Annotated in this window: 50 protein-coding genes; 21 read left to right on the forward strand and 29 right to left on the reverse strand. The window is 57.7% G+C overall.

Translation table 11 applies throughout. The annotated features are described in order from the left end of the window. The 15 genes from BF99_RS21015 to ccmA all read right to left on the reverse strand — a co-directional run. Nucleotides 1-2681: Eco57I restriction-modification methylase domain-containing protein (locus tag BF99_RS21015; RefSeq protein WP_156013325.1), on the reverse strand; the 2681-nt coding region annotated here is incomplete at its 3' end. A 132-nt stretch (nt 2682-2813) separates the two neighbouring features. Continuing rightward, on the reverse strand, nt 2814-4085 hold the full coding sequence (locus BF99_RS0113955; protein ID WP_025771402.1) for an amylo-alpha-1,6-glucosidase: 1272 nt from the start codon (nt 4083-4085) through the stop codon (nt 2814-2816). 52 nt (nt 4086-4137) lie between these two features. Then, the gene (locus BF99_RS0113960; RefSeq protein ID WP_025771404.1) at nt 4138-5181 is read right to left on the reverse strand and encodes an ABC transporter ATP-binding protein; all 1044 of its coding nucleotides are present in this window, start codon (nt 5179-5181) and stop codon (nt 4138-4140) included. A gap of 58 nt (nt 5182-5239) precedes the next feature. Further along, nucleotides 5240-6055 carry a carbohydrate ABC transporter permease gene (locus BF99_RS0113965; RefSeq protein WP_025771405.1) on the reverse strand — a complete coding sequence of 272 codons (816 nt, stop codon included), beginning with the start codon at nt 6053-6055 and terminating at the stop codon, nt 5240-5242. Next, complete coding sequence (locus BF99_RS0113970; RefSeq protein WP_197019158.1) at nt 6052-6951, reverse strand: carbohydrate ABC transporter permease; 900 nt, start codon at nt 6949-6951, stop codon at nt 6052-6054. Before BF99_RS0113970 ends, BF99_RS0113965 begins: the two co-directional genes overlap by 4 nt. A gap of 186 nt (nt 6952-7137) precedes the next feature. After that, nucleotides 7138-8406 carry an ABC transporter substrate-binding protein gene (locus BF99_RS0113980; RefSeq protein WP_025771408.1) on the reverse strand — a complete coding sequence of 423 codons (1269 nt, stop codon included), beginning with the start codon at nt 8404-8406 and terminating at the stop codon, nt 7138-7140. Between the two features lie 726 nt (nt 8407-9132). Beyond that, nucleotides 9133-10065 (reverse strand): glucose-1-phosphate thymidylyltransferase RfbA, encoded by a 933-nt coding sequence (gene rfbA / locus BF99_RS0114005; protein ID WP_025771411.1) that lies wholly within the window; start codon nt 10063-10065, stop codon nt 9133-9135. A 27-nt stretch (nt 10066-10092) separates the two neighbouring features. After that, nucleotides 10093-10986, reverse strand: coding sequence for a dTDP-4-dehydrorhamnose reductase (rfbD, locus tag BF99_RS0114010; RefSeq protein WP_025771412.1), 894 nt, complete (start codon nt 10984-10986; stop codon nt 10093-10095). Then, a complete protein-coding gene (locus BF99_RS0114015) occupies nt 10983-12131 on the reverse strand; it encodes an NAD-dependent epimerase/dehydratase family protein (protein WP_197019159.1) in 1149 nt (382 codons plus the stop codon). Before BF99_RS0114015 ends, rfbD begins: the two co-directional genes overlap by 4 nt. After that, nucleotides 12128-12682, reverse strand: coding sequence for a dTDP-4-dehydrorhamnose 3,5-epimerase (gene rfbC, locus BF99_RS0114020; RefSeq protein WP_025771415.1), 555 nt, complete (start codon nt 12680-12682; stop codon nt 12128-12130). Before rfbC ends, BF99_RS0114015 begins: the two co-directional genes overlap by 4 nt. Beyond that, nucleotides 12683-15382 carry a glycoside hydrolase family 99-like domain-containing protein gene (locus BF99_RS22105; protein ID WP_025771417.1) on the reverse strand — a complete coding sequence of 900 codons (2700 nt, stop codon included), beginning with the start codon at nt 15380-15382 and terminating at the stop codon, nt 12683-12685. Further along, complete coding sequence (locus BF99_RS0114030; RefSeq protein ID WP_025771418.1) at nt 15379-16140, reverse strand: ABC transporter ATP-binding protein; 762 nt, start codon at nt 16138-16140, stop codon at nt 15379-15381. Before BF99_RS0114030 ends, BF99_RS22105 begins: the two co-directional genes overlap by 4 nt. A 6-nt stretch (nt 16141-16146) precedes the next feature. Continuing rightward, nucleotides 16147-17022 (reverse strand): ABC transporter permease, encoded by an 876-nt coding sequence (locus tag BF99_RS0114035; protein ID WP_025771419.1) that lies wholly within the window; start codon nt 17020-17022, stop codon nt 16147-16149. Nucleotides 17023-17302: 280 nt separating this feature from the next. Next, nucleotides 17303-17965, reverse strand: coding sequence for a heme exporter protein CcmB (gene ccmB / locus BF99_RS0114045; protein ID WP_025771421.1), 663 nt, complete (start codon nt 17963-17965; stop codon nt 17303-17305). Next, on the reverse strand, nt 17965-18666 hold the full coding sequence (ccmA, locus tag BF99_RS0114050; RefSeq protein ID WP_197019160.1) for a cytochrome c biogenesis heme-transporting ATPase CcmA: 702 nt from the start codon (nt 18664-18666) through the stop codon (nt 17965-17967). Before ccmA ends, ccmB begins: the two co-directional genes overlap by 1 nt. 442 nt (nt 18667-19108) lie before the next feature. On the opposite strand from ccmA, the gene gorA reads away from it, so the two are divergent. After that, complete coding sequence (gene gorA, locus BF99_RS0114060) at nt 19109-20497, forward strand: glutathione-disulfide reductase (RefSeq protein ID WP_025771424.1); 1389 nt, start codon at nt 19109-19111, stop codon at nt 20495-20497. Nucleotides 20498-20650: 153 nt separating this feature from the next. Here the strand turns inward: gorA and BF99_RS0114065 are convergent, their stop codons facing one another. Next, nucleotides 20651-21031, reverse strand: coding sequence for a hypothetical protein (locus tag BF99_RS0114065; protein WP_156013327.1), 381 nt, complete (start codon nt 21029-21031; stop codon nt 20651-20653). A 275-nt stretch (nt 21032-21306) separates the two neighbouring features. Between BF99_RS0114065 and BF99_RS0114075 the strand changes: the two genes are divergently transcribed. The 5 genes from BF99_RS0114075 to BF99_RS0114100 all read left to right on the forward strand — a co-directional run bounded on the left by BF99_RS0114075 (nt 21307) and on the right by BF99_RS0114100 (nt 25505). Continuing rightward, nucleotides 21307-22539 (forward strand): MFS transporter, encoded by a 1233-nt coding sequence (locus BF99_RS0114075; RefSeq protein WP_197019161.1) that lies wholly within the window; start codon nt 21307-21309, stop codon nt 22537-22539. 151 nt (nt 22540-22690) lie between these two features. After that, complete coding sequence (locus BF99_RS0114080; protein ID WP_025771429.1) at nt 22691-22933, forward strand: CDGSH iron-sulfur domain-containing protein; 243 nt, start codon at nt 22691-22693, stop codon at nt 22931-22933. Between the two features lie 113 nt (nt 22934-23046). After that, complete coding sequence (locus tag BF99_RS0114085; protein WP_025771430.1) at nt 23047-24168, forward strand: DNA cytosine methyltransferase; 1122 nt, start codon at nt 23047-23049, stop codon at nt 24166-24168. Then, nucleotides 24165-25076 carry an NgoMIV family type II restriction endonuclease gene (locus BF99_RS0114090; protein WP_025771432.1) on the forward strand — a complete coding sequence of 304 codons (912 nt, stop codon included), beginning with the start codon at nt 24165-24167 and terminating at the stop codon, nt 25074-25076. Before BF99_RS0114085 ends, BF99_RS0114090 begins: the two co-directional genes overlap by 4 nt. 189 nt (nt 25077-25265) lie before the next feature. Next, on the forward strand, nt 25266-25505 hold the full coding sequence (locus tag BF99_RS0114100; RefSeq protein ID WP_025771433.1) for a hypothetical protein: 240 nt from the start codon (nt 25266-25268) through the stop codon (nt 25503-25505). Between the two features lie 153 nt (nt 25506-25658). Here the strand turns inward: BF99_RS0114100 and BF99_RS0114105 are convergent, their stop codons facing one another. Continuing rightward, nucleotides 25659-25994 carry a c-type cytochrome gene (locus BF99_RS0114105; RefSeq protein ID WP_025771434.1) on the reverse strand — a complete coding sequence of 112 codons (336 nt, stop codon included), beginning with the start codon at nt 25992-25994 and terminating at the stop codon, nt 25659-25661. A gap of 108 nt (nt 25995-26102) precedes the next feature. Further along, on the reverse strand, nt 26103-26432 hold the full coding sequence (locus BF99_RS0114110; protein WP_025771435.1) for a c-type cytochrome: 330 nt from the start codon (nt 26430-26432) through the stop codon (nt 26103-26105). Nucleotides 26433-26779: 347 nt separating this feature from the next. Between BF99_RS0114110 and BF99_RS22115 the strand changes: the two genes are divergently transcribed. The 3 genes from BF99_RS22115 to BF99_RS21035 all read left to right on the forward strand — a co-directional run bounded on the left by BF99_RS22115 (nt 26780) and on the right by BF99_RS21035 (nt 29337). Continuing rightward, on the forward strand, nt 26780-27295 hold the full coding sequence (locus tag BF99_RS22115; RefSeq protein WP_197019163.1) for a copper chaperone PCu(A)C: 516 nt from the start codon (nt 26780-26782) through the stop codon (nt 27293-27295). 135 nt (nt 27296-27430) lie between these two features. Then, nucleotides 27431-28408, forward strand: a complete 978-nt coding sequence (locus tag BF99_RS0114125; protein ID WP_051482931.1) for a D-2-hydroxyacid dehydrogenase — start codon at nt 27431-27433, stop codon at nt 28406-28408. 131 nt (nt 28409-28539) lie between these two features. After that, complete coding sequence (locus BF99_RS21035) at nt 28540-29337, forward strand: VOC family protein (RefSeq protein WP_197019164.1); 798 nt, start codon at nt 28540-28542, stop codon at nt 29335-29337. Between the two features lie 139 nt (nt 29338-29476). Here BF99_RS21035 and BF99_RS22120 read toward each other — a convergent pair whose 3' ends face one another. The 7 genes from BF99_RS22120 to BF99_RS0114170 all read right to left on the reverse strand — a co-directional run bounded on the left by BF99_RS22120 (nt 29477) and on the right by BF99_RS0114170 (nt 37718). Continuing rightward, on the reverse strand, nt 29477-30361 hold the full coding sequence (locus tag BF99_RS22120; protein WP_156013329.1) for a hypothetical protein: 885 nt from the start codon (nt 30359-30361) through the stop codon (nt 29477-29479). Between the two features lie 103 nt (nt 30362-30464). After that, a complete protein-coding gene (locus tag BF99_RS0114140; RefSeq protein ID WP_025771442.1) occupies nt 30465-32489 on the reverse strand; it encodes an alpha/beta hydrolase domain-containing protein in 2025 nt (674 codons plus the stop codon). 204 nt (nt 32490-32693) lie between these two features. Beyond that, nucleotides 32694-33890 carry an ABC transporter substrate-binding protein gene (locus BF99_RS0114150; RefSeq protein WP_025771444.1) on the reverse strand — a complete coding sequence of 399 codons (1197 nt, stop codon included), beginning with the start codon at nt 33888-33890 and terminating at the stop codon, nt 32694-32696. A 147-nt stretch (nt 33891-34037) separates the two neighbouring features. Continuing rightward, nucleotides 34038-34976, reverse strand: a complete 939-nt coding sequence (locus BF99_RS21045) for a branched-chain amino acid ABC transporter permease (RefSeq protein ID WP_038098458.1) — start codon at nt 34974-34976, stop codon at nt 34038-34040. 139 nt (nt 34977-35115) lie between these two features. After that, complete coding sequence (locus BF99_RS0114160) at nt 35116-36015, reverse strand: branched-chain amino acid ABC transporter permease (protein WP_025771445.1); 900 nt, start codon at nt 36013-36015, stop codon at nt 35116-35118. A 15-nt stretch (nt 36016-36030) separates the two neighbouring features. Then, nucleotides 36031-36840 carry an ABC transporter ATP-binding protein gene (locus tag BF99_RS21050; RefSeq protein ID WP_025771446.1) on the reverse strand — a complete coding sequence of 270 codons (810 nt, stop codon included), beginning with the start codon at nt 36838-36840 and terminating at the stop codon, nt 36031-36033. After that, nucleotides 36837-37718, reverse strand: a complete 882-nt coding sequence (locus tag BF99_RS0114170; protein ID WP_231471395.1) for an ABC transporter ATP-binding protein — start codon at nt 37716-37718, stop codon at nt 36837-36839. The genes BF99_RS21050 and BF99_RS0114170 overlap by 4 nt, the downstream gene beginning before the upstream one ends. 377 nt (nt 37719-38095) lie before the next feature. Here BF99_RS0114170 and BF99_RS0114180 point away from each other — a divergent pair, with 377 nt between their 5' ends. The 3 genes from BF99_RS0114180 to BF99_RS0114190 are packed head-to-tail and all read left to right on the forward strand — an operon-like array spanning nt 38096 to nt 40247. Next, a complete protein-coding gene (locus BF99_RS0114180) occupies nt 38096-39256 on the forward strand; it encodes a thiolase C-terminal domain-containing protein (RefSeq protein WP_025771449.1) in 1161 nt (386 codons plus the stop codon). Nucleotides 39257-39260: 4 nt separating this feature from the next. Then, nucleotides 39261-39611 (forward strand): Zn-ribbon domain-containing OB-fold protein, encoded by a 351-nt coding sequence (locus tag BF99_RS0114185; protein WP_197019165.1) that lies wholly within the window; start codon nt 39261-39263, stop codon nt 39609-39611. A gap of 60 nt (nt 39612-39671) precedes the next feature. Further along, nucleotides 39672-40247, forward strand: coding sequence for a hypothetical protein (locus tag BF99_RS0114190; RefSeq protein ID WP_025771451.1), 576 nt, complete (start codon nt 39672-39674; stop codon nt 40245-40247). A 198-nt stretch (nt 40248-40445) separates the two neighbouring features. Here BF99_RS0114190 and BF99_RS23460 read toward each other — a convergent pair whose 3' ends face one another. The 3 genes from BF99_RS23460 to BF99_RS0114215 form a co-directional block, all read right to left on the reverse strand. Then, nucleotides 40446-40850, reverse strand: coding sequence for an HNH endonuclease (locus tag BF99_RS23460; protein ID WP_197019166.1), 405 nt, complete (start codon nt 40848-40850; stop codon nt 40446-40448). Nucleotides 40851-41622: 772 nt separating this feature from the next. Beyond that, a complete protein-coding gene (locus BF99_RS21055; RefSeq protein WP_025771454.1) occupies nt 41623-42660 on the reverse strand; it encodes a 2Fe-2S iron-sulfur cluster-binding protein in 1038 nt (345 codons plus the stop codon). A 141-nt stretch (nt 42661-42801) separates the two neighbouring features. Beyond that, on the reverse strand, nt 42802-43809 hold the full coding sequence (locus tag BF99_RS0114215) for a BMP family lipoprotein (RefSeq protein ID WP_025771455.1): 1008 nt from the start codon (nt 43807-43809) through the stop codon (nt 42802-42804). Between the two features lie 437 nt (nt 43810-44246). Here BF99_RS0114215 and BF99_RS22585 point away from each other — a divergent pair, with 437 nt between their 5' ends. The 9 genes from BF99_RS22585 (at nt 44247) to BF99_RS0114295 (ending at nt 51190) form a co-directional block, all read left to right on the forward strand. Then, entirely contained in the window at nt 44247-44528 is a 282-nt protein-coding gene (locus BF99_RS22585) for an Alvin_2107 family globule sulfur oxidation protein (protein WP_025771457.1), read from the forward strand. Then, complete coding sequence (locus BF99_RS0114230) at nt 44525-44965, forward strand: hypothetical protein (protein WP_025771458.1); 441 nt, start codon at nt 44525-44527, stop codon at nt 44963-44965. Before BF99_RS22585 ends, BF99_RS0114230 begins: the two co-directional genes overlap by 4 nt. A 47-nt stretch (nt 44966-45012) precedes the next feature. Continuing rightward, a complete protein-coding gene (locus tag BF99_RS0114235) occupies nt 45013-45432 on the forward strand; it encodes a thioredoxin family protein (RefSeq protein ID WP_025771459.1) in 420 nt (139 codons plus the stop codon). Between the two features lie 346 nt (nt 45433-45778). Continuing rightward, nucleotides 45779-46147 (forward strand): sulfur oxidation c-type cytochrome SoxX, encoded by a 369-nt coding sequence (gene soxX, locus BF99_RS0114250; protein WP_025771460.1) that lies wholly within the window; start codon nt 45779-45781, stop codon nt 46145-46147. Nucleotides 46148-46265: 118 nt separating this feature from the next. Then, a complete protein-coding gene (soxY, locus tag BF99_RS0114260) occupies nt 46266-46709 on the forward strand; it encodes a thiosulfate oxidation carrier protein SoxY (protein WP_025771461.1) in 444 nt (147 codons plus the stop codon). A gap of 45 nt (nt 46710-46754) precedes the next feature. Beyond that, nucleotides 46755-47066: a thiosulfate oxidation carrier complex protein SoxZ gene (soxZ, locus tag BF99_RS0114265; RefSeq protein ID WP_025771462.1), complete on the forward strand. Its 312-nt coding sequence runs from the start codon at nt 46755-46757 to the stop codon at nt 47064-47066. Between the two features lie 337 nt (nt 47067-47403). Then, nucleotides 47404-48252: a sulfur oxidation c-type cytochrome SoxA gene (gene soxA, locus BF99_RS0114275; RefSeq protein ID WP_025771464.1), complete on the forward strand. Its 849-nt coding sequence runs from the start codon at nt 47404-47406 to the stop codon at nt 48250-48252. A gap of 65 nt (nt 48253-48317) precedes the next feature. Continuing rightward, complete coding sequence (locus BF99_RS22130) at nt 48318-48647, forward strand: SoxXA-binding protein (protein WP_156013331.1); 330 nt, start codon at nt 48318-48320, stop codon at nt 48645-48647. A 401-nt stretch (nt 48648-49048) separates the two neighbouring features. Next, nucleotides 49049-51190, forward strand: coding sequence for a hypothetical protein (locus BF99_RS0114295; RefSeq protein ID WP_156013332.1), 2142 nt, complete (start codon nt 49049-49051; stop codon nt 51188-51190). Between the two features lie 1198 nt (nt 51191-52388). Here the strand turns inward: BF99_RS0114295 and BF99_RS23465 are convergent. Next, a partial coding sequence (locus tag BF99_RS23465) for a hypothetical protein (RefSeq protein ID WP_197019167.1) occupies nt 52389-52931 on the reverse strand: 543 nt, incomplete at its 5' end.

Here is a 52931-nt window from a genome sequence, read left to right on the forward strand (position 1 = left end):
TTCATCGAAAATTCGCTTCGCTTTTTCTCCCCCCCCCCCCCCGTTTCTGACAGTTTGCGTACATCCAATACAGCCAAGGAGGGAAGACGAGAAACGGTGATGCAAGCTCTACCCTGCTGCTGACGGCTTCCCTTCCACCAAAATGAAATCAAACCGAGAATGGTATTCATCCATAAAACAAGCGGTATTTCCCACCTCGTATCTTTACAAATAAAACTTGGCCACGCCCGGCCCCCGATAGTCTTTACCGGCGTCAGGCAACTTGCCAAGGATTGAGAATTGAGCCGGAAGTCACGGTTTAAATGTAAGCAAGAAGCAGTAGCCCATATATTTGCCGCTTTCTCTTGATATCCCGGTCGAATTCTTCCTTGACTATCCGGCAGCACGACGAATTGTCTTTCTCGAGTTGCATCATGCGACCATAAAGTCGGATATGTCGGGGTTCTCCCCTTATCGATCGGAACGATATCGAAAGGCCCGAGGACTTTTTCCGTATATTTGTTTTTACCTGATATTTCTCGATCAACAGGCCCTCGTTCACCCAAAGATCCGAGGTCCACGATCGGGATTTCGATTTCCTCCAATAATCGAGGCAACGATAATAATCCGCGATAGATCCCGCCGGCTGTTTTGGCAACCCCGTCATCGGCGATCCCGGAAAGTCCTCCTTGTTCAATATCTCCCTTTATATACGAACCATTCATCACCGCTCCATCGCTTCTGTCGGAGGAAATCTTCCCGATAGAGCGAGCCATCACCACCGCTTCGAGCACGGATTGCGGACGAGTTTTGAGATTGACAAAGGTCGTATCAGTTGTCGGTATTTTTTCCTTTTTACGGGTTGCGATGATCAAAACCTCAGCCATTCCCGTATCGAAAGAAAAGGCTCGGCTCGTGCTCCCATGAGAGGCAATGCTGACAACGATGATATCTCGATAGTGCTTGGAGAGAAAATCGCGGACTTTTTTCCAGCCTGCTCCCGATACAAAAGTCGCCGAGAGAACGAAAGCGATAGTACCCCCGGGCTTGATTTTCGCATGAGCGATATCGATGAAATTGGATGCAAGCCCCGCCCTTCCATCCCCGACCATTCCTTTTCCTTTGAATTTGCGGAGTTTTTCCGACATCTTGCGTTGCTCTTCCTCGGCCGTACCGAGCCCGGCAAAGGAAGGGATTGGAATATTATGATGTCCCCCTTCATGATTCGTCGGACGGGTAAAGGGCGGGTTCATGATGACAATATCGAAACTTCCATGCGGGATGTTCAGGGTTTCGGCACCCGCACCCTTTTCGCTTCCCCGGACGCGATCTTGTCCCGTTCCGAACAAGTCTCTTGCCGATTGATCTTCTATCAGATCGAGCGCCCCGATCGCCACGTCGCGCCCGGAGCCATCGGGTGCCTCTCCATATTCGAAAGTAACGATGGAAGTATTGTCAAAAGGCACTTCCGGTTGTACGCTGGAAAGAACGGATGCGGTAAGATGCGTCGCCGCTGGCAGAATATCTCCGCCGACGAGAACATCCTCCATCATTTTTATATGTAATGCCTTGCCATCGCCTCCCCGGTGCCGATGACGAGAGGCGATAGAGGCATAAGCGGCGTTCAACAAAGCCCCGGTTCCGCAAGCGAAATCCCCTATCCGCAATCGTCCGATGGCATCGGCATCGGACCAATTCACATCGAGCCGCCCGATGGCAATTTCCGCAAGCAGGCGAGCCGACTCCGGTAGCGTATAGAAGGATGCCAAGAATTTTCGATCGGTGATCAGGCGCTGAAACAGCCGTCCGTGCAGATCATGCTGCGTGGTCGCACCCAGATCGTCCAACTCTCCGGCAACGCGGGCAAGGCGATCCAAAATCCTTTGCGCGGTTCCGTTCGGGATCGGCTTTAGCAGCGACGCTGCGGTTTTGAATATGGGGATGTAATTGATATTTCGGTAAATATGGTGCCATGTTTTCAATATTTCGCTTTTTGATAGTTTATGATTTTCGTTCCGATGCTCGTCCAGTGTCTTGACTTCATGCGTCCCCGCTATCTTTGTGTGGAAGAAAAGAGCGTTGGCGATGATCGACATCGCCATCCCTCGCGTTTGCCGGCTATCTTTTTGGTGCAATTCGCCGGAAATGGCAAAGAGGATCTCCGGGGCGGTTTGTCCTTTATCTTCCAAAATTTGTGCCGCTTGCTCGATACCGAGATTCAGGATTCTTTCGCCTTCTCGAAGTTGGTTTTCGGATAGCGATACGAGTTCGATGGTACTCGTCAAATCGTCGATGTCGACCGAGAACCAGCCTTCATCCGGCCATCTTTCGGCATTCGCAGACCAGACGCATAAGCGAAAAGACGCATTCTCGATTGCCTGACGTATGTCCGTCGCCTTTCTTATATCACCGGGGACGCATAAAGCGACGGATTGTTCGATAGCCCTTCCATCTTGTTCGAGGGTATTTCCGATCCGGTTGAAGGCATCGTCTTCGACCGTACGGGCGGGATCGAATTCCGTTTCCACAACCACGGGGATACCGCTAGGAGTGTTGACTACAAGGTCAGGACGTGCACCTGCGCTTTGCTCGAAAATCCCTGTTTCTTCGGCAAAAATCTGCCCGTTCCAGTTGGGATTTCTGGCTACGAGTGCGTCTTTCAATCGCTCGTTGAAGATAATTTCTATTTTCCGTCCGGACATTGTCATCTCCTATGATTCACCGGATACGACCGTTTATGTCTTGGGGTTATGTGTTGAAAGAAAGAGATTTCCGAACTATAGAGGAAATCGTCTTCGATCGGCGTGATTTTTCCCGATGCTCGTCGTTGTGTGTCAGTTGTCGTTTTTCATCAGCAGTTCGATGGTCATGGCCGCGGTCCAAGTGAAATCGGATCCGCCGCAAGGGTTGCCGTCGATCGGGTCGTAGTACTCGCCGAAGCCGCTTTTTTCAACGAGGCGCAGGCTGTCTCTTTCGATTCGCCGGGCGAGGTCGTGTTCTTCGATGCGGATGAGGCCATTGCGGATCATGTAGTTGACGATGAGCCAGACCGGGCCTCGCCAGTAGCGGCTGCTCTCGAAGGCGCCGGATGTTGGATCGTGGCTCGGGATGAGATAGTCGCATCGATCTCCCAATTCCCGGATTCGATCGGCGATCGACGAGGCCCGAGCCCTTGGCAAGGGGGCGAAGATGGCCAGCAGTCCGGCGATCGAGTCGCTTTCTATCGGTTGCTCGATGATGCGATCGAAGCAGAGATAGCGTCCCTTCTCTTCGCTCCACAGTCCTTCCATCGCTTTGATCCCGGCGGCGAGTTGCGCCCTCGATTCCTCGCAGATCCGGTGTTCGCCGAGTCTTTCGGCGAGATCGGCGAGATCTGAGATCGAGCGCAGCAAGATGGCATTGAATCCGGGGTCGACGATGGCCAAGGGCGAGGCATCGTGGAGCTTTCGATGGTCCCATCGATGCTCTTTGAACAACTGGATCAGCCATAGATAGGCCTCGTATTGCTCCCTCGTCGGCCGATGGGATGGATCGGCAAGGCTGGTATCCCGGCGGGTGAAGGGGGTGATCGCTCCCTTTTCGATCCGGGCGAGGGCTTCATCCCAATCGACCGAGTTATCCCTTCCGGTCTCCCAAGGGTGGATGATGGCGGCCAATCCCGTGCCTTGGGGGTCTCGGCATTCGAAAAACCAACGATGCCAAGCGAACAGTCGGGGGAGAAGGCGCAAGGTGCGATCGATGACCTGCGCATCGTCGGGGGCGCGCTCGAAAAGACGCCGAACGACGAAGGCGGCGACCGGGGGTTGGGTCAGCCCCGAGGTCGGCGGGGTGCGCTTGGTATCCCATATTGCCGGGCCGGGGAAGTAGTCATCGCTTTCTCGGTGGAAGACGATATGCGGCACCATGCCGTCTTCCCACTGGTGGGCGAAGAGGGTTTCGATTTCGGTGAAGGCGCGATCGAGATCGATACGGGCTTGTCCGAGGGCGACCAAGCAGCTATCCCAGTTCCACTGGAAGGGATAAAGTCCATGGGTGGGAACCGTATATCCCCCCATATCGTTTCGCTCAAGGATATCGAAGGCGCGGCTCAATAATCGTTCTGACATGTCATCTCCTTGGCATCGCCCTCGTTATATGAAATCTCGTCGCCCGAAGGGTTCAGGCAAGCGCAAGGTCGGTGAGCGGGTCGAACCAGCGAATGCGATCCGGCTGCGGTGCGAAATACCGGATATCCCCCGGATTGACCGCATGATCGTTATCGACGGTCGCGCGGAAAGGGCATCCGGCGACATCGCAGGTCAATAGCAGATGCGGCCCCAAGGGCTCGACGACCTGCACCCGGCCCTCGATTCCCTCATCGGCAAGATGCATGTCCTCGGGGCGGATGGCGAATTCGATGTTCTTGGCATCGACCCGAGGACCTTCGAATTCCCGGTTCGCGACCTGCCACCGCCCGTCGCCGATCGGAGTTGCGGGCAGGATATTCATCGGGGGGTTGCCGATGAAACCGGCGACGAAGCGATCCGCCGGATAGCGGTAGAGGTGGACGGGGCTATCCGATTGCACGATCTTCCCTCGGTGCATCACCGATATCCGATCCGCCAGGCTCATGGCCTCGATCTGATCGTGGGTGACATAGATCGCGGTGGTATCGCTTTGGGCGAGCACCCCTTTGAGTTCGGCTCGCATCTCGAGTCGAAGGAGCGCATCCAAGTTCGAAAGGGGCTCGTCCATCAAGATCACGTCGGGTTCCATCGCCAGCGCCCTGGCCACCGCCACCCGCTGGCGCTGCCCCCCGGAGATCTGGCCCGAATAACGATCCAGCAGTTGCTCGATATGCATCATCTTGGCCGTGCGATGGACGCGCTCGCGGATGGTTTTTTGCGGCAGTCGGTGCATCTTGAGGCCGAAGCCGATATTGTCGAAGACCGTCAGGTGGGGAAAGATGGCGTAGTTCTGAAAGACCATGGAGATGCCCCGCTCGCGCGGCGGCAGGTCGTCCACCCTTTTATCCCCGATCCATACCTCGCCCTCGGAAGGGCTTTCGAGCCCGGCGATGATCCGCAGCAAGGTGGTCTTGCCGCAGCCCGAGGCGCCGAGCAAAACCATGAACTCGCGATCGGCGATCGTCAGATCGATGGAGTGCAGGGCTTGGTAATCGCCGAAGCGCTTTGCGATATTGCGAAGCCTGATTTCGGCCATGGTTTGATCCTTGAACGGGTGGCGGGTATCGAGGGGGGAAGGCTACGAGAGACCCTGATCAGCGGTTGGCGATGCCCCACATCGCAAAGAGATATTTGCGCACCGCGAAGATGAAAACGAGTGCCGGTACCACCAGGATGAATCCGCCGGCGAATTTCAGGTGAAGGGGCGAGGTGTCGAGGTTTTGCAGCAAGAAGGCGGTCAGCGTCCGGTTTTCGATGGTCAGCACGGCGGCGGCGAAGACCTCGTTCCAAGAGATCACGAAGGCGAAGATGGCCGAGGCGGTGATGCCGGGCAGGATCAGCGGCAGCACCACCCGGCAGAAGGCGCCGAAGCGGGTGCAGCCCAGGGTCCAAGCGGCCTCCTCGAGCTCGATGGGGATGCCGGAAAAAAGCGAGAAGGTGATGAGAACCGCAAAAGGCAGGGCCAGCATGGTATGGACCAAGCCGAGCCCGAATATCGTATCGTCGATGCCGAGCCTGATAAAGGCGATCGCCATCGGCAAAGCCAGCAGCGGTAGGGGGAAGGCGCGGGTCAACAGCACCAACAGCCGGAAGGTTTCCTTGCCCGGGAAGTCGAAGCGGGACAAGGCGTAGCCCGCAGGAGCGCCGATGAGGATGGATAGCACCATCGTCAGCCCTGCAACCCATATCGAGTTGAACAGGGCGTCGATCATGCCGTCGAAGCCTGCGAAGAAGCGCAGGCTACCGAGATCGAATTCCGGCCAGAAGCGCTTGGGGAAGGCGTTGACCGCTTCCGGCGAGGAAAGGGTGTTGATCAGCAGCAGCCCGAGCGGGACCAAAACCCATATCGTCAGCAGCGCGATCGTCGCTCCGTAAAGGTAGCGCGATGCCAAGCGCATATCGCCGCTCATGCTTGCGCTCCTTTGGGGACGCGCAAGATCCGCAAGATGACCAGAGTGAATGCGACCGAGATGCCCAATATCACCAATGCGATCGCCGCCGCTCCCCCGCTGTCGAGCAGCTCGAATTGATAGGCGTAGGTCTCGCTCATCAGGACCGGAAAGAGAGAGCCGCCCAAGGCCACGACCACCGCGAATACCTCGAAGGCGAGGATCACCCGCAACACCAAGGCGGTTTGCAGCGAGGGGCGCAGCAAGGGCAAGGTCACGCGCAGGAATCGCTGCCAGGGCGAGGCCCCGAAAACGGATGCCGCCTCATGGTATTCCTTCGGGATAAGACCGATCCCGGCCACCAAAATGACCAGCATGATCGCGGTGGCGCGCCAGATCTCGGCCAGAGCGATCGCAAGGAATACCATCCCCGGGCTTTGATAGGAGAGCAGCACCGAGGGCGTTTCTCCGAGCCCCAAGGCCACCAGCATCGAGTTGAGAAATCCGGATTGTTCGAAAATTGCAAGCCAGATGATTCCCGCCGCCAGATCCGAAATCCCCAAGGGGATGGTCCAGATATAGAGCACGAGATCGCGCCCCTTGCGCATCTTGGTCACCAAGGTGGCCATGAGCAGCGCAAGAGCCAGCTGTACCGGCACCACCGCCAAGGCGAGAAGGAGGGTGTTCTTGAGGGCGATCGGAAACTTCCAATGGCTCGCCACTTGCGCGAAGTGGCCCAAGGAAAAAACGCCGTCGACCACGAAGGCTTGCTTGGCCACCATGACGAAGGGGGCGAGGAAGAACACCCCCAAGAAGACGGTGACCGGCAGGATCAACAACCAAGGCAGGAGGTGGGGGCGCATCGGATCGAGAAGTGGCGATCGACGGTTCATGCGCAACGAGCGTTCGTGCGGCAAGCGTCGGCACCCTTATTCACGCCCTTATGTGTCGAAGCGCATCGTCGAAGCCGAATGAGCAGGGGTTCGGGCATCGCATCGCTTTTCGAACGAGGATCCGATATCGATATCGAATAGGCGAAGGGAACCCGGGGCATGCACCATCGCACGCCCCGGGGTGGCTTCGCGATGCTTGATCGATCTCGTTTATTCGACCGGGCAAGCACCCTCGGAGGGGGCGTCGGGCGCCCAACAAGGAGCGCCGGTTTCTTCCATGATCGCGCTCAAGACCTTCTTTTGATCGTCGAGGACGGCGCGGATATCCTGCCCGTTGAGGACGATGCGCTCGAAGGCGTCGACGAAGACGCGATTGAAATCGCCGCCCTTGTTGCCCAATCCCGCAGGCAGCAAGCCGGGGTTGGCGTCTTCGGAGGCGCTCATGATGGCCACGGCATCGCCCGCGGCCTGCACCGCCGGGGGTAGATCCGAGGGCAGATTCACATCGACCACCGGAAAGAAGTTGGTTGCCCGCAGGGTTTTGACTTGGGTCTCGGGGTCGAGCATATAGGCCACGACCTTTTTCGCCGCCGCCATGTCGGACGCGGTGCGAGGGATGGCGACGCCCGCCAGCACCGGCATGAAGCCCCGACCCTCGGGGCCGGCGGGAGCGGGGAAGGCCACGAAATCGTTCGGCCGCTCGTTGAAGGCGTTGGCCAGCCTCGAGGTGTGGTCGAAGGCGATCCAGACCTCTTCGCTCAAAAGCTGCTCTTGCAAGAAGGAGTAGCCGGTGGAGGCGGGGTTGGTGACGGCCCACAGTTCCCGGAATTTCTCCCAAGCCATGACCGCCTTGTCCGAGGCGAAGGTGCGGACCACGCCGTCGGTATAGGAGGGATAGAGATAGCCTTGGAAGAAGCGATGCTTGAGTCCTTTGGGTCCGGCGGGGAAGCCGAATTTGGCGCCGCCGGTCGCCTGCATGACATTGGCGGCCCACTCGATCAACTGATCGTAGCTAAGGGCGTTGATATCCGCTCCCGAGGGCAAGTGCTCCAAGGCCTTGCGATTGGCGGCCATGATATAGCTGGCTTGCATCCAAGGAATGTATTGCATCTTTTGCGTGCCCAGTCGGGCGAGTTGGTTGAAGGTGGCGCTCTTGGCTTCGAGCCCCAGATCGTCGAGATCGACCAAGTCTCGGGTGTCCATCGCCGCGAAATCGCCATGCAAGGCGCCCAAAACCCCGATGCTGCCCGATCCGGCGGCGAGTTCGGCTTGCAGGCGGGTCAACCACGGACCGCCATCGTTGGGTTGGTAGTCGACAGCGACATCGGCGCCGGAAAGAACCTGATCGCGCATCGCCTGCGCCTCTTCCACCGGCTTGGCTTGGGTGGACCAGAACAGTACCTGGGAGTGGGATGCGCTTGCAGCGATCAGAAAAGCCAAGCCCGAAAGGGCGGCCGAGAGTTGCTTGTTGATGGTCATGATATTGACTCCGTGGAGAAAGCCGCATCGGAAGCGGATAGGAATTTTCAGGTATCGAAGCGCATTCGAGTCGGCAAATCAACGAGGCTCGAAGCGTGTCTTGTCGGCACCGTCTTGCGGGCATCGATGAGAAGAAAAAAGACTCGTCGAGCGTCGCCGAAGGCTTGAAGGTTTGAGGTATCGACCAAGATTAGGGTGTCGTGAAAGCGAGATCGCTTCACGATAGGGCTTTGATTATACGGGCCGAGCCTTGGATATTGCAACATCCCCCCTCCCCTTCCCCTGACCCGGTGAAAGGGATATCTTGAAACTCGTCATTTTCCATTCCGATCGATCGCAAAGCCTTTCGCCCAAGAGGAAAAACGATGGTGAGCCATCGAGGGATATGGAAAAGGAGGTGTCCCTTGTTTTTCTCGCAGAGCGTCTTTCAAAGATCGAATGCCGGATCGCGTTTGATTGACATTGATCATAGTTCGGATAGGATTAGTCTCACTGAATAAGTGTCGATGCCCCGAAGATCGACGATGCGGGATCGGCGATGCGTCGAATGCCTTGAACCCTCGAATCATTATCGCATCGACGCTTTATCAATATCATCCTTCGAACTTTATTTCCGATGATATGCCGATCGATAAAACGCCGGGGCCTTATATAGGCATCGATGAACAAGATCGATATAAAGATATTGTTAGATATAAAAGGAAAGAATGCGCTCCATTTCGAATATTATCGACTGATCGTTATCGACCGATCGTCATCGACGAACCGAGACTTGGATTTCTTGTCATCATACGTTTCACCCGACAAGCGTAAAAGATATTTTCCATAGTCGCTGTGGCGAAGCCCCCGGCCGAGCAGGGCGAGTTGCCGGGCGTCGATCCAGCCGTTGAAAAAGGCGATCTCTTCGGGGGCTGCGATATATTGGTTTTGGCGTTTTTCGATGGTTTGGACGAAGGTGGCGGCTTCGACCAAACTATCATGGGTTCCGGTATCGAACCAAGTGTAGCCCCTTCCCAACTGCTCGACATGCAAGTCTTTTCTTTCCAGATAGCGCAGATTGATATCCGTGATTTCGAGTTCGCCTCGAGCGCTCGGTGAGAGTTCCTTGGCGATGTGCACCACATCGTTATCGTAAAAATACAAGCCGGTCACGGCCCAGCTGGATCGGGGCTCGGCGGGTTTTTCCTCGATCGAGGTCGCTTGGCCCCGTTCGTCGAAGGCCACCACCCCGTAGCGCTGCGGATCGTGCACCTGATAACCGAATACGGTGGCCCCTTGTTTGCGGCGAGCGGCGCTTTTGAGCTTTTCGGTCAATCCGTGGCCGTAGAAGATGTTATCCCCCAAGGCCAAAGCGCAAGGATCGGGGCCGACGAAATCCCGGCCGAGGATGAAGGCATCGGCCAATCCTCGAGGCGTTTGTTGGGGGATGGTACGGATGTCGATTCCCCAGTGCTTGCCGTCGCCGAGGAGGTTTTGGAAATCGCGCTCGTTTTCCGAGGTGGTGATCACCAAGATATCGCGAATCCCCGCCAGCATCAGGGTGCTCAACGGGTAGTAGACCATCGGCTTGTCGTAGACCGGGAGCAACTGCTTGCTGACGACTCGAGTGATCGGGTAGAGCCTCGTTCCGTGCCCTCCCGCCAAGATGATGCCTTTCACCGTATCGACCGTCCTTCGAAAGTAACTTCAAGCGCTTGTCGAATGACCCTTTGCGCGTAGATAGCGATCCAAAGCGTCGCTCCAATCGGGCATCGGCCCGAAGGCGGCTTCGATGCGGGCGTTGTCCAATACGCTGTAGCGCGGACGGGCGGCGCGGGTCTTGTATTGTTCGCTGGTGCAAGATTCGATCGTGGCATCGATGCCTGCGCGGCGGATGATTTCGCGGGCGAATTCGAACCACGAGGCCGCCCCGCGATTGACGACATGATAGATGCCGGGGTCTGCGCCTTCGAAGAGCATCTTGATGAGAACCGATGCGATATCGGCAGTCGAGGTGGGAGACATGATCTGATCCCCGACCACGGTGAGCGCGCCTTTTTCCCTTGCGAGCCGGATCATGGTCTCCACGAAATTGCCGCCCTTGCCGCTGGCGCCGGCCACCCCGAAAAGCGAGGCGACGCGCAGGATCACGCTTTTTTCGCAGGCGATTTGCGTCAATCGCTCGCCCTCGGCTTTGGATGCGCCATAGACATTCACCGGGGCCACCGGATCGTCCTCGCGCAAGGGGCGGCGACGCTCGCAATCGCCGCCGAAAACATAGTCCGTGCTGATATGGAAAAAGGCGGCGTTCTTTCGGGTGCAGACCTCGGCCATCGCCTTGACGGAGCGGGCGTTGATGGCGAAAGCCAAGTCCTTGGCATCCTCCACTTCGTCCGTCTTGTGATAGCTGGTGCAGTTGATCAGGGTATCGAAGTTCGCAGATTCCAAGACCCGATCCACTCCTTGCGGATCGGATACGTCGATATCTTTTCGGGTCAGCGGAATCAACTCGCAAGCCCGATCGGATCGATCTCGCCCCTGATAGGCCTTGAGGATGTCATGGCCGAGCTGACCGTTGGCACCGAGAAGCAGGACCCTCATAGGTTGATGATGCCTCCGTACATCTCCATCTCGCGGATGCGCTCATGCCAGGCAGAGAGTTCCTTGTACCACTCCAAGGTAATGGTCTTCACGGTGCGATCGATGCTTCCGGCTTCCAATGCCTCGACGATTTCCTCCACGCCGTCGATCGCGCTTCTTTGCGCTTTCCACCCCAAGGATTCGATCTTGTCGAAGGCCACCCGATAGCTACGGTGATCCGGATCCCCGTACCACTCGATATCCACATCCTTGGGGATGGTGTCGGCGACGATCTTCCCCAAGTCCCCGATTCGGTAGACATTATCCGCCGAGCCGACATTGAAGATCTGCCCGTTCACCCTCGATCGATCCGCATCGAGCATGAAAACCTGGGCGCTTGCCGTGTCGCGCACATGGACCATCGGACGCCATTGCGAGCCGTCGCGCATCAGCGGCAGGCGGCCGGTTTTCCAAGCGCCGTAGGTCATGCCGTTGATCGCGAGATCGAAACGCATCCGCGGGGAAAGGCCGTAGACGGTGGACTGGCGCAACACGACGACGCAAAACCCCTCGTCGGCCAGCGGCAAGATATCCTTTTCCGCCAATTCATTGGCGCGGGCGTAGGTGGTCAGGGGATTGGTGGGGCTTGTCTCGTCGGCGATCACCCCATCGGCTTGAAAGCCGTAGATGCTGCAAGACGAGGGCAGGATATACCTTTTCACCCCCGACTCCTTGGCCAAAGAGGCCGTGCGCCCCCTCGCCCGATGGTTGATCTCCCAGGTCGCTTCCTGGAAGAGTTCGCCCGATGGATCGTTGGACATGGCGGCGAGATCGATGACCGCCTCGATATTCGATAGATGCGAACGATCGATCTTGCGATTGTCCTCGACCACGATTTCGAGTCCGTCTCGGCTCGGCAGCAGGTCTTTTCCGAAGAAAAAGCGATCCAAAGCCCGCACCGCATACCCGGCATCGAGCAACATCGGTACCAAAACGGAGCCGATATATCCCCCGGCTCCGGTTACCAGAATCTGTCGTTGACTCATATTGTCCTCTTGGAGTTCCGTTGCGAATTCAGTCTTGAATTCAGCCTTGAATTCCGTCGGCTTGAATTCCGTCGGCGATGGGCGCGGTTTTTCATGATGCCCCGCAAGGCTTGTATTCAATCGAAAGGGGTCTCGATCTCGCTCAACCGAGGCTGCACTCGATCTTTATCCGAAAGGATCGCATCGCCCGGTTCCAAAGGCCAATCGATGCCGAGTGCGGGGTCGTTCCAAAGGATGCCCCGATCATGCAAAGGGGCGTAGAAGTTGCTGACCTTGTAGATCACCTCGGTATCGTTTTCGATGGTCATGAATCCGTGGGCGAAACCGACGGGGACCAAGATCTGATTCCACTCGTTAGCGTCGATCACCGCGCTCGCATGCTGCCCGAAGGTGGGCGATCCGGGTCTTAGATCGACGGCGACGTCGAAGATCGCCCCTCGCACCACGCGAACCAATTTATCTTGGGCGAAGGGCGGGATTTGGAAGTGCAGCCCTCGTACCGTTCCCTTTTCGGCGGAGAGGGAGTGATTGTCCTGCACGAAATCGATATCGATACCGGCATCGAGCAGGGCTTTTTTATTATAGGTCTCGGAAAAAAATCCCCGATGGTCGCCGAATTTTTTCGGGCGCAGGATACGAATATCCGCAATGGCCAAGGATTCGATCTGCATTCATTCGCTCCTTGCGATGGGTGAGTTGTGGCCTGCGATCATTTCGCGATGAACCTCCTCGAGCGCGCTGCGGGTGGCGTCGAGATAGGCATATCCGAATTTTCGATCCGGTTCCAAATAGGCTCCTTCCGCCCATTCATTCCAAGCGTTGATGAAGACGAGTCTTTCATCCCCCTCATATCGATTCACGGTCTGTTCGAGGATGAATCGCAACCATTTTTTATACCAATCGGGGGTGGAGTGATGGTAGATATTCGGGTGATTTTGCCGTCTGGCGGTATTGTCCCAATCCGGCATGATGCCGCGGAACAAGCGCCGTCCGCTTATATCCCGTCTGATATATTTTCGGCAGATTTCCGGATAATCGTTGACGAATCCGGCGAACTCGGGATTCACTACCTTTCCCGGTATTTCGATCGACGAGCCGATGTAATGCGGTGGATATTCGACCACCGCATCCATACCGTAATCGGCGGCGTTCACGGTATTTGCACCTTGTTCGAAAGAACCGATCAGACAAAGATAGATCTCGCCGATTCCCTCCCTCAAACAGGTCTCCCGCCAGCGCTCGACGGTGGCGACGATATTCGGGAAAAGGGAGATGCGATAAATCATCAGCAAGGGTTTGCCGTTGACGCGAATATAGTTGGGATGCTGCATATAGCGGATCAGGTCTCGAATCACCCCGATATCGTCTTGCGGGCTATGGTTTTGCGCCATCAGAATTTCATGCTCGGCTCCGTCCCAGCGTCTCGTCCAATTTTCATTCGCCCACGACAGACAAAAAGGAAAATCCGGGCGGTTGGTTTTTAGCATCCGCTCGAGCGGCATTTCCAGCAGGCGATGCCCGTCGAACCAATAATAGTGATAGCAAAATCCATGGATACCGTAATGTTTGGCGAGCTCCGCCTGTTGATCCATGATTTCGGGGATCCGAAGATCGTAAAAACCCATATCCGAGGGCAGGCGGGGTTGATAGTGTCCTTCGAAGTTGGGGCGAGCCTTGCTGACATTGGTCCATTCGGTGAATCCCTTTCCCCACCAAGCATCGTTTTCCTTGAAAGGATGGAATTGCGGTAGATAGAAAGCGATGAGCTTGACCGGGATCTCGGCGGGATCGATGGGCGTCGGGGCAAGGGGTACGTTGATCGCAGGCCCAGCTTCGGTCTGCAAAGGCGTGGAGAGCGACGCGCCGTTGATATTTTTCCACAGCCAAGGCAACCGGCGAACGATGAAGCCTCGGATCGCCGATCGCATCTTGTCGCTCAAAGGGAGGCGGTGATAGACGATCCTCATCCTTCGGATCAAGGCTCTGATATATCTTTTGACTTGCGAAAGGGGTTGTGTCAGCCACCATTTGATCTCGCGCGAGATAAAACGCAATTTGCGGCTCAAAGCCCGCAACGGGGCGGTGACCTTCCAGCTCCAAGAGTTATAGAAAGCCTCCTTTTCGCGGCAGATTTCATCGACCAAAGTTTCGAGTTCATCGATCCGCAGCGTTTTTTCGGCGCTGTCCAGACTGCGGGTATCGTAGATCCTCATGATTCTTTCGATCCGCTTCGAAGACTGAAGCCGCATATCATCGATATGGATTTGATGCTCTTCGTGCAATCCGTTCACATCGATCCGATGGCGCTCGCGCAGGTCATCAATGGTCCATAAAAGTTCGCGTATTTCATGACGCAAGGTGGCATTTCGATGATTGAGGGATAAAATTTCCTTTCTTTGCTCTTCCGTCTTGTAAAGGATGCGATGCCCGGCGAGGATGGCCGGGGTGAAGTATCGGGAGGATTCCTCGAACTCGCCGAGAATGCGATCCAACGCCTCGAAATCATGCGGGCGAATATCGCCTTGCGCTTGGCGAGACAGTATTTCGAAGGTGGATTCGATCCACGGCAAGATCGCAGGATCGGTGGCCACCCGTTTCACCCCCGCTCGATGGTGATGCAGATTCGATGAAATGGTTTGGTCGATCTGAAAATCGACGGAATTCGACGCTGCGGGCCAAACGATATCGAGATCGGTGGAGATCCTTTGCGCAACCTCTTTCCAGTTACCGAAAATATCCTCGTATTGAACGAAAATGCGCGGCAATCCCCGGGACGAGCGCTCGGCATCCAAAAGATGACGAAGCCAGAGCAGGCGGCTGATCGAGGGGTGGATGCCGTCTCGGGTTTCGACGGAAGCCCCGACATCCAAGGGGTTGCGGACGACGATGACGATTTTGGCTTCGGCCCCGAATTCCTCGAGCATCTCCACCCAGAATTCGAGCATTCGGCTGATGCGAGGATCTTTGAGGATGAAGAAGTCGCTGTTGCCGAACTCCCTTCGGATCAAAGTGCGGGTGCGCTCGATAAGGGCGGGGGCGACGGGCGATCGCCTCCATCGGGGGTTCAAGCGATCCCATTCATCCCAAGCGGTACCCGCACAATGCAAGATGGCATCGTTCAGATCCATGATCGCTTGGGATTCGAAGTACCCGCCCTCGTTGAAGGCATCGCCCGGCATCAGTGTTGAGGGCAGATCCCCGCCGAGAAGGGAGAGCATGCGGGTGAAAACGGAAGTGCCGCTGCGGTGCATCCCGAGCACCACCAGTGCCGTCTTTTTTACGGACTCGGACGATGCGCTCTTAGCCCTCTTCTCAAGGTTCGAAGCGGCATCCGGCTGCCCGGCGCCGGGGATCGGATCATCGATGCTCATGACGCTGTTTCGAGCCTCTCTTTATAAAGCTGCAAGACCTCGTCGACCGGGCCATGGATCACCAAACGACCGGCGTGCATCAAAATCGCCTGGGTACAGATGCTCTTGAGCTGCGGGGTTGCATGGGAGGCGAAGACCAATATCCCGGCGCGGGAGATCAAATCCTCCAAATGCCTCTCGGCTTTTTTCATGAAGGCGGCATCGGCGGCGCCGATCCACTCGTCCATCAGCAGGATCTCGTGGTTGACGCAGATGGAAACCGCAAAGGCCAGCCGCATCGTCATGCCCGCCGAGTAGGTGCTGACCGGCAATTCCAGATAGCCCCCGAGCCCGGTGAATTCCGCGATCTCCTCGGTCCGCTCCTCGATCTCGTCGGCTCTTAGACCCAATAGGCGGCCTCTGGTCTTGATATTGTCGTAGCCCGAGGTATCGGGGTCGATCCCCAAAGAGAGGTCGAAAAGCGAGGATACGTGTCCTTCTCGCATGACCCGCCCCGAGGTGGGCTCGTAGACCCCGGCCAAGACCCGCAACAAGGTGGTTTTGCCGGAGCCGTTGACCCCGATCAAACCCACTCGCTCGCCGTGGCGCAGGTGCAGGTTGACATCGTCCAAGGCCCGCACCCAAAGGGTCGAGTTGCGGACATCGCTGCCGATCCGACCGCCGGTTCCGGTATGCAGGATCCGCTTCTTGATGGAGCGGGCGCTGGTATTGTAGATGGGAAAGTCGACGCCCACCCCGTGCAGTCTGATACTGGCCATCGACATTCAGATCCAATAGGCGATTCGGCTTCGATAGCGACGATAGAGCAACAAGGCGAAAATCAGTCCGCCGACGGTGATCCCCGCCACCACCTTCCACGAGGTCGGATCCGGGGCATGGCCCAAAAGGGGTTGTCGCAGCAATTCGAGAAAATGAAAGAAGGGGTTGTATTCCAATAGCCACAGGAGCTTGCGGTCGGGTAGCAGTTCGGGCTTCCAAAAAATCGGGGTCAGGAAGAAGGCGACCTGCATGACGCTGCCGACGATCTGCGGCACATCCCGATAGCGAGCGCAAATCAGGCCCAATACGAGGCCGATCCACAGACCGTTGATGCAGATCAGAGCCAGCCCCGGGAGCACCAGCAAGGTGGTCCATGTCGGGGGGATCGAAAAGAACACGGCCACGATGACGAAGATGGTGATGTTATGAAAGAAAATGATGATATTGCGCCAGATCACCCGATAGACGTGGAGGGAAAGCGGCAGGGCCATCTGTTTGATGATATCGGCGGAGCCGTGGAAGGCATCGCAGCCATCGATGACCAGACCCGAGATCAGCCCCCACATGATGAATCCGAGGGCGACGAAGGGGAGATAGACCGTGATGCTCATTTTAAACAAGGAGGCGTATAGAACCCCCAACATCACCACCAAAATCCCCATGCTGATGGTCAGCCAGAAGGGACCCAAGACCGAACGACGATAGCGCTGACGAATATCCTGCCACCCGAGCATGGTCCACAAAGACCAAGCGGCGGTGCCTTTGGCGATATCCACCACCGCGGTGCCCAAGGCGCTCACCGGGCGATCGATCATATCGAAATCGTCGGTCGTTCCGGTATCGGAATGCCCGGTTTGTGCCTGCCGGCTTTGCGAAAGCATAATGAAATATCGAAAAATGGACGAGGAAAGGAGCGACCGGCCAAGCGAGCGCGCGGGCTTCGAGAAAGTCGGATATTGCGGATAGGTTGCAGGTGCGTAGGATACTCGCAATCGCCCCTTCGATTCAATCCCTCAAGCAGCGATGGGCGCGGAAATTTCATCCGAGGGCATCGTTTCGGGATCGTTCCAGGATGGATATCGCGGCGCTCGACTTGGCGAGTTCGACCATCGCCCTCCATCCGAGGGCATCGATCGGTGCCGATCGATGCGAATTCGCGCTTTATGATGTGGCGATTTTGAGGGCCGCGGCGGCAACGAAGGCCCCCAAAGTGCAAGAAAGAGCGGCCAAAGCGCCGAGGATATAAATTTGCCCGGTGAAGGGTAGATCGTTGGCGGCGGCGGAAATCGCTCCGGTGGCGAAAACCAGCACCGGAACATAAAGAGGCAATACCAGCAGCGAAAGCAGCACCCCGCCTCGTTGCAGTCCGGTGGTCAAGGCGACCCCGATGGCTCCGATGGCGCTGAGCGTCGGGGTGCCCAGCACGAGGGTTGCAAGCAGCGCGGGCAGCGCGGTGGTGGGCAGTCCGAGCAAGAGGGAGAACAGCGGCGCCGCCAGCAGCAGCGGGATCGCGGTGACCAGCCAGTGGGCGATGATCTTCGCCAGCACGATCAAGGGCAAGGGTGCGGGGCTCGCCAGCATCAGATCGAGGGATCCGTCCTCGAAATCCGGTCGGAACATCCGTTCCAAGGATAAAAGCGTGGACAGGAGGGCGGCGATCCAAAAGACCCCCGGGGCCACGAGCTCCAAGAGCTCTCGGCGCGGGCTTGCGCCCAAGGGAAAAAGGGCGATGACCAAGAGAAAGAAGATCAGGGGGTCGATCGCCTGTGCCGGATGCCGGATGGCCAGCAGAAGATCGCGGCGGATCACCGCGGTGAAGGCCATCACCTTCTCACCGTTTCCACGTTCGAAGCCCAAGGCTCGATGGCATCCAGGCTCGAAAGAGTCGTCGATCCGCCCTTTTCGATAAAAACCGTGCGCAAGGGGATGCCTTCGAGCGATATCGGTTGGTGGCTGCTCATCAGCACCGCCCCGCCTTCTTTGCCGTGATCGGTGATCATCGATCCGATCGCCTCGATTCCTTGTACGTCCAAGGCGGTGAAGGGTTCGTCCAGCACCCATAGGCGGGCTTTGCAAACCAACAGGCGAGCCAGCGCCACCCGCTGACGCTGACCGGCGGAGAGTCGGCGCACCGGGGTATCGCCGAAGGCCCCCATTCCCAATCGGTCGAGGGCCTCGTCGATCGGGGTCCCGGTCGGTCTTTCGCTCAAGGCGATGGCGAAGGCGAGGTTTTCTTTGGGGGTGAGATCGACCTTGACCCCTTTGGCGTGCCCCAAGTGCCCGATATCGGATCGAAGATCCGCATCACCGAAGGCGATCGGACTGCCTTGCCATCGAATGGTCCCGGCGGTCGGTGCGAGCAGGCCGCAGACGATGCGAAGTAAGGTGGTTTTGCCGCTTCCGTTGGGACCGCTGATTTGTATCGCTTCCCCAAGGTGGATGCGCAGGCACAATCCCTCGAAGAGGATTCGATCGCCGCGATGGGAGGCGAGATCGATGATTTCGAGCAGCGGGTGAGGGATCATCGAGGAATCAAGGCTCCGAAGCGTCGTATCCGCGGGCATCGTATCTGCGAGCGTCATACCCACGAAAAAATCCGAGAATGGGGATCTCGGTTATCGAAGGATCGTCGGGGCAAGCGGGGTTGATGGGCTTTGACTTTATAAAGGCGAACGATCGCGCAGGTGTCGTTCGATCGAAAAAGGGCTTTTCGACGAAGGGAAGCCAAGGATCGGCGGCGTACGATATCGCTTCGATTATACGCCCTCGACTTCCCGGCCTCGATCGCCTTCGAAGGTGATCGGGCGGGATCGAGCGAAGTTTTTTGTGTGGCGCGAACGTCTTGCCCTGCGGAAGAGCTTTGCAGTGCGGAGAGTCTTGCGGTGCGGAGAATCCGGCGGCGGCGTATGCCGATCGCGGTTTTTGTGCGCCGGCATCCATTCATGATCTCGAAGAAGGACAAGGACCATGATCACGCAATTCGATTTGATCGTCCTGGGCGGCGGTAGCGGCGGCATCGCCGCGGCGGTGCGAGCGGCGAGCTACGGAGCCAAGGTGGCGGTGATCGAGCGGGGTCGGCTCGGCGGCACATGCGTCAATGTGGGCTGCGTCCCCAAGAAATTGATGTGGAATGCGGCCTCGATCGGGGCCGCGATCGAGGAAGGTGCGGGCTATGGCTTCGATGTCGAGCTTCGAGGCTTTGACTGGCCCACCCTCAAACGCGCTCGAGATACATACATCGAGCGGCTCAATGCTGTCTATGCTCGGCGCCTCGAGAGCGAGGGGATCGCCCGCTTCGAGGGGACGGCGCGTTTCATCGGACCCAAGACATTGGCGGTTCGCTCGCCCTCGACCGGTGGCGAGGTTTCGCTCGGCGCTGCCGAGGTGGTGATCGCCACCGGCGGCCGACCCGAGATCCCCTCCCTGCCGGGGGCGGAACTCGGCATCGACTCCGACGGTTTTTTCGAACTCGAGGACCTTCCCAAGCAGGTGGTGGTGGTCGGCAGCGGATATATCGCGGTCGAGCTGGCCGGGGTTCTGCACGCCCTCGGCAGCCGAGTGTGCATGGTGCTGCGTCGAGATCGGGTGCTGCGGGCCTTCGATGAGATGTTGAGCGATGAGTTGATGCAAGCCATGCAGGCCGACGGTATCGAGATCATCACCGAGGCGAATGTCCAGCGCCTTTCGCGCGGCGAGGAGGGTCTCGAGGTGGAGATATCCGCCCGCGGGGTCGATGGCGATCGCTCGTCCATCGTGCGCAAGACGGATCGGTTGTTATGGGCGATCGGTCGCCGCCCCGAGATCGACGATCTGGCTCTCGAAGTCGCCGGAGTCGAAAGCGATTCGTCGGGGGCGATCACGGTGGATGCCTTTCAAAGGACATCCGCCGCCGGGATCCATGCGATCGGCGACGTCATCGCAAAGGCGCCTTTGACCCCGGTGGCCATCGCCGCCGGGCGGCGGCTTTCGGATCGACTCTTCGGCGGACAAGCCGATCGAAGGCTGGATTACGAGAATATCCCGACCGTCGTTTTCACGCATCCGCCGATCGCCACCGTGGGGGCGAGCGAGGCCGAAGCCCGTCGAAGGTGGGGGAACGATGCGATCAAGGTCTACCGTACCCGCTTCAATGGCATGCATTACGCCTTTTCCGAGCGCCCCCGGGCGACGGCGATGAAGTTGGTCACCTGTTGCGACGAGGAGCGGATCGTCGGTTGCCATATCATCGGACATGCCGCAGATGAAATGATGCAGGGCTTTGCCGTTGCGGTGCGCATGGGGGCGCGCAAGCGCGATTTCGACGATACCGTGGCAATCCATCCGACCAGCGCAGAAGAGATGGTAACGATGCGCTGAAAGACGATGCACTGAAACGGATAACACTTGATAAGGCGCTCGCCCGAAGCCTCTTTCAATAGGGAATGATATCCAAGGAACTATATCGAACAGTGCCGAAAGATAACTGAAAAAAAAGGGGCTCGCACGGAGCCCCTTTTTTATTCGCCTACCTTAGAGTTGGTTGATTATCCAGATAAGAATCGGGATAGCAATCTGCATATTCTCCTGCACCACGGTAGCGTCATGATCCGCTAGATGGAAGCAGGAGTACGGGTCGGTGTTGCAAAGCGGGTCATCGACGAGTTTCAGCGAGTCCGCATCGGCGATGATCGGCTCATCGGTCGGCTTGGTCTCGATCAAGCCCGACTCTTCGTTTTCGGGCCTCAGATAGCCGCAATGGGGCGGAACGCAGTTCCCGTTATAAGCGGTCTGCGTCTCTTGCTCGACCGAAGACTGATACTGGATTTCGCTTTGACCTGTCGCTTTTTGCGGATCGGCATGAACCGCACCGACGAAGCCGAAGAACATCGCAATCATCGCTATCTTTTTCATGGTTACTTCCTCCGTGGTTATCACTTGTGTACCCGTTCCTATACCCTTACTTTATTTTGATCGAAATGTCAAGATATATTTCTCGGCACCATTCGATATAACCCCCTTTCAATATCCCCGAGGCTTCCTATCGCTCTTGCGCAATCGAAGCCTCGAGCGATTGGACGAAGCTTCCGCAAAGCCCGTCTTGGCTTCGGGTCGTCGGGCCATCGGATAGAATGCATCGATCGACCTTTTCGCCCCTCGTATCCCCTTGCCGAGCCTTTTTCCTTTCGATGGCCAGATTCAAAATCGACGTCGCGCTGCTGGCGACCTGCCAAGCGCTGTTCATGACCTCAACTTCGCTGCTGATATCGATATCGGCGATCGCAGGGTTGATGATCGCCCCGCGCGAGGGATTGGCGACCATCCCCTTGGGGATCCAATTTCTCTCCACGATGCTGTTCACTTTCCCCGCCTCGCTCTATATGCAGCGCGCCGGGCGACGCGCCGGATTCATCGTCGGAGCCATCGCGGCCTTGGCCGGCGGGCTGCTCGGGACATGGTCGATGTTCGAGCAGAGCTTCGTCGGGCTTTGCGCGGCCACTTTTTTCATCGGAATGTTCACCGCCTGCGCCAACTATTACCGCTTCGCCGCCGCCGATGTCGCCGATGAAACCTATCGCTCGAGAGCCATCTCGTTGGTGATGGCCGGAGGAATCGTCGCCGCCTTCGCCGGACCGAATCTTGCAATCCACAGCAAGGATGCCCTCGGTGCGGTCTTCGCCGGGGGCTATTTGACAGTGGCGGTGTTGGCGCTGCTGACCATATTGATCCTCCTCTTCGTGCACTTCCCTCCGCCGCCGGCAAAAGCCATCGGGAAAGAGAATCGACCCTTGGCGGAAATCGCCCTTCAACCCCGCTATATGACCGCCGTTCTTTGCGCGGTGATCGGCTATGCGGTGATGAACCTGCTGATGACCTCAACCCCGCTGGCGATGGAAAGGCTCGAATATCCCTTTTCGAATACCGCGCATGTCATTCAATGGCATGTGGTGGGGATGTTCCTGCCCTCGTTTTTTACCGGACATCTGATTCGACGCTTCGGGGTGTTGTCCATCATGCTGGTCGGGGCGGTTTTTCAGGCCCTTTGTGTCGTGGTGAACCTGAACGGGGAGAGTTACCTTCATTTTCTGGCGGCCTTGGTGCTGCTCGGCGTCGGTTGGAATTTCCTCTTCATCGGCGCGACCACCCTCTTGGCCGAAAATTACCGGGCATCGGAAAAGGCCAAGGCCCAGGGTCTCAACGATCTGCTGGTGTTCTCGGTCGTCGCCATGACCGCAACCTCCGCCGGCTATCTGCTGATCGAATATGGATGGCAAAGCGTCAATTCCGGGGTGCTGCCCTTCATCGCCTTGGCCGCGGCGGTGATTGTATGGACGCATCGCTCGACAAAGAACGCCCCTGCGAGCGGACCTTCGAAATCCGAAAAAGAAAGATCCGAAAAAGAGGCGTCATCATCGGGCTGAAAAAAGGCTTGCGATCGATTGACCGATGATCGTTTTTCTGCATATTATTATGGGAGCGATGCACTGCTGTCCGATCGGCGGACAATCTCGTGCAAGAGGGGGATGGACCCCCACCCACCAAGCGATGACGGAATTTTAAAAGGAGAGACTCATGGACAAGCCCTTGATTGCGCAACGCGCCCCTTTCGCGCTTGAACTCGAGCCCGGAGATTACTTCTGGTGCAGCTGCGGACGATCCTCCCGCCAGCCATTTTGCGATGGCTCGCATAAAGATACATCCTTCACCCCGATGAAGTTTTCCGTCGACGAGCGGAAAAAACTCGCCTTGTGCGGCTGCAAAAAAACCGACAACTCACCATTTTGCGATGGCTCGCATAACTCCCTTCCCGAGTAGGACGGCTCGGTAAGGCGACTCGGTAAGGCGGATTCGGTAATGCGAGCAAGCGAGAAGCCTCGAGAAAACGCAGATTCGCAAAGAGGCTCGGAACAACGCATCGTGACCTTCGCATGATATTCGGTAGCACGGCAAGCCCGATGCCCGACTATTCGGTCATCGATGCCTTCAGCGGCGCCGGGGGAATGACCCTCGGCTTCGTCGATGCGCGATTTTGCGGCGGGTTTCGATCGGTTTGGGCCATCGACAACGATCGAGCGGCCATCGAAAGCTATCAGAGCAACTTCGGCGAACACGCCGAGTGCAACGATATCGAAAAGCGGCTGTCGACGGGCTCCGTGCCGCCGGCGGATGCGGTGATCGGCGGGCCGCCCTGTCAGGGCTTTAGTTTGCTGAATAAAAACAAAGAGGGGGACGGGCGTCGTCAGCTGTGGGAACCCTTCATGGAGGTTGTGGAGCGCTCCTCCTGTCGTGTTTTCGTGATCGAGAACGTTCGCTGGCTCCACAATTCGACCGAGCTGGCCATGATTCGGGCCAGGGCTTCGGCTTTGGGCTTCGAAGTCCATGCCGGTGTCTTCAACACCGCCGATTACGGAGTGCCCCAAGCGCGTCATCGCGCCTTGGTGTTGGGGGTGAAGCGGCGAAAGGGCACGAGTTTGGATTTCCCTTTTCCTGCGACCCATCGAGATCCGGCGAAGTGTCGCGGTATCTTCGATTCCGATATTCCCGTTTGGCGCACCGTACGAGATGCGATCGGCGATTTGAGCGCCCCGGTCGGTACGGAAATAAGGAGCGAGCGACCACCTTTGGATCTCCACTTCGGCCGCAACCCGACCGAGTTGAGCAAAAAACGCTATGCGGCGGTGCCCTACGGCGGAAATCGCTTCAATCTACAAGAAAACGCTCCCGCTTTGACGCCCGGATGCTGGATCAGGAAGAAATCGGGCGGTACGGATCTATTCGGCCGATTGTGGTGGGAGCGCCCGTCGGTGACGATCCGAACCGAGTTCTTCAAACCCGAGAAGGGACGCTATCTACATCCGGATCAAGATCGCCCGATCACCCATCGAGAGGCGGCGAGACTCATGTCCTTCCCCGACGATTTCGAGTTTTGCGGATCGAAAACGGAGATCGCCAAACAGATCGGAAACGCGGTCCCCCCGCTATTCGCCGGGGCGGTGGCCAAGAGCGTCAGAAATTGGCTGGCGAACGAAGACCGGGTGTCTGCAGCGTGAAAAAGGTCTCGGCGATCGATCGCACCTATCGATGCTTTATTGAGTCGCTGGTTCACTCGAAAATCCCTTGTCTTTACTGGTCCCGGGTCCCGAAAGACAAGAAGCATGGCGGTGATCTCGCACCGTCCAATGCAGATCTTTCAAGCAGTTCCAGCGTGAGAATCGCTCGACAATGGGCAAGGCGGCTTGAAGCGCATCTTGGCTTGGAATTGGCGGTATTGAGCGGCAAGCGAGATGGTCAACGGGTCGGGAGGGCGTTTGAGATGATCGTTGCCCGATTCGTCGACCAATCATTTTCGGCTCTGATCTCGGCTCGCCCGGGAATCTGGAAGACTTATGGATTGAAGCAGGTGCCCAAGATATCTCATTTTTGTCAATATGAACACTTGGGCGAACTGGAAAGGGTTTTGGAAAATAGCCGAGAGTTGGAGGCCTCTCTTGGTTCAGGGCATATCATAAAACCCGACATCGTTTTGAGTCGATCCCCCATCTTGGATGACGAGTTGGAGATATTGACCGGCACTGCCGTATCGGAGGGCGCAAAAAGAACGATATTGAGGCGAGATTACAATCCCAAGGAGATTTTGCATGGCAGCATATCGGTGAAATGGACATTTCGCTCGGATCGTGCGCAAAATGCGCGATCCGAGGCTTTGAATTTAATAAGGAATCGCAAGGATCGGACGCCTCATATCGTTGTTGTCACCGCCGAGCCGGCGCCGAGCCGGATCGGATCCGTGGCATTGGGTACCGGAGATATCGACTGTGTTTACCATATCGCTTTGGATGCCCTGATCGAAGCAACCGAGTCGGTGGATGCGGGTGATGCCTATGACAATTTGAAGATGATGGTGGATGGACGAAGGTTGAAGGATATTCGAGATCTTCCCTATGATCTCATCGTATAGATTCCTATCGAATAAGTCGGATATCCCAAGATGCCGTCGTCGATACCAAGGATCCGATGGAGTCTGCCCGATACGAATCGTTTTTCCGCATATAATTGTCGAATCGAGCGGTTTTGTCCGGTTGACGGGCAATTTCGCGCAAGAGGGGGGATGGACCCCCACCCATCGAGTGATGGCGGAGTTTCAATCTTGACGATCGAACATTGGATCGCCATCGCCGGGCTGGCGCTGGGGATCATCATCCCTATCATCGGTTTGATGATTAGCCGAGCCAACAAAACCGATGCGAAGATAGATACGCTATCGGCGCAGTTATCATCGATGGGCTATGATATATCCGGTCGAGTGGGCAGACTTGAAGGCAAGGCGCAAGTCGAACAAGAGCGACCTGAATCCAAGCCCTCCGGCTCGAGTCGGGTGCCTGCCTGATCGCTCGGCTGCTTGGTTCGAGATCGCCGGCGATGGCGAATGAATATGGCGGTCGATTGAACGCTTTTTTGGAAGGCGAGACGGGTCGGAAGCGAAGGGTGCCGGGGAAAAGGGGATTTACGAGGGGCTATTTACGAAGAGATTCGAGACAACCTATCGACCCAATTTGAGGGTATGGACGCCGCCCTCTTGGCTTTCGTACCACGCCGCCAAGTCTTTCATATCCTGCTCGCTTAAAGTGGCAGCGAAACCGGCCATGATGGGGTTGTTTCTCGCCCCGCTTTTATAGTCTTTTAGAGCCCGCACGATATAACCGGCATGCTGACCGCCGAGCTTGGGGAACTGCGTGGTGGGGCTATTGCCATCCGGTCCGTGGCAGGATTGACAAAGGGCCGACGCCTTTTCCCTTCCGGCTTCGATATCACCGGCGGCCGATACGGCGGTTGCCGATACGAGGCTTGCCATGGCGACTAATACTATGCGGAGCATCGATGCATTCTCCTGATCGATCGTTGGGTCGGTTGAAAGAATTCCGTCAAGGGTCAAGATGGTCGAAGGGCCGGTGAGCGGGTGGCTTCACCCTCGGCTCGCAGGGGGCTATCGACGCGGCGCCGAGGCGAAGTAGGCGGCGATATCTTCCATGTCTTCCCGGCTCAAAGGGGCGGCTTGCGCCTGCATCGTTTTATGGGAGCGTTGGCCGTTTTTATAGGCCTCGAGGGCGGCCACGATATATTGTGCATGCTGACCGCCTACCCGAGGCACCGGATAGCTCGGATAGACATTCTGGTAGCCGGGAATTGCATGACAACCCATACAACCGGCGGCTTTGAGACGACCCCTATCGGGATCGCCTTGGGCGGTGGCAACAGGGGCGGAGATCGCACCGATCAAGGCGATCGACACGGCGATGAGTGTTTTGTAGCGCATCCGGTTCTCGCTTCTTTACGGATTGGGTCCGAGAATTCGTTGGATATCGCCGTTTCGCTCTGTGCATGCTTCGAAAAGAGCGCAAGACCGCATGATGGGCAACATACCGAACGATATCGCTTATCAAGGGGATTATAACCGCTTGCCGCCTGATCGTTTCGATCCTTGATCATCCTTTCGGCGCTGATCGGGTTGATTTGTCGGGTTGTCGGGGCTTGATTCGATCTCTCCATCGTTCTCGCCAGGGCGTAGAATTCCCCGCAAGATCTCGTTTCGACGACGACCGCCTCGAAGATCGGTCGGAGCGTCGATTTCGAGCGAGGGAACGAATGGCGAAGGAGCGATCGTTGACCAAAAAGAAGGTCTTATACGGAATCGTCCTGTTATCGGGTGCCCTTGCGATACTGGCTTGGATCGCTTTTTCCGGGCATCATGCAGGTGGGGAGTCGATTCGCACTTTCCGCTCGGGATCGATTTCGATCGAATCCCCGTGGGCCCCCGAGTTGCCCCCGGTATCGGTCAACGGGGCGGTGTTCATGACCATCGTCAACGAGGGGGAGCGGCAAGATCGGTTGATCCGTGCCACCGGGGCGATCTCATCCAAAGTGGAAATGCACGACCATATCAAGGATGAAACGGGCATGCTCTCGATGCGCAAAGTTCAATCCATCGAGTTGTCGCCGGGAGAGCGGGTGAATCTCGAACCCGGAGGGCTGCATGTCATGCTGATGGGGCTCGAACGCCCGCTCGAGAAAGGGATGGAATTCAAACTGCAACTGGAATTCGCCTCGGGGACATCGCTCGAGATCGATGTTCCGGTCGGTCGCTTGCAAGACGAAGGACATACCCATTCCCGACACTGAAAAAGACTCTCCGCTTCGAGTCCATCGAGGAAGAGGGATTCGAAAAGCGGGGAAGACCGGACCGGAACCCCGATATCGGCGAAAGATGCGCCGCTTGCAACCATCGACATCGATGATGAACGAGCCTTTTTGACCATGAATAAACGAATCGTCGTTATCCAGGGAGTCGAGGATCTCGCGCAAGTCCCCGGCATCGAGATGCTCGCCGCCGAAGCGGAGCTTCGTCCGGTCAAGGATGCCCAAGGCATCGCCCGCGCCCTGCCGGGGGCCGAAGTGTTGCTCGGATGGGACGCCGACGCCCGCAACTTGAAATTATCCTTCGATGCCTCGGATCGATTGCGCTGGATCCAATGGGGGGCCGCGGGAGTGGATGCCGCGCTCTTTCCCGCCTTGGTCGAAAGCGAGGTGATGGTGACCAATGCCCGAGGTATCTTCGATCGGGCGATGGCGGAGTACGCGCTGGGGATGATTCTCTTTTTCGCCAAGGATTTTCGCCGGACGATCGACTTGCAAAGCGAGGCCAAGTGGCTCCATCGTCATACCCGGCGAGTCGCCGGAACGCGGGCGTTGGTGATCGGGACCGGCAGTATCGGGCGGGAGATCGCGCGCTTGCTGCAAAGGACGGGGATCGAGGTGGAAGGGGTGGGGCGTCGGGCGCGAGCCGGCGATTCCGATTTCTCGCAGGTGCATGGAGCGGATGATTTCGACGCCGCCCTCGGGCGCTCGGACTGGGTGGTGCTGGTGGCTCCGCTGACGCCGCAAAATCGAGGCTTCTTCGATGCCGCGCGCTTTGCGGCGATGAAGCCGAGCGCGCACTTTTTCAACTTGGGAAGGGGGGCGTTGGTGAATGAGGCGGCGATGGTGCAGGCGCTGGCGCAAGGAACGATCGCCGGGGCCGGACTGGATGTATTCGAAACCGAGCCTTTGGATCCGAAAAGCCCTCTATGGGCGATGGATAATGTGATCGTCTCCCCTCATATGTCCGGTGAATACCACGGATTCGAAAAGACCTTGGTCGATCTCTTCATCGATAACTTCCAGCGCTTCGTTCGGGGCGAATCCCTCGTCAACCTCGTCGACAAGCGACTCGGTTTCGTATCGAGCCCTGATTGAGTCTCGCCTTTCGATCCCATTGTCGGCAAGCACGGATTTAGGGATCGGTGGGCGTTTTTTCGAAAACGAAGACCGCTCTTGTCCAATGAGTGCCGCTTGCCTTTTGGCGATGGATGTCAACGAGGATCACCATGACCGATACCCCGAAAGCGGGCGGCGTTCTGAGCGCCGACATCGCCTTTCCCGATGCCGAGAGCGCCCGGCGTTTTTATGCGAAGGTGCTCGTAAGCGGCGAGAAACCGCTTTGGCGGGAAGATCTGATGAACGCCCACGGGGTGCCGGTGATCGGCTTGGGGGCGCTTAGCCCGGAGTATGCCGACCTCCCCTTGCAGTGGATGCCGCATATTCAGGTCGCCGATGTCGGCCGAAGCGTGGCGGCGGCGATCGAATCGGGCGGTTCGGAACTCCTGCATTCCAAGAGCGATGACGGGACGAGCCAGTGGGCGGTGCTCCTCGATCCAAACGGAGCGGCCTTCGGGTTGATTCCGGTGGTATCCGGCCAAGGTATCGAATTCGCAGGCCAACCGAGCGATGCAGGCCATATCGCCTGGCTCGATCTGACCGTCCCCGACGCCGATGCCGCCGTTGATTTCTATAAAAACGTCACCGGGTGGACCGTCGAAGCGATCGAGATGCAAGACGCCGGTGGACGCTATGCCGACTATTTTCTGGTCGGCGGCGACGGCAACCCGACGGCGGGGATCTGCCATGCGCGAGGGGTCAATATCGATTTGCCCCCGGTATGGCTGATCTACCTGCCGGTCGGCGATCTCACCGAAAGCCTGAACCGAGTCGAAGAGGAAGGCGGTGCGATCATCCACTCGACGTCGGGAGAGGACGGGGGGCACACCTATGCGGTCATTCGAGATCCGGCCGGAGCGTATCTGGCATTGATGCCTGCACCGGCACGAGGCGGGCGTTGTTCTTAGCGAGCGAGAGGACGAGAAGATTCGCCCTTAAATTAACGACATGGCCCTTTTTTCGAGAGCCTGTTCGTGGTATCGATATCGTATCTTGTAAGTTTTCTTTATCGATAGAACGATCCCCTTTTGAGACGTTGAACGTCGTTCATCGGATATTCCCGACCGTTGCAAGATAGCCGACGAAGGCGGCGCAGGCATTGTAGAAAAACAGTGCCTCGGGCAAGCCGACATTCGCTTTGGTTTGATCGAGAAGGGCGTGGCGGATGCCTTCTGTATTGGTATATCCATAGAGTTTTTCAAAAGCGATTTTGAAAGCCTGATGTTTGATGATGCCGCTCTTTTCGAGTTTTAATAGAGCATCGCCGAGTGTCTTGGCATCGGGTTCTATCATTCTGGCGACGGACTCCACGGCGGTGATGCTATGACGGATCGAGTCTTTGAATTTTCTCCCGTTGATGAATTCGGCAGCATTTCGTAGGTGAGTCAAGGCACCGTCGAACCCACCGATATCTTTGATAGTCTGGAGCGATCGCGCCGTTGCTTCGGCTTCTTCTTTGCTTGTATGCTGAAAAATCCGAAAGGGTCTTGTGCTTAAATCGATCCGATAGGGGGCGGTATGTTTTTCGAAGAGATCGAGCAAAGTTTCCGGAATCCCTGAAACGGAAGATTGCAAAACCATCGAGTTTTGAGTGAACGGTCCCGAGATCAATTCATCGTTGAGAAGGATCTCGATGAATTGGAGGGTATTCTCGGCGGGATCGTTGATGATGATATTCTTGACTACTCCTAGTGCATAGTTCTCTTCCATACCGATATCGTCGATAGGGGATTTGGTATATTCACCGATCGTGCGTCTATAAAATATAAGCCACCTCGAATCGAAACGATCGGTATAGGATTCGATAAATTGCAATATCGAATTCCATATCTCCCGCCGCAAGTCGGCAGATAGTTCTCCCACCCGCATCGCTTGCGGCAGATCCTCCAAGCAATAGCGTTGTTTATAAGGCAGATGTCGGTCTTCGTTCATTTCGGGTTCTCTCATAAGGGTAGAGAAAACAAGCGGGCTCGTATCGAGAGCGTATCGCCTGATCTATCTTTAGCATCGATCATCCGCAAGATTTTGCATCATCTCAGGGTAAGGCATCGAAAAAAGCCTCGCCGAGTGTCTTGGCCCGTTCGACGGCGCGCTCGATATCCTCTTCGAGCATCAATCTTTCCTCGACAAGCCGCCGGGCGGCGGCTTCGATCGCCCGTAGATAGTCTTCGATGCTTCCGTAGCGGCTTTGGATCGAAGGGCGGGGATCGCCGGTCCACTGCGCTTCCTCATCGCTATCGGGAAAGGGGATGGTGCTACCGCTGAGAACATGCATCGCACCATGGCCGAAACCCTTTCGTCGCAGATTCCAGCCGGTATAGGTACAAAGCGGCGCCGCTACCATCGGGGCTCTCACCCCCGCCACATCGTTGCCATCGGCATCGACCGCCGGAACCAGGATCGCATAGTCATCGCCCTTTGCGCCATCGGATATCCATCGGGGTGGCTCGCGCAGCAGTCCTTTCGAAAAATCGGGGCCGAAATCCAATCTAGGCAGCAGGTTCGGGCTCTTGGGTTTGACAACGCCGGGGATGTGCGGAAATTGCGCGGCCCACTCATCGAAATCGACCAAAGTGCCATCTGCGCGCCGGGGGATGCGGCTGGCCGGAGGGGGCCTTCCCTCGACCACCCAGGCATCGAGGGCATCGAGCATCGCCCGCAGAAACATCGATGTCTGCACGATATTCTCCGGTTGTCGGCAGATTCCGGGCGACGGGAGCTCGGTGATATTCGGATTGGCGAAATGCTGCGAACTCGACCAGAGATAGATACGAACATTCTCCGGCGGTTCCAGATCCTTGCCTTCGGTATCGGTATGGACCAACGATCCCCGGCGCTGCCAGTATTCGCTCGCGCTTTGGGTGTGAATGACCAAGGGGTCGGTATCGGGTCGTTTGAGGATTGCATCGTCGAGGCCGCTCAAGTGATCGGTGGACGGGCCATAGGCGAAGGGAAAACGATCCGCGCAGTTGTCATGGTCTTCGTATTGCTGCCCGGCGGGGCTGACCACCCGCGAAAAGCGCTGATTCATCCACATCAGCCCCGCCCCCGAGACATGGGGCATCACCGCATCGAAGATACGGCCCTTGGAAGGGGCGGCGTTATATCCCTTGTGGACGAAATCCCGGATGCAACGACCGGTTTGGGAGCGCCCCCATGCATAAGCCCGATCGATGGATCCGGCCAAGGGATTGCGAGCGGGATCTCCCTCGCATCGAAGGAAGTTCACCAGATCCCGCACCACCGCATGCCCTGCGCCATAAGGGCGCGGATCGCAGGCGGTATAGGTCAGTTCGTAGATCTGGCCCGCTTCGAAACCATCGAAGAGATGGAGGTGGCAGTCGGATTCGACCAGCGCGCTCTCGGTTCCTTGGGCGTCCAAAGCGCTTGCGCTGTATTCGATGCGGGCGAAGGCGAAGCGATCTGCGGCGATCTTCGTGCGCGTCGAGTCGGGATATCGGCGTTTGGTCAGCACCGCGCGCGTCGTATCGAGGCTAAGGGTCGGGTCGCTTCGGGTCGAGGCCTGTCCGCTCAAAGGAAAGGTCGAGACACCAAGGCGATCGGCGATGAACTCTCGTCGGATGAGGCCGGTGATGCGGCTGCCATCGGGGTGATAGGCCACCGGGAGATCGAGGCATAACCGCCCGTCCCCCGGCAGAAGGTCGCCCTCCCAAGCGGCCCAGACCACGGTATAGCCGCGCCGCATCAAGAATCCGTTCCCGGCGTCGGCAAGGCTGCGAGGACGGTTGGATGCCGGGGCGTCATTGAAAAACTGCAACTCGCGTTTGTTGCCGCGATTGCCGTAGGCGAAAAGAAGGCGGCGATTGCCCGCACCCTCTTTCGGCTTCAAGATGCAAAAATCGCTTGCATACTCGACGAGCCCTTCTTCGTTGCGCGCCACCTTATCCAGATCCACGATATCCGCCCACGCCGGATCATCGGGATCGACCGAAAAATGCGCCCTTCCCTCCAGTCGTTCAAAAGGCCCGCTCTCGCCGAAGCGATGCCCGTCGGCAAAATCCTCGCGTTCGTCGATCTTCAAGCGCACGATATCGGGCATCGCTCATTCTCCTTGTCATCCGCCTCGTTCGTTCCTTCGATATGAGGGATCGAATCGTTCGTGAAAACCGGATCATAAAAAAAAGAGGCGCTCCGTCGACCGTCGACGAAGCGCCTCTTTGTACAAACCCACCGATAAGGAAAGGACGGCGACTTGCGATTCGAGGAGATCAATCCCCGGCAAGTCACCGCCGAGATTGGAAGATCATTTCTCGACCCATTTCCCGTTGTTGTCGATCACGCTCAAGGAGTAGGTTCCCGCAACGTCGCCGTTGGCATCGAACTCGATGGAACCCGAAGCCCCTTGGTAGTTGATATCCCGACCGGCGGCGATGGCGGCCTTGGCCTTCTCCCATTGCCCGGGCATGATGGCTTCCCCGGGGGCGTTGGCGACTTCCATCAAGGCCTCGGCGATGGCACCGCGATCGGTTCCGCCCGCTTTCTCGATCGCCAACGCCATCAAGAAGGCGGCATCGTAACTACCGGGGGTGTATACCGCGCTCGGATCCTCGCCGGCGGCGGAGAACTCCTCGGCGAACATCTTGTAGCTACTCGATTCGGTATCGGAGGAAGGAGCGGAAACCATGATTTTGCCGCGCAAGTTATCCGCACCGATATCGGTGATGATTTCCTCGTTTCGCATGCCGTCGGCGCCGAAGAACATATCGAACAGACCGTTCTCGAGGCTGTTGCGGATGATGGTGGTGCCGCTCGAACCGTAGTAGGCGAAGACCATCAAGGCTTCGGCGCCGCTACGAGAGAGGGTGGAGATTTCCGAGGTGTAGGAGGCTTTTTCCGGCTCGTGTTCGGCGCTGGCGGTGATCATGCCTCCGCCCGATTTGAAGGCGGCCTCGAAGACCTCGGCGATGCCCTTGTTGTAATCGTCGTTGGCGTAGGTAACCGCGACCTTGTTGTAGCCGCTTTCCATCACCATGTCGGCCAGAGCCGCGCCCTGATAGGCATCGGAAGGGGCGTTGCGGAAAACGAGTCCTTTATCCTCGAGATCGGTGATCGACGGGGCGGTGGCCGACTCCGAGAGGATCACGACCCCGGCGGGGATGGTGACGGATTCGGCCATGCCGATGGTCGCCCCCGAGCAGTTGGGGCCGATGATGGCGACGACCTGCTCGACATTGACCAGCTTTTGGCCGGTATCCACCGCGCCCTTGGCGTCGCACTTGGAGTCGCCTTTCACCAGCATATAGTTGTCGCCGTCGAGCAAACCGCCCTGCTCGTTGATATGTTTCGCCGCGAGATCGCGGGCGGCCATCATCGGAGCGACCAAGTCGGGGATGGGTCCGGTGATACCACCGGCCGAGCCCACTTTGATATCGGCAGCGAAAGCGGAGGAAATGCCGGTGGCGACAACCGCAGCCCCGGTGATCAAGAACGATTTTTTCATGGGAAGATTCTCCATGTCATAAGGGAATTTCGGTGCAAGAAAAAGACCTCACCGATCCGAATCGTTATTGTAGATGATCGAGGCTCGTCGGCGAAAGAAAAAATCGCCGATTGAGTCGATAAAGTGCCGGCTCGCTTGAGCGAGCGTTCACTTACCGATCGGGCGATGTTCTTTCAATATCCCCGCCGGATATCTCTGCAAGATGATCTGCAGTGCAAGTCCGACGAGAAAGAAGCGCAGATAAGCCGATTTGAGTTCCCATTCGGCGGGGAGCCTGGTGGTCACGATCTCCGAGGTGGACCACAGGGTCCAGACCAAAAACGCCCCGAAAAGCGCGCCCTTGTTGTTGCCGCTGCCGCCGATGATCAGCATCACCCATACGATGAAAGTGGTCGAAAGCGGTTCGGCCATATTGGGATCGATGAATTTGACATGGTGGGCCATCAATGCCCCGCCCAAGCCCATCAGCGCCCCCCCGAGGACGAAGGCCTCGATCCGAAATCCCTCGACATTCTTCCCTGCGGCTCGGGCGGCGGCTTCGTTTTCGCGGATTGCGGTCATCACCCGCCCCCAAGGCGCTCGACGGGCTCTTTCCAGCAAAAGATAGAGAACGAGGAGGATCGCCAAGACCAGTAACAGCATTGCGATCTGATTCCAAGGCTCGGGCAGATCTTCGAAGGGTTTGGGAATGCGGGAGATCCCGCGGGCGCCGTTGGTCGCCCAGTCCTCGTTCTTGAGAACAAGGCGCAGGATTTCCGCGATGCCCAAGGTGGCGATGGCGAGGTAGTCGCTGCGCAGGCGGATGCAAATCCAAGCCACGGCCCAGGCGATCAGTGCACTGGCGATCATCGCCCCCGGCAACGAAGCCCAAAGAGGCAGCGAAAGTCCACCGAGATGACGCCCCGAAGAGGCGGTGGAGATGATGGCGCTGGTATAGGCACCGACCGCGAAGAAGCCTGCGATCCCGGCATTGAAAAGGCCGGTGAACCCCCACTGGATATTGAGCCCCATCACGAGCACCGCATAGATCCCCCCCATCGTCAGCAGGTAGATCGCATACAGGAAAATGCCGTAGAGAGAGTCCATATCCGAATCGGGTCTTTGTCGTTTGAAAAAAGAAGTGGATGGGAAAAGGAATCGATGGGAAAAGAAAGACGACGATGCCTGTTTTTCGCGAAAATCGAAAATACCGTGGCTTTCGGTGGCTTTCGAACGAAACCGCTGTTTAAAAAACGCGGCCCCGGAAAAGACCGCTCGGGCGCCAAATCAACAAGGCGATCATGATCGCGAAGGCGACCCCCGATTTATATCCGGGCGATACCAAAGGACCGTCCCCGATCCAGGAATAGGTCGAGAGCTCCTCGGCGACCCCGATGACCAGCCCTCCGGCCATGGCGCCGTAGGGGCGTCCCAGCCCCCCGAGCAAGGCGGCGGCGAAGATGGGTAGGAGGACCCGAAAGCCCATCCGGCTATCAAGATGGGTATCGTAGGCCAGCAGCACCCCGGCGGCGGCGGCCAGCACGGCCCCGGTGATCCAGGTCGCCATCACCACGCGTTCGGTGTCGATGCCGGTCATGCGCGCAAGTTCCGGCGAATCGGACATCGCCCGCATCGCCTTGCCGATGGGGGTATGGCGCAGCAGTCCATGGACCCCCAGCATCAACAACAGGGCGGCGCCGACGATCAACAGATGCTTGGGAAAGATGCGCAGACTTTCGAACAATACCCAAGGAATCGCCAAGCCCTTGCTGAGGGTTTCGAGATCCACCCCCCAGATGATCTGAATGGCCGAGCGCATCATCAGCATCAGCCCGAAGGATGCGATCAACAAGATGACGGTGGGTCCGGTGCGCAAGGGGCGGAAAAAAAGACGATCCATCACCAACACCGTCAGCACCGTGAGCAGCATCGCAAAGGGTAGCGTTGCCAGTACATGCCAGTTGGTCAGGTCGATCACCACAAGGGCGACGAAGGCCCCCAGAGTCATCGTTTCGCCGTGGGCGAAGTTGGCGAAACGTAAGATCCCGAAGGTGAGGGTGAGTCCGATGGCGCCCAAGGCGTAGATACTGCCAAGGACGATACCCGGGATCAGATGGAAGTTGACGAAGCCGATGAGTTCGTTCATGGCCGACCAAGGACTCTAAGGGCGCATCGATTGGGTGGTCGAGCCATCGACGGCGGGGGCTTCGGATCCGGGGTTGGGGGCGGGGGAGGTTTCCTCGTCCGCCCGCCGGCCCAAGAACATCGCCCCCACTTCCGGATTGGCCAGCAGATCCTTTCCGCTTCCTTCCATGCGGCAATGTCCGTCCACCAGCACGTAGCCTCGATCGGCGATCCCCAAGGCCTGACGGGCATTTTGTTCGACCATCAAAATCGGGATGCCGCGGGCGTTGACCTTGCGAACCACGGCGAAGATCTCCCCCCGGAATCTCGGTGACAGGCCTGCGGTGGGTTCGTCGAGGAGCAGGATTTCGGGATCCACCATCAATGCCTTGGCCATGGCCGCCATTTGCCGTTGCCCCCCCGAAAGGGCCCCCGCCGGAATCCGGCGGCGTTCGGACAAAGGCGGAAAGAGCGCGAACATCTCCTCCATCCGGGGGCGGAAGTCATCCCGACGAATCCAAGCCCCGATCTCCAGATTTTCCTGCACCGTGAGGTTGGGGAAGACATTGGAGACTTGGGGGACATAGGAGATTCCCCGGCGCACCGCTTGTTCGGGGGCGATGCCGGTGATCTCCTCGCCCTTCAACAGAATGCGGCCGCCGTTGATCTGCAACTGCCCGAAGGTCGCATTCATCACGCTCGATTTGCCGGCGCCGTTGGGTCCGATCAAGGTCACGATTTCCCCGGCTCCGACGCGGATCGAGATATCGTGGATGATCTCGCTGCCGCCGTAGCCGCCCGAAATGCCCTGAAATTCGAGTGTCGGGCGATCGCTTAGGGCGCTCACTCGGAAGCGCTCCCGATCGACGCCTTCGACTCGACCGCCTCGTCTGCCTCGTCGCCCCCTCCGAGATAGGCTTCGATGACTCGGGGATCTTCGCGCACCTTGTCCATCGTTCCTTCGGTCAGCACCGCGCCCTCGGCGAGCACGATCACCCGATCGCAAAGGGAGGCGATCAGATCCATATCGTGTTCGATGATCACGAAAGTGTAGTTGCGCTCGCGGTTCAAGGTGCGGATCATCTCCGCCAGACTTGCGAGCAGGGTTGGATTGACCCCCGCCCCCGGTTCGTCGAGCAGTGCCAGACGAGGCTCGGTCATCATCGCTCGTCCGAGTTCCAGGAGTTTTTTCTGGCCGCCGGAGAGGTTCATCGCAAGTTCGTCTCGAAGGCCCGAAAGATTCAAGAACTCCAGTGTTCGCTCGGCCTTTTCCCGCACCCCGGCTTCGTGATTTCTTATCCTCCCCGGCGATGCCCACACCCGCCACAGATTCTCCCCGGGCTGCCCCGAGGGGACGGTCATCAGGTTTTCGAGCGTCGTCAGACGACCGAATTCATGCGGTATCTGGAAGGTGCGTACGATGCCGCGATGGAACATCTCGTGCGTCGGCACGCCGGTGATATCCTCGCCTTCGAAGAGGATGCGCCCGGAGCTCGGGGCCAAGGCTCCGGCGACCATCCTGAAGATGGTGGTTTTGCCGGCGCCGTTGGGTCCGATCACCCCGGTGATCCGACCGCGCTCGATCGAGAAAGAACAGCGGTTCACCGCAACCACGCCGCCGAAACGACAGGTCAGATCGTGCACCTCGAGGATCGGGGGGGCTCGCTCGGCATCGGCTTGCGAAACCGAGGCCGGAGCCCAAGAGTGATTGCGACCCGTATCCATGGCACGGGATTCTAAGTCGTTATCGCCCGATGATCGGGGAAAAGCGCGATCGATTCGCGATCGATTCATTATCCGAATCTTGGCTTCCAAGGTTCTCGATAAGACATCGATCCGATGTCCGCTGGCTACCTGCGGGGCTTTTCGGGTAGCGCACCATCGAATATCGTCGAGGCCAAAGCGTTCAAGACGAGTCACTCGAGCCAAGCGGTGGTCATTTCGCCGAGTCGTATACTTCGCCCATCGATACCTTCGATGCGTTTTCGCCGCCCATCCGACCGCCGGCTTTCGAACCCCGGTTTTCAACCGCTGATTTTCAACCGTTAGATTCCAATCGCTAGATTTCAACCGCTAGCTTTCAACCATCAGGGAGCATCGCGATGAGAAAAGTGTCGATCGCCGGGGTGGGCTCGACTCGATTCGGACGCCACGATGGAATTCCCGTCGACGAACTGGCGGCCGCCGCCGGTCGTTCGGCGATCATTGATGCCGGCGTCGAGCCCGAGCGCGTCGGGGCCCTCTATCTCGGCAATTTCGTCGGTGGCATGCTCACCGGTCAAGAGATATTGGCGGGTCTGGCGGGCGAGGCCATGGGGCTTAGCGGCATTCCTTGCACCAAAGTCGAGGGGGCTTGCGCTTCCGGGGGCATCGCTTTTCGACATGCTTATCTGGCGGTGGCGTCGGGGATGACCGACGTCGCGCTCGCCCTCGGGGTGGAGAAGATGACCCACGCCACGAACCCGCAGATCACCGAAGCCCTCAACAGCGCGATGGACAATCGGGCCGACGCTCCGAGCGGTCTTACCTTCCCCGGGGTCTTCGGCATGGCTTGGCGCAGGCATGCCGACCGCTACGGCACCGATCGCGAACAGGTCTCCGCGGTAGTGATCAAGAACAAGCGCAACGGACTTTCCAATCCCTTGGCCCAGATGGGGGCGGAGCTTCGCTTCGACGAGGTGCGAAATGCCAAGCCGATCGCCGACCCCTTGCGCCTTTACGATTGCTGCCCGACCAGCGACGGAGCGGCGGCGGTGGTGGTGATGGCCCAAGAGGCGGTGCCCGCAAGAGATCGGGCGATCGACATATTGGCCAGCGTCCAAAGCTCGGGCTCGGCCCGCGTCGCCGGACATCCCGATCTGTGCAGCTTCGACGCCACCGTGCGGGCGGCGCGGCAGGCCTTCGGCGAAACCGGGCTCGGCCCCCAAGACATCGATTTCGTCGAGCTCCACGATTGCTTCTCGATCGCCGAGATCATCGACTGTGAGGATTTGGGGGTCGTCCCCAGGGGCCAAGGCGGCGGTTGGGCGATCGAGGGGCGAACCGCGGTGGGAGGCGATATGCCGATCAATCCGAGCGGGGGATTGCTCGCCAAGGGCCATCCGGTGGGGGCGACGGGCTTGGGTCAGGTCTACGAGGCGGTATCCCAGCTGCGGGCGGAGCATCCCAACCAAGTGCCCGGCGCCCGCTTCGGCCTCACCCATAACTTGGGCGGTACCGGGGTGGCGTGCACGGTCAGTCTTCTTGCGCGTCCGGATGCCTGATGCCGTGAGCCCTGTCCAAGCCCGGTCGATCACGGTATCGCGCTGCGAAGGGTGCAAGGCGATGGATACCAGCGCCGGCAGCCGCCGCTGTCGCCGCTGCGGTAGCGAGGATCTGGTGCCGATCGATATCGATGGTCGAGGAAAGATCCTCTCATGGACGGTGATCCGGCGTCCCTCCGGCGCCGTTTCCCGCCAAGGACCCTTCGCGGTGGCGCTGGTGGAGCTCACCGCCGGGGTTCGCATGACCGCCAACCTCGAGGGCTGGGAGAACGAACCCGCCCCCGGCAGCGATGTCGTCGCCGTGGGCGAGATCGACGGAATCCCGATCTTCGCTGCGAGCGATCCATCGAGCTGAAAAAGCGCACCCGTCGATCGAAGTGCCCCTGCATCGATAAGCGCCGAGATTCGAACGCCGATGGCGATCCGCATCAAAAATCGATGGCATCGATCGAAGCGCAACGATGCCGCTTGCAAGGACTTCGGTGCCAATGCCGGGGCGCTGGCGTTCATTATCTGGCGGCTTGCGGTCGAGCACGCCATTGATCTGCATCGGGAGGGTTATGACTACGATTCCGATCGAGAGCGAATTCGTGTCATCGGCGAATATTGCGCCTTCGGTTTGCAACTGATCGATCGCCTCGCCCACCATCGAGTCGACGACGAGGCGCGCACCGAACTGTTGACGAGCTTGGGTCGGCGATTGGCGGATCGGATGCACGATAACTTGGTCGATATCGCAGGCCCCGGGGATTATCGCGCCCCCTTCGTTGCGATGATCAACGAGCGCATCGATAAGTACGCCCGCTTCGGATTCGAAGGGGGTGAGCCGGATTTTCCGATGCTGCGCTTTTTCGGCAACGAGGTGATGTCGGCGATGGGGATCAGCCAGACCAACCGCTGGGTGATGGATCAGGTGATGGATATCTCGGCCCCCGAGTTTTGCCGCAAGATCACCGCCAGCGTCGAGAATCTGTTGGCGACCGCCGACTGAAAAACCGACGAGGCATCCTCGGCCGATAACAAGTCAAGGGCAAGCGTCGGTCTTATGGGGCAAATAAAGAGGGAGATAGCGATCGTTCCTATCGTTTTCGGATCGATCGTTTTCGCAAGCGATGTCGTATCGGAAGGGTTTGCGTGCAAAGCCAAAGGCTTGTTCGGCGGTTTTTTCAAAATCGATATTCATCGATGGTCATCGATGCTTTTTCGGTGTCGATCCCTTGTGCGCCAATAGCCTTTGCAGGGCGGCATCGGCTTTGGAGTCCACCTCGATGGCGGCCTTGATTTTTTCGATCACGGCCTTGGTCGGCTCGTTTGCGCGCTTGAACTGATTGCATCGATGGCAGGCGGTTTTCAAGTTCTCCTTCGAATTCGATCCGCCCTTGGATCGAGGATGGATGTGACCTATCTCCATCGCGCTGAACGATACCGATTCCTGGCATAGATAGCAGCGGCCTTCATCTCGTAGCCATAACTTGTACTGCCGGGCTCGACGCCAGCCCGAAGAGACTCCCGATAAAATCGATCGGCAGTCCGGGCATCTCGTTTGCGCCCCTTGAACGATGAACGCTCTCTCGCAGCAATCGCAGTCCTTCATGAGGGGAGCGACGCTTTGTCCTTGACGGCGCGCGTTTTTTCGCAGTCCGCTTTTTCGTCGATTCTCCCGATAGCCGTTTTTCTTGCATTCGTCGGTGCAATAGGGCGATTGGCCTCTTTTTATCGGTATTTCGTTCTCGCACCATCGGCAGGCCCGGCGATCATCCGAAAAATTTCTCCTTGGCGGATGGGTTCGGTTGTATTCACGCTGATACGCCGATCGCGCATCGTAGGCACATCGTTCGGTGCAATATTTTCGGGCGGGATGGTCGCTTCCGAAAGGGGTATCGCATCGAGCGCAAACCACCATCGACGACTTGGCCGGATTGCGCGATCGCCGCTCGGAGGATTTTTTACATCTCGGTAGGCAATAAACGATCGATTTGTGAATCGGAGAGAACCATATACCGCACCCTTTGCAATGAATCGGGGCAAGCCTCGCTCGGCGGCGCGCCCTTTTCTTTCGTTGCGCCGCCGCTTGCATCTCTCGATCCCTTGCGTCACGACACTCCCGGCAATATTTACGATGATGCGAGGGAGACTCGAATTCGATCCGGCATCGAATGCATCGCGAAAAAACGAGATCTCGGTGGACGAAAGACGAGGGACGACATTGCACCGAGCAGTATTTCTTTTTCCGGTGAAAACGGAATTCTTTTTCGCAAGTCGTGCACTTCAAGAGTTGCCATCGGGTTTGGGGTTTGTCTACCGACATGCTCGATCTCCGATTTGCGCCAAGACCTTGGGATCAATCATCGGGCTCGGTTCGCCTGTCAAAGGCAGTCCGTCTTGATACGGTGCCGACACAGCCCCCGCCGGATCAGTTCCTCTCGGCAAGCGGCGACGAAATCGCTCGGACCGGCCAAGTAGGCATCGGCCCTCGATTCGAGCGAGCCTTGACCGGGCGAGATCTCGCAAAGAGCGGATTCGCAGACCCTCGAAGCGATCGAATCGGAAGGCTCTCCTTCGTTCGCAGCGATCGGATAGTAGCGAAAATCATCGAGGGCATCGGCCCATGCCCGACAATGATCGTGGCGATAGGGCACTCCCTTTTGCACCCTCGCCAATCGAATCGGCACATCGAATTCGCGGTTGATCACATGTTCGATCAGGCTCTCGATCGGCGCAAAAGCGGTATCGAAGGCGATGAAAATCAGCGTTCGCCCGCCGGGGTCGTCCAGAACGAAACGACCCGTCGGGCCTTCGATCTCCAACCTCGCTCCTTGCGCATGGTCTTCGAAAAAAAAGGCATGAGCCAAGTGGTCGCCCAAGCGAAGATGTACCCTCATATCCACCGACTCGCAGGGGCAGCTGGCAAGCCAAGTCTCGAAGGTGGGGCCGCCCTCGATATGCAACCGTACCCGCTGACCGGAAAGATAGCGAAGCACCCGCGCCCGTCGAAGCTTGATATGCACCGAAAGCACGAGGGGATCCTCTTTCGTCCTTTCGATACGAATGATCCGGGCGCGCACCCGTTGATGCGCGATATCGTCCACCCCCAAGGCCTCGGTGGATTCGATCACCACCTCGCCGACGGGAGCGACCGAGCAAGGCAGGATCCAACCCTCGATCTTCTCGGCATCGGAAAAGGCGTAATCGTGAAAGCGGATCCGCTCGGTCTTTCCGCTTAGTACCTTCGCCCGACACTCGCCGCAGCTTCCGTTGGCGCAGCCGAAAGCGGGCGAACGGCCGGCGCGCAATGCGGCCTCCAAGATGCTTTGTCCGGGCTTTGCATCGAATCGATGCCCCGAAGGGGAAAGCGTGACCGTGCCGAAACCCCGCTTCGAAGGAGTGTCCGAAGGAGCGTCCATCGATCATGCCTCTTCGCGCTTCGATCCTTACCCGAGTCTCATTCGGGAAAGGGCAACGAGGCGCGAAAATCCCGTCTGCGGGTGCGAAGGAGGCATCGTATCGTATCGCTTCCAAGCGCTTGGTTCGGCGGATAAGGATCTTTAGCGCGTGACATGAGGGCAAGTGCCATCGACGGTGTAGTCGTGCACCTCGATCGCCCCCTCGACGATACCCGCTTTGGCCTCCTCGACGGCGGCCAGCATCCCTTTCGTGATCAAACCCTCGTTATGCTCGTCGATGGCGATATCCAGGCCCTCGTTCTTCAAGGTCATGACGATCGTCTCCCCGGTGGTGATGTCATCGCCGGCATCGAATGCCTGCTCCACCACATTGTCCATCCGCTTGAGCATCGATGTCAGAACCGCTCCGGGATGCAGATGGTTCTGGTTGCTGTCCACCCCGATCGAGAGAATTCCCTCGTCGGCCGCAGCCTGCATGATGCCGATATTGGTGCCGCCGGCGACCCCGTAGATCACATCGGCTCGTTGCGCGACCTGCGCTTTCGCAAGTTCGGCGCCCTTGATCGGATCGTTCCACGCCGCAAGGGTCACCCCGGTCATGTTTTCCAAGGTCTTGATATCGCCTCGCACCGCCTTCGCCCCTTGGAAATACCCGCAGGTCATTTTTCGGATCAGCGGGATATCCATGCCCCCGATGGCTCCGATCACTCCGCTTTCGGTGGCCATCGCCGCCATCAGCCCGACCAAGTACGACCCCTCTTGTTCGTTGAACAGAACCGAGCGCACATTCGGGGCTTTGACTTCGCTGTCGATGAGGACGAATTTCGTATCGGGATATTCAGGGGCGATTTCTGCGAGCATGGTGGCGAAGGAAAAGCCCACCATGACCACGGGATTGAGTCCGCGTTCGGCGAATCGTCGCATGGCCTGTTCGCGCTGCGCTTCCGCTTGCAGTTCGACCTCGTGGAATTTCATACCCGTCTTTTCGCTCCAGCGCTTCGCCCCGGTATAGGCCATCTCGTTGAAGGATTTATCGAATTTGGTTCCCACGTTGTAGATGATGGCCGGCTCCCCCGATGCCGTCCCGGTTGCGACCGTCAGCAACAAAGCGGCGATGATTCCGATCGGTTTTTTCGCAAAGATTCTCATGGTTCATCTCCTGATGAAGTCGATGACAAAGACGGTCATAAAAACGGTCATAGGAATACACCGTTCGGCTCATCCGGCGCCCCGGCGCGCTCGATCTTCGATCGATTCGGATGGATAAGGCTTTGGATTATCACCCCTTTCGGTTTCGATGGCAGGCGATCGGGGGGCTCGCCCGTCATCGCCGCCGATATCGACGAGGCGGGCAAGATGCCATCCCTTGCAATCTGCTGTCTTGCAACCCATATCGACATCGGGGCGAATCCCTTGTCTATCCCGATAGGCATATTGTCTTTGCCCGGCATTGGCATCTTAATCATCGAAACCGTCTTCGATATCGGCTAAGCATGCCTTCAATCCCCCTAAGGGAATATCGAAGGCTTCGAATGCGCGATCGTCGATCGATCACAGTCGATCGACCGCAAGGGAGGTCAACCATCATGGATCCTCGTTTTTATCACGACACCGTCAAACGGATGGAGAATGCCGGGGTCGAATCGGAATATATACAAGGATGGGTCGGTGGATTCATGGGCAATCCGATGCGCGAGGAACAAAGGCTGACCGAAGCCTATAAAGCAGGTTATGCCGCCGGGGAAGAGGGCAAGGGGGATGGCTTCGAGGCTTGGCGGGCAGGCGCCGAGGTCTCATCGCAAGCATCGGATGCCGTCGCCGTCGCTGCCGCCCCGGCATCGGGAGGGGTATCGGGAGAACCGTCATGAGCGAGTGCCAGATGAAAACCGTCGAGGCCTCGGCGTCGTGGAGCGCGAAAGAGCGCACCGCATGCGCAGAGCTACTCGGCGATGCCGCGCGACGCATCGACGAGGCCGTCGCGATCTGGGAAGATGCCCTGCAATCGCCGGATCATCGGGAAGTGCCCTTCACCGCGATCGTCCACTTCGGGGCGCAGCGAGCGCGAACGTTGCAGCGATTGCATTTCGAGCAAAGAGATCTGGCGGCCAAGTTGACCGGACAAACCGGCATCGTCTATCGAGACTCGCTGGGGATGGATGAATCGATCGACGTGGTTCAGCCCTTTGCCCAATTCGAAAAAGACGAGTCATTGCACGATCGCGCGCGAAAAGCCATCGAGACCTTGCGCGAGCGAGCCGGTCGATTGGCGGATACGATCAAATCTATCGAAGAGCGAGGCTCGTAGCGCTCGGGGCTGGTCCCTTACTCGAGGGTCCGAGGAGGAATCCGGCGATGGACGCAATTCCCCTGATCGATGATTTGGCGGATTTCGCAAGCAAGGCGATCGATCGGCGTTTGCCGATCGTCCTGCTCGTCTCCCGTTCCGATTGCTCGTATTGCATGACGCTAAAAGAGCAAGTGCTCGATCCGATCGCGATGAGCGGCGAGTACGAGGACAAGGCGTTGTTGGGCGAGCTGATGCTCGACGCTCCACAGGAACTGATCGGATTCGATGGCACCGTCTTCGATGATCGCGACGATTTCGCTCGACGATTCGATGCCCTTTTCACCCCGACCTTGCTCTTCCTCGCCCCCGATGGCTCCGAACTGGCCCCTCGCATGCGAGGAATCAACACCCTTGAATTGTTCGCCTTCTACCTCGATCGTTCGATTCGCAAGGCCGGGCGCACGCTTTCGGAAGAGGAAATCTGATCGGATAAACTGATCGGATAAAGGAGAGTCGTATCGTCTCATCTTCGATGGGGGATGGATCGAGACGATGTCTAAGACGGTGCCAAAACCTCGACATCGCCGCTTGATCGCCTTCGATTCGCCCCCGCCGGGCTTTTTCCGATCTGTACATTGCCGCCCCTTTTGCGGCTATCATTGATGCGCAGAAGTCGAGGCATCAGCGTCAAGGTGCACGAGCGAAGCGGCGGCGCTTCGAGGGATCGGCCATCGATCTCCCCGCCGATATCCCCCCGCCGAGACGAGTTTCGTACGAAAACGACTTCGAAGGATTCGCAAAGACACGATCGATTTCCAAAGGGATACCGAGATGATCAGACACTCACTTCTCGCTCTTGCGATCGCCGGCGCGCTTTCGTCGGTCAGCGGCGCGGTGCTTCTTTTTTCGCCCCCCGCTCTCGCCGCCTCCGTCATCGAGGAGGGTCGGGCGATCGCTCTCGATCGGCGAAAGGGCAACTGCATGTCGTGTCATATCATCCCCGGCGTCTCTTCGGCGGGCAACCCCGGACCGCCTTTGATCGCGATGAAGGCAAGATGGCCGGACAAGGCCAAACTGCGCATCCAGATTCACGATGCGAGGAAACTCAATCCTCTATCGCTCATGCCGCCTTTCGGAGCGCATGAGATTCTTACGGAAGAGGAGATCGACAAAGTCGTGGAGTTCGTCCACTCTCTTTGATATCGGTCTTTTGATATCGATCCTCGATATCAAAAGACTTCGAGGGTCGTTCGAGGATGACGATCAATCCCGTCGAACAAGGCGGGCGAGCATCGTCGGCAAAGCGAGGTGAGCAATCATGAACAGAAGATTCTTCGTCAAATACGCCGGGGCGGCGGTCGGCCTGCTGCTCCTGCCCTTGCGAGCGTTCGGGTCCCGTCCCGAATCCGCCTTCGAGTCGGAGTCCACCGGCGATGCCTTGGAAAAACTCTTCGGGAGCGCCGATCTCACCGAAACGGATCGCATCAAGATCAAGGCTCCGGAGATCGCCGAAAACGGGGCGGTGGTTCCGATCACGGTCAACTTCGATATCGAGAACGCCGAATCCGTCAGCATCATCGCGGAGAACAACCCGGCGCCCTTGGCCGCCTCCTTCGATCTGACACCGAACTCCGCCGGGCTCGTTTCGACCCGTATCAAGATGGGTAAAACCTCCCCGATCCATGCGGTGATCAAGGCCGGTGACACGATCTATCACGCCAGCCGGGAGGTCAAGGTCACGATCGGCGGTTGCGGGGGCTGAAAATAAAAGCCTTTTCGCCATCGCAAATCACGAAGGAGAGTTGACATGAGCACGATCAAAATCCGCGCTCGCGAGAAGAGCGGGGTCACCACGATTCAGTCGCTGATGAAGCATCCCATGGAAACCGGATTGCGCAAGGATGCCAAAACCGGCGAGACCATTCCGGCGCATTTCATCAGCGATGTCACGATATCGCTCAACGGCGAGAAGGTGATGACCGCTTACCTCGGGCCTGCGGTATCGAAAAATCCTTATGTTTCCACCAGCATCAAGGGAGCGAAGAAGGGCGATACCATCACCTTGTCCTGGGTGGATAACACGGGCGAGAATGCCAGCGCGGAAGCGGTGGTCAAATAACGAAGCGGACCTTTTCGAGGATCGGCAGGTATTTTTGCCCTCTTCGAAAAGGCCGGACCTCGGTCGAAGTCGAGCATCGATATTCAAAGCGCATCGATGCTCGGGCGAGCCGGATCGGGCGGCGTTTTCGCTCATCGCTTTCGAGCGCGAAGTCCGGGTGCTTTGCGAAAGATGCCCGACGAAGAGCCCCAAGGAATCGAAGCCGAGGCGTGCATAAGGGAGTCTTTCGCTTGACGCAAAAGCGAATATCCTCGCCGATCATGCGGAAAAATGCTCGATCAGGCAGCAAGACCGATCGGTCTTCGAAAGCCGAGAAATCAAACGAGGTGGAGATATCATGAGAACCGTGCGCATCCTCTTGGCAGCATTGCTGTCCTCGTATCTTGCCTTCGGCCCGAGCGTCAGCCTCGCAGGCTCTCCGGAAGAGGATCGAGAGGCCTTCCAGAATTTCTACAAAGAACGCTTTCCGAACACCCCCTTCGAGGATTTCGCCAACGGTATCTATTCCATCGACAAGGAGCGTCGGCAGGAGTGGGAACAGATGGAGGAGTTTCCCCAATACGAGCTGGACATAGACGCCGGGGAAGCCCTCTTTCACAAAAAATTCGCCAACGGCAAGGGGTTTGCGGATTGTTTTCCCGATTACGAGACCGGGGTGCGACAAAACTACCCCCATTGGGATCCCAAGCGGGGCGAGGTGGTCACGATGGAGTGGGCCATCAACCTGTGTCTCGAAGAAAACGGCGAGAAGCCGCTCAAATACAATCGGGGGCCGCTGGCCGAAATCTCCGCCTATCTCGCCTATCTTTCCCGCGGGCATGTGATCGATGTCAAGGTGCCCAAGGACGATCCCCGGGCCTTGGCCGCCTACGAGGATGGCAAGCGTTTTTACTATACCCGGCGGGGACAGCTCAATTTCTCCTGCGCCTCGTGCCATGTTCATACATCGGGGTTGAAATTGCGCTCGGATCTGCTTAGCCCCGCCTTGGGGCAAGTGAGCCACTTTCCCGTCTACCGGAAGAAATGGAGCGCGGTCGGGACCTTGCATCGCCGCTATGGGGGCTGCAATCGTCAGGTTCGAGCCGCCTCTTTCAAGCCCCAAAGTCGCCAGTATCGCAACTTGGAATATTTTCACACCTATATGAGCAATGGCATCCGGCTCAACGGCCCCGGCGGTCGGCAGTGAGCGGGCTTCGTTGCGCGATCGAAAACGTCATCTCGTGGAAATGAATGAGAGGGGAGACAAGAACAATGCAACGCATCTCGAATCGTTTACGGCGAGCCGTCGCTCCCGGCCTTCTTGTCTTTGCGATGGGGCACGGCGTTCCCGCTCTTGCAAGCGATCAAGCGGCCTTCGAAGTCGCCTACGATGCCGGTCAGGCGGCACGCAAAGCGGCCGCTGCCGTCGGCCATGAGTGGAGAGATACCAAGAAGATGCTGAGCGATGCGAAGAAACTCGCCGAAAAAAGCGATTTCGAAGCGGCGATCGCCCTTGCGGAACGGGCGAAAAGACAAGGAGAACTCGGCGTGATCCAAGCCGAGCACGAGGAAAAGGTTTGGATGGATGCGGTATTGAAATGAATGAGGGCTGCCCATAGAGGCAATTTCATCAGGAAATAGCAGAGTATCTCGATCGGCGGTGATGTCCCGAGGAATCGGTGCCGCTCTTTTACGATGATTTTTCGCTCCAAGGCGGGGCTCCCAAGGTCTTTGATGAACTCAAGTCTTGGATAATCGCCGAGAGGGTCGATGCCCAAGCAATCGCTTGGATCCCTTTTCGCCGATTCATTCCATCGTTCATTTTCGGCGCGAGGCGGTCGGGTTGCCATCTCCCGATCCTGTTATAGCCCGTATCCCCTATCCCCTATCCCCTATCCCCTATCGAGTCTCGTTGTAAAATGGCAAAGCTTACTTAAGTATTCGATCGCCCGCACTGATCGTCGATAAAAAGAAAACGCGCCGATGACAAGGAGATTTCGCCGATGACGTTCCCTTCGAGACTTTGCATCTTCCCCCTGATTTGCTCGCTGCTTGCGATTGTAGTCATTCCTCATGGCGCCGTTGCCCAATCGCCGCCATCGGGCATGATCGTATTGGATAACACCGGTACGCTGACCATCGAAGAGGGGACCTCGGGGAGATTCAACGTCGATCTCAGTGTGGCGCCGAATGCCGATGTCATCATTGCCTTGGCTTCCGATAACACCGATGTGAGCGTCTCGCCGACATCGCTCACCTTCACGACCACCAACTGGGATACGGCCCAAGAAGTGACCGTAAGCGTAGCGGACGACGACGGAGCCGATGACGAAACCGCCACAATCACCCTGAGTGCCATCGGCGGCATCACCGCGACCGCGGTGGAAAAAGATATCAGCGTGGAGGATGACGAGACGGCGGCGCTTTTATTATCCGCAAGGGCGCTGGCCATACTCGAAGGTGGCAGAGGCTATTTCGAGGTGCGGCCGGCGACGAGGCCGACTGCCGATATCAAGGTAACCATCACCGTGCCTTCGAGTAGCGGCATCGGCATCGATACCGACCTGAGTACGCCGGGCATTCAAAATATGCCGCTGACATTTAAGCGAGACGGCCAACAAAATGCTTGGAATACCTACCGAAGGGTGGTGGTTTTCTCGGCCTTGGATGATACCAATCAGGCCGATCACTCGGTCGACATCACGCTATCGGCCGCTGCCGACGATCCGAACGGGAGTTCGGATTACGACAACGAGACCGAAACCGTATCGCTCGGCGTGAGGGTGCGACCGAGGGGCAATTTCATCTTGGATATCCCTCGTACGCTCGCCTTCGTCGAGGGTGATTCGCAAACCTTCGAGGTGAGCCTCGATACCGAACCGAACGACAGCGCCATCATCGATTTCGATCATTCCTTGGGCGCCTCGTATCTGGTCATATCGCCGCCATCGCTGACCTTCACCCCCGCCAATTACGACCGACCGCAGAGGGTGACCTTTACCCCGCTGCAAAACCGGGATGATTTGCACCGAAGCGGCACTTTCACCGTGAAAGCCATCAGCGGCATCAGGGCCCCGGCATTCACTTCGACCGTCGATATAGCGAACGCCCCGCCCAGGGGTCGCATCGTCTTGAGCCAAACCGACCGGCTCATCATCCCCGAGGGCCAATTGGAGGTATTGACCGTCAATCTCGATACCCGGCCGACCGGGGCTGTCTATGTGGCATTGGAAAGCGATCACCTCGATGTCACGGCCTCGCCGTCGGTCTTGACCTTCACCGAGACGAACTACGCCAAGGCGCGCACGGTGGTCATCATCTCCGAGCAAGACAGAGATCGATCGGATGAGGATGTCACGATCACTTTTTCCGCCACCGGTGGCATCAGAGCCCCGGGGGCGATGATCGAGGTCATCGTGATCGATGACGACGAGACCACCCCCGATTGGCCGGTGAAGACCCAGGCGCTCGCCCTTCCGTCGACCGCTGCGCAAGACGATGCGACCATGCGTTTGTATTGCAAGGAGAAGAATAGGGATTGCGCCGTGCATCTGGCATGCGCCGCCCAGTCGGACGGATCGGTCTACGAAGGCTCGATCCTCTCGGTTCCGGCCAATGGCGCGCTGACCCTGACGGTATCGGATATCGAGCGAACGCTCGGCGGGTCGTCATGGTCGAATAAAGGACGCTTGGGGTGCGCCTTGCACAGCGAGCAAACCATCAGCGCTCAGGTATGGACCCGCTCGGGGGATGGGGTGCTGGTCAACAACAGCGCCTTCATACGCAGCATCAGAGAAGGGGAGATGTACCGAGCCGATATCGAGTCGATTCCCTCGCCGGATGAGATGGAGGAATCGAATATACGGATTCGCTGCACCTCGGCCATCACCGCCTCCCATTGCGCCGTCTCTCTCGCCTGCTACGACGATGCAGGAAGGCGATACGATGGCGATTTGGGCGCGATCGGACGCCTAAGGGTGCGCCACTTGCAACGAGATGAGTTATCCCGCTTGATCGGCCACCGATGGTCGGGCTTGGGTCTTTCATGCGAAATCCGCTCGGATCGGATCTTCACCGTACAAGTGATGACCCGCACCGGCGGCGGTGGGGCATTGGTCAACAACAGCGCCACCGGAGGGAGATGATCGACCGGGAGCCCACGTGCCCCGCGCGCCGCGCTCGGAGTCGATCGTATCGAGGATATCAAGTGGATGCCGTAGCCATCGGCGAGGGGCTTGGTCGATATCGCGAACAAGCAAGTCGATAGCGGAAAAACGAGCACCGGATGCCGCCGGAGCGAAGACCGATAAGGGCACCGGCCCGGCGGGCGGGCCTTCATCGATGGTGGCGATGCTGCGACCCGCCGGCGGATTTATCGCTGATTTCGATAGGGCGTCAATAGGCATTCGTCAAAGATCCTATTGACGCCATTCTAACGCTCGCCCAATGCCGCTTGGATGGTCTCGACGATCAAGTTGTCGTTGGGTGAGCGTTAGATGAACTTTATTTCCATAGTCAATATTTCATCAAACAAATAACTCATCCCCAGAATGGCAGCAGTATAAATAACCCACAAATATATCAAATCTTTCAATTTGGATAATTCAATTTTGGATAATTCATTTTTTGACTTGAATAGAGATGATTCATCTATAAATGAATATGTAACCATCACCCTTTCCATTCTTCTAAGTTCTTTGGAGTATGCCTTGATGAGCTGAACGGATAATATACCAAACAACGTTCCGGTTATGCTTGCATCCATGAAAGTTGCTATGAGCCCAAAGAAAAAACCAATGATAATCCCTAGGGCTGAATACAACTCATTAGCTATAATCGTTCGTACCGGGTTTTAAACGGATACCGCCGGCCATCCGAGAGGGCCGGGAAGATCTAAGGTTGGAGGCTTTCTCCGCTTGGGCTCGCATCTCGATCGGTGCCGGTATCCATCGGGGGATAATCCCGTCATCCCCAAATCCAACGGCGAATCGATCATGTCAATGCGCAACGACTTCGAAGAGCGGTTTCTTTCTCACCGGTAACGCCTGACGGTATTCCACATTCCGAATACGGGAACAGAAAAATACCATCAAAACTGCCCGGCGCTGGTAGTGATTTGATATCACTGAACAAGTGCCAAGTCGATTCCGGCGACTTGGTTGTTAATGCTCACGACATGGATTTTTCATCTATATCGATGTCATGGATACAAATAAAGGATAAGCAAATGCAACCGATAAGAACGATAACCGATTACTTTTTTACGTCAATGGAAGAATCTCCATACCATCGCTCACCGCGTCCGATTCTCCGAGCGAGGATGCCATTCAAAGGTTAAAAGGTTCATCTTGCGCTGTTGTTGACCAAAGCCCCGCCGCCTCCGGTACGGGTCATCGCTTGCACCGTGAAGTGGTTGTCCGAACGCAGTTCGCACGATAGCCCCATGTTTTGCCAGCGATGGTCGATGAGCGATGACAGTTCGTCCGTTTGGATATGCCTGACCGTCAGGCGATCGATGCGGCCCACCGCCCCTTCGTGCAGCGTTCCGTCGTCGGTGTAGCAGGAAAAGGCGGTGCGGGTGCAATGCTCGCCCTTGGGAGCCAGACATCGGATACGCAGGTTCGTTTTTTCGCCCCCGTCGGTCGCGGGAATCGACTCGATATCCGCTCTTTGCTTGCCGGTGCGAGCCTCGAGAGCGCTTTCGAGCACGGCGCTGTTGTTGACCAGCACCCCGTCGCCGGAGCGGGTCCAAACTTGGGCTCCGATGCGCTCCTTGCTGCGCAGCAGGCAACCCAAGCGACCCTTGCCGAACCATGAATCACCGGTGAGGCGGACGATATCCGAAACCCCCACCGTATGCGTTCCCCATGCCGGTATCAACTCCGG

Origin of the sequence: Thioalkalivibrio sp. HK1 (assembly GCA_000583135.1) — a bacterium.
GTDB lineage: Bacteria > Pseudomonadota > Gammaproteobacteria > HK1 > HK1 > HK1.

What these genes read in the sequence shown, in the direction of transcription:
- BF99_RS0113955 (WP_025771402.1), bottom strand. Translation starts at nt 4,085, where the DNA reads ATGTCAGAACGATTATTGAGCCGCGCCTTCGATATCCTTGAGCGAAAC.
- BF99_RS0113960 (WP_025771404.1), bottom strand. Translation starts at nt 5,181, where the DNA reads ATGGCCGAAATCAGGCTTCGCAATATCGCAAAGCGCTTCGGCGATTAC.
- BF99_RS0113965 (WP_025771405.1), bottom strand. Translation starts at nt 6,055, where the DNA reads ATGAGCGGCGATATGCGCTTGGCATCGCGCTACCTTTACGGAGCGACG.
- BF99_RS0113980 (WP_025771408.1), bottom strand. Translation starts at nt 8,406, where the DNA reads ATGACCATCAACAAGCAACTCTCGGCCGCCCTTTCGGGCTTGGCTTTT.
- rfbD (WP_025771412.1), bottom strand. Translation starts at nt 10,986, where the DNA reads ATGAGGGTCCTGCTTCTCGGTGCCAACGGTCAGCTCGGCCATGACATC.
- rfbC (WP_025771415.1), bottom strand. Translation starts at nt 12,682, where the DNA reads ATGCAGATCGAATCCTTGGCCATTGCGGATATTCGTATCCTGCGCCCG.
- BF99_RS22105 (WP_025771417.1), bottom strand. Translation starts at nt 15,382, where the DNA reads ATGAGCATCGATGATCCGATCCCCGGCGCCGGGCAGCCGGATGCCGCT.
- BF99_RS0114030 (WP_025771418.1), bottom strand. Translation starts at nt 16,140, where the DNA reads ATGGCCAGTATCAGACTGCACGGGGTGGGCGTCGACTTTCCCATCTAC.
- BF99_RS0114035 (WP_025771419.1), bottom strand. Translation starts at nt 17,022, where the DNA reads ATGCTTTCGCAAAGCCGGCAGGCACAAACCGGGCATTCCGATACCGGA.
- ccmB (WP_025771421.1), bottom strand. Translation starts at nt 17,965, where the DNA reads ATGGCCTTCACCGCGGTGATCCGCCGCGATCTTCTGCTGGCCATCCGG.
- ccmA (WP_197019160.1), bottom strand. Translation starts at nt 18,666, where the DNA reads ATGATCCCTCACCCGCTGCTCGAAATCATCGATCTCGCCTCCCATCGC.
- gorA (WP_025771424.1), top strand. Translation starts at nt 19,109, where the DNA reads ATGATCACGCAATTCGATTTGATCGTCCTGGGCGGCGGTAGCGGCGGC.
- BF99_RS0114065 (WP_156013327.1), bottom strand. Translation starts at nt 21,031, where the DNA reads ATGAAAAAGATAGCGATGATTGCGATGTTCTTCGGCTTCGTCGGTGCG.
- BF99_RS0114075 (WP_197019161.1), top strand. Translation starts at nt 21,307, where the DNA reads ATGGCCAGATTCAAAATCGACGTCGCGCTGCTGGCGACCTGCCAAGCG.
- BF99_RS0114080 (WP_025771429.1), top strand. Translation starts at nt 22,691, where the DNA reads ATGGACAAGCCCTTGATTGCGCAACGCGCCCCTTTCGCGCTTGAACTC.
- BF99_RS0114085 (WP_025771430.1), top strand. Translation starts at nt 23,047, where the DNA reads ATGATATTCGGTAGCACGGCAAGCCCGATGCCCGACTATTCGGTCATC.
- BF99_RS0114105 (WP_025771434.1), bottom strand. Translation starts at nt 25,994, where the DNA reads ATGCTCCGCATAGTATTAGTCGCCATGGCAAGCCTCGTATCGGCAACC.
- BF99_RS0114110 (WP_025771435.1), bottom strand. Translation starts at nt 26,432, where the DNA reads ATGCGCTACAAAACACTCATCGCCGTGTCGATCGCCTTGATCGGTGCG.
- BF99_RS0114125 (WP_051482931.1), top strand. Translation starts at nt 27,431, where the DNA reads ATGAATAAACGAATCGTCGTTATCCAGGGAGTCGAGGATCTCGCGCAA.
- BF99_RS21035 (WP_197019164.1), top strand. Translation starts at nt 28,540, where the DNA reads ATGACCGATACCCCGAAAGCGGGCGGCGTTCTGAGCGCCGACATCGCC.
- BF99_RS22120 (WP_156013329.1), bottom strand. Translation starts at nt 30,361, where the DNA reads ATGAACGAAGACCGACATCTGCCTTATAAACAACGCTATTGCTTGGAG.
- BF99_RS0114140 (WP_025771442.1), bottom strand. Translation starts at nt 32,489, where the DNA reads ATGCCCGATATCGTGCGCTTGAAGATCGACGAACGCGAGGATTTTGCC.
- BF99_RS0114150 (WP_025771444.1), bottom strand. Translation starts at nt 33,890, where the DNA reads ATGAAAAAATCGTTCTTGATCACCGGGGCTGCGGTTGTCGCCACCGGC.
- BF99_RS21045 (WP_038098458.1), bottom strand. Translation starts at nt 34,976, where the DNA reads ATGGACTCTCTCTACGGCATTTTCCTGTATGCGATCTACCTGCTGACG.
- BF99_RS0114160 (WP_025771445.1), bottom strand. Translation starts at nt 36,015, where the DNA reads ATGAACGAACTCATCGGCTTCGTCAACTTCCATCTGATCCCGGGTATC.
- BF99_RS0114170 (WP_231471395.1), bottom strand. Translation starts at nt 37,718, where the DNA reads ATGGATACGGGTCGCAATCACTCTTGGGCTCCGGCCTCGGTTTCGCAA.
- BF99_RS0114180 (WP_025771449.1), top strand. Translation starts at nt 38,096, where the DNA reads ATGAGAAAAGTGTCGATCGCCGGGGTGGGCTCGACTCGATTCGGACGC.
- BF99_RS0114190 (WP_025771451.1), top strand. Translation starts at nt 39,672, where the DNA reads ATGGCGATCCGCATCAAAAATCGATGGCATCGATCGAAGCGCAACGAT.
- BF99_RS23460 (WP_197019166.1), bottom strand. Translation starts at nt 40,850, where the DNA reads ATGAAGGACTGCGATTGCTGCGAGAGAGCGTTCATCGTTCAAGGGGCG.
- BF99_RS21055 (WP_025771454.1), bottom strand. Translation starts at nt 42,660, where the DNA reads ATGGACGCTCCTTCGGACACTCCTTCGAAGCGGGGTTTCGGCACGGTC.
- BF99_RS0114215 (WP_025771455.1), bottom strand. Translation starts at nt 43,809, where the DNA reads ATGAGAATCTTTGCGAAAAAACCGATCGGAATCATCGCCGCTTTGTTG.
- BF99_RS22585 (WP_025771457.1), top strand. Translation starts at nt 44,247, where the DNA reads ATGGATCCTCGTTTTTATCACGACACCGTCAAACGGATGGAGAATGCC.
- BF99_RS0114230 (WP_025771458.1), top strand. Translation starts at nt 44,525, where the DNA reads ATGAGCGAGTGCCAGATGAAAACCGTCGAGGCCTCGGCGTCGTGGAGC.
- BF99_RS0114235 (WP_025771459.1), top strand. Translation starts at nt 45,013, where the DNA reads ATGGACGCAATTCCCCTGATCGATGATTTGGCGGATTTCGCAAGCAAG.
- soxX (WP_025771460.1), top strand. Translation starts at nt 45,779, where the DNA reads ATGATCAGACACTCACTTCTCGCTCTTGCGATCGCCGGCGCGCTTTCG.
- soxY (WP_025771461.1), top strand. Translation starts at nt 46,266, where the DNA reads ATGAACAGAAGATTCTTCGTCAAATACGCCGGGGCGGCGGTCGGCCTG.
- soxZ (WP_025771462.1), top strand. Translation starts at nt 46,755, where the DNA reads ATGAGCACGATCAAAATCCGCGCTCGCGAGAAGAGCGGGGTCACCACG.
- soxA (WP_025771464.1), top strand. Translation starts at nt 47,404, where the DNA reads ATGAGAACCGTGCGCATCCTCTTGGCAGCATTGCTGTCCTCGTATCTT.
- BF99_RS22130 (WP_156013331.1), top strand. Translation starts at nt 48,318, where the DNA reads ATGCAACGCATCTCGAATCGTTTACGGCGAGCCGTCGCTCCCGGCCTT.
- BF99_RS0114295 (WP_156013332.1), top strand. Translation starts at nt 49,049, where the DNA reads ATGACGTTCCCTTCGAGACTTTGCATCTTCCCCCTGATTTGCTCGCTG.